A 56284-nucleotide genomic window follows, 5' to 3' on the forward strand; every position below is an offset into this window, starting at 1 on the left:
AGGAGATTCCGATTTCCTCTTTGGCTTCGCGGATGACGGCGGCTTCCACGTCCTCGTCGGGTTCCAGCTTGCCGGACGGCACGTTCCAGAGGCCGTCGCCGTAGCCGGTATTGGCGCGGCGGGCCAGGAGTACCCGGTCGTCGCGGGTCGCGATGAGCAGGACGTCGACGAAGCTGGTGTAGGCCATTCATCCATTGTCCGGACCGGATTCATCCTCGGTTATCCGGCGTGGATAGCGTTGCCCTCAGCCGGAAGGGGCCGAGGGTATGGAGCTTCGACATCTCGTATCGTTCCTGGCGCTGGCCGAGGAACTGCATTTCGGGCGGGCGGCACAGCGCCTGCATTTGACGCAGCCGAGCCTCAGCGCGCAGCTGCGGAAGCTGGAGCAGGCCATCGGGGTGCAGTTGGTTGCCCGGAATTCGCACGAGGTGCGGTTGACCGCGGCGGGGCGGGAGTTCGAGATTCAGGCCAGACAGATTGTGGCGCAGGTGGAGCGGGCCGCGGAAGCCGCCCGGGCCACCGCGCAGGGGCGGGCCGGGACGGTGAATATCGGCTACAACGTGGTGGCCAGCCGGCATGTGCTGCCGGAGGCACTGGTGCGGATGACCGCGCGGCATCCGGATATCGCGGTGTCGTTGTGGGAGAAGCGCACCGGGCCGCAGCTGGCCGCATTGTCGGATGGTTCGCTGGATGTGACCTTGGTGTACGGGCATCCCAGCACGGCCGAGTTCCGGTATCGGCGCACGCTGCATCGGGTGCCGCTGGTGGCGGTGGTGGGGCGCGGGCATCGGTTCGCGGAGCGGGCGGCGGTGCCGTTCGCGGAATTGCAGGGGCAGCAGTGCGTGCTGTTCGCGCGGGAGCAGTGCCCGGCCATGTACGACACGATTTTCCGGGCGGCGGCGCAGAATCGGATCAGTTTGACGGTCGGGCACAGTGCGGACGATCCGGGGGCGACGGCGCATATGGTGTCGGTGCGGCCGATGGTCGGGTTCGCTTCGCTGCCGCGGGCGATCGCCATGGGGATGGGATCGCCGGACAGTCCTTCGGTGGCGGTGAAGTTGCTGGATCCGGTTCCGACCTTGGACCTGTACGCGGTGTGGCGGGCCGAGGAGACCAATCCGGCGGTCCCGCTGTTCCTGTCGTGCCTCGAGTCGGAACCGGAGCGGGTACCGGCCTGATCGTTTCAGTCCGGACCGCTACTTCAGGCCGGACCGCACGAAGCCGTCGGTGATCTGGCGCTGCAGCACCACGTACAGCAGCAGCACCGGCAGGCAGGCCAGACCGGCGACCGCCATGAGCGGGCCCCACTGATCGCCCTCGGCGCCCATGAAGCTGCGTAAACCCAACTGCACCACCGCGTTCGACCGGCGCAGCACGATCGCGGGCCACAGGTATTCGTTCCAGCCGTTGATGAAAAGCAGCAGGCCCAGGGCCGCCAGGGCGGGGCGCAGATTGGGCACCACGATCGTCCAGAGAATCGCCCAGGATCCGCGCCCGTCGACCCGCGCCGCATCCACCAGTTCCTTCGGGAACGCCTCCAGATGCTGTCGCAACAGCAGGATCGCCAGCGCCGAGCAGAGGGTGGGCAGGATGACCCCGGCCAGGGTGTCGAGCAGCCCGAATCGGTTGAGCAGCAGGTAGCTCGGCAGCATCGTCACGTGGAACGGCACCAGCCAGGTGCCGACGAACGCCAGATAGAGCAGCCGCTGGAACGGGAAGCTGTAGAGCGCGAACGCATACGAGGCGAGCAGGGCGATGAGCAGTTGCCCGAGCGCCGACCCGGCCGCGACCAGGAACGTGTTGGTCAGCAGCCGGGTCAGCTCCACTTTCGCGGCCGCGTCGGCGTAGTTGGCGAACGACAGCGGCCACGGCAGCGGCGCCAGCGAGGCGATGTCCTCCGGCCGGCGCAGGCTGGTCGCGAACAACCAGTAGATGGGGAACACGGCCAGCACCGCCAGCCCGCCCAGCAGGACGTGCCCGCCGATCCGCGCGATCCGGTCAATCATCATGGAAGGACACCTTTTCCGACATCCACACCAGCAGTGCCGCGACGACGGCGAAACCGGTGAACAACAGCACTCCCGCCGCGGCGCTGAGCCCGGCGTCGAAGCTGTGGAAGGCGTACTCCCACAGCAGGTAATAGATATTGGTGGTCGATTGCGCGGGCCCGCCCTGGGTCATGGAGTCGATGAGCGGGAAGGTGAGGATCGGCGTCAGCAGCACGGTGGTGAGCACCAGGAACAGCAGCGTCGGGCGCAGCAACGGCAGCGTGATGAACCGATGCACCTGCCAGCTGCTCGCCCCGTCCACCCGGGCCGCCTGCTCGTATTCGCCGTTGATGGAAGCCATTCCGGCCGCGACGACCAGGTTGGCGAAGCCGAGCAGTTGCCACCCGGTGACGACGACGATCACCCACGGCGCGGTGGCGGCGTCGTACACCCAGTTGCGATCCGAGCCGAGCAGGCGATCGACGAAACCGCTGCCGGGATGCAGCAGCCATCGCCATACCGCTGCGGCTGCGACCGGAGCGACCAGGAACGGGGTGAAGATCATCGCCTGATACAGCGTGCGCGCCCGCCCGGACACCTTCCGTGCGGCCAGGCAGATGATGACCGGCAGTACCACCGTGAACGGCAGCAGCCCGAGAATCAGCACGACGGTCCGCCACACCGAGTCGCGGAACGACGGAAGTTCCAGCAGCCGTTCGTAATTCGCCCCGCCAACCGCCACCGGGCTGGTGCCCGGCAGCAAGTTCCAGGAGTAGGTGGACAGTTCGAGGGCCTGCACCAGCGGGCGATAGGTCCACACCACCAGCAGGATCAGGGCGGGCGCGAGATACAGGTAGGGCACCGCGCGCCTGCGCAGCCGGCGCGCGATCACCGGCGCATGATGGCGGCCAGGCGCGCCAGCTCGGCGGCCTCGTCGCTGTCGTGGATCGATTGCGCCGCGGTCGTTTCCACCGCCATCATGACCAGCGCGGAATCCACGATATCGAGGCGGCTGAACCCGAACCCGGTGCGCGCCCGGTACCGGCCCGCCGGCGGCATGGTCTCGAGCCGATAGGACGACGCCGGCCCCATCCACACCGGCACGCCCGCCAGCATGCCCGCCCCGGTGAGATGGTTGTGCCCGCACAGGATGACCCGCACATCGGTGCCCGCGATCACCTCCGCCAGCGCCTCGGCATTGCGCAGTCTCAACGTCTCGGCGGCCGCGATGGCCGACGGCAGCGGGGGATGGTGGACGGCCAGCACGGTCCCCAGTGTCGCCGGGTTCCGCAATTCGGCTGCCAGCCAATGCAATTGCTCGTCCTCGAGCCACCCGTCATGCCGTCCCGGCGTCGTGCTGTCCAGCCCGATGAGCCGCAGTCCCGCGACCTCGGTCACCGAGTCGTGCGGCGTGAGCGGATCCACGCTGCCGGGCGCGAGGTCCAGCAGGGTCTCCCCGAAGGCGACCCGTTCGTCATGATTGCCCATCAGGTACACGACCCGGGCCCCGAGCTCCGCCGCGACGGGTTCGACCGCCGCCCGCAACCGCCGATACGCCTCCGGCGCACCATTGTCGGCGAGATCCCCGGTCAGCATGATCGCGTGGATCGGTCCCTTCGCGACCCGCACCTGTGCCAGCACCCGCAGTAGATTCTCGTGACTGTCCACCACACCGTGGACGTGTTCTCCGGCCGCCCGCAGGTGCGTGTCGGTGAGCTGCACGATGGTCACATCACTCATGAGATCGGCATCAGTTTCGCGCCCTCGCCGCGGGCGGCGGCGAGCGTGGTCTGCGGATCCTTGCCCTGGAAGACCACGGCTTCCACCGCCTCCATCATGCCGTCCCGGATCTGCAGATAATTATTGCCCGGCAACGACACCCACGGTTCCATCACCGCCAATTGCGCCAGATTCGGCGCCAGCAGCGGATTGCGTTTCGCCCAGTCCCGGAGGCCGCTGTCGACGTCCAGCAGGCCGGTGCGCAACGGCAGGTAGCCGATATTCTGTGCGATCCGGATGTAGGCCGATTCACTGGTCAGGAATTTGATCAGCTCCCACGCTGCCCGCTGCTTGACCGGGTCGTTGGACAGAATGTGCAGTCCCGCACCGGAATTCGTCGGGATCGCGGTCTTGTCCCCGAACCGCGGCATGGCCGCCGATCGCAGGTCCCATTTGTCCTTGGCACCGGTGACGAAGGTGCCCTGAATGGCGCTGGATTCGAGAATCATGCCGATCTCGCCCCGCGCGAACGCCTCGTAGCCCTGCTTCTGATTGAGCTTCGGCATGGCACCGGCAGTGACGAGATCCTGTGCCATGCGCGTGACCTCGACCGCCGGCGTCTCCGCGAAACCGAGCGTGCGCCGGTCCTCCGACACCACCCGGCCGCCATTGGAACGCACCATCGACTGGAAACACCAATCCTTGGCGCTCTTGGTCAGGCAGTCGATGTACACCCCGCCCTGCCCGGTCTTCTCGGCGATGGCCTTCCCGGCATCCGCGACCTGCTGCCAGGTCCCCGGCGGCCGGTTCGGATCCAATCCGGCGCGCTCGAACAACGAGGCATTGAAATACAGCACCGGCGTGGAGAATACGAACGGCACCCCGTAGGTGTGCCCGTCCCAATCGTCGAGGGTGCGCGCCCGCGCCGCGAACGGCTGACCCTGACCCTCGAAATTCCGGTCCACCTCGGACCGTCCGACCAGCGTGTCCAGCGGTTTGGCGCCGAGCTGGTGGATGGTGAAATCCAGATCGCTGAACCCCAATTGCGCCACATCCGGCGGATTCCCCGCCACCAGCTGATTCTGGATACTGGAAATGGTGTCGGTCGCCGGATTGGGGCTGTTGCCCTGCGGTTTCTGCGTCGTCACCTTGATATTCGGGAACTTCTGGCCGAACTCGGCGATGAGGGCGTTGAACGTGTCGGTCCACGCCCCGGCCACCCCGTAGTTGTAGGACTCGAAAACGATCGAAACCTGCTGGTCGGCACGTAATTCCGGAATCGGCGCGGCGGTGCCGCCGGTGCTCGCGCCGTCGCCGAACCCGCACGAGGCGGTCGTCAGCGCCACCGCGAACATCAGCCCGAGCGCCCGCCCGGTACCTTTCGTGAACTTCATGCGCCCAGTCTCGAAGCGTGACCGGGAAGAGCGCGCCGCGATAGGCGATAGCGATCGGCCGATCGATGCGGTGCTCGAGGATTGAGACACGTGCGATGTAATGACCCATTTTCGGGGATCGTCGGGAACACTGGCCGCGTGCGAGTGGTGATTGCGAACCGGGGAGAGATAGCCGTCCGAGTGGCGCGGACCGCGCGGGAACGCGGGTACGCGACGCTGGCGCTGTACACGGCGGAGGAATCGGGCAGCCTGCCGGTGCGGCTGGCCGATGACGCGGTGTGTCTGCCCGGCGCGGGGGCCGCCGCCTATCTGGACGTGGCCGTGGTGGTGGCCGCCGCCGCGACCGCCGGGGCGGGTGCCTTCGTGCACCCCGGTTACGGATTCCTCAGCGAGAGTGCGGAGCTGGCTGCCGCGTGCCAGGCGGCCGGGCTGGTGTTCGTGGGTCCGGAACCCGGGGTGCTGCGCGTGTTCGGGGACAAACTCGCCGCGCGAGCGGTCGCCGAACGCGCCGGTGTGCCGGTGCTCGCGGCGACGCCGGTGAACGGCGGGCTCGACGCCATCGTGACGCTGCTGGCCGCGCATCCGCAGGGAGTGATGGTGAAGGCCGCCGCGGGTGGTGGTGGGCGCGGTATGCGAGAACTGCACGATCCGGCCCGGGCTGGCGACGTCTATGAGCGGTGCCGCGCCGAAGCGCAAGCCGGATTCGGCGACTCCGCCGTCTACGCCGAGGCACTGGCGATCGGCGCACGGCATATCGAAGTGCAGGTCATCGCCGATGGCACGGGCGCGGTCGCGCTCGGTGACCGCGATTGCAGTGTGCAGCGCCGCCATCAGAAGCTGATCGAGGTCGCCCCAGCGCCGGAGCTCGCGGCAGGCCTGCGGAATCGATTGCACGACTACGCCGTACGGATCGCCGAATCCACCGCGAGCCGGGGCGTGCTGACCGTCGAATTCCTGGTCGCCGGGGACGACGCGTGGTTCCTGGAAGTGAACCCGCGCCTGCAAGTCGAGCACACCGTCACCGAGGCCGTGACCGGCGTGGATCTGGTTGCGGTGCAACTGGACCTGGCGCAGGGCCGGACCCTGGCCGAGCTGGGACTGCCGCTGGACACTGCGCCGAGCGGGTATGCGGTGCAAGCCCGCGTCAATGCCGAACTGCTCACCGCCGACGGCACACCCCTGCCGAGTTCCGGCGTGATCACCGAATTCAGCGCCCCGACCGGCATCGGCGTCCGCGTCGACACCGCCGTGCGCCCCGGCATGCGGCACGGCGTCCGGTTCGATTCCCTGCTCGCCAAGATCATCACCCACGGCCCGTCCTACCCGGCTGCGCTGCAACGCTGTTCGGACGCGCTCGCCGAGACCGTGATCACCGGCGTGGACACCAATCTCGGCCTGCTGCGCGCGGTGCTGGACGAACTGCCGAAGGCCGGGGCGGTCGGCACCGCGTGGTTCGAGGAGCAACTCGACGTATTCCACACGCGGGCAACCGATTACCAGGAGCCCGCACCCGAAGCCGAACCGGCCGGGCACGCCGACGCCCCCGAACTGTCCGGCGAGGAACAGCCATTGCGCACGCCGATGGGCGCCACCGTGGTGTCTCTCGCGGCACCGGGCGCACTACTCGCGGCCGGCGCCGAGGTCGCGGTCCTGGAAGCGATGAAGATGCAGCACGTACTGCGCGCCGAGACGCCCCTGCGGGTCCTGCGCCACACCGTGACGCCCGGCGACGTCGTGGACCCGCACGCCGTCCTGCTGGTCTGGGAAGCCGCCGAGCACGACGGCGAGAGCGCCGAATCGACTGTACTGGACCTGGATTCGATCCGCTCGGACCTGGCCGAAGTGCGTGCCCGGCAGCACACCCTGACCGATGCCGCCCGCCCCGAAGCGGTCGCCAAACGTCACCGGCTGGGCCGCCGCACCGCCCGCGAGAACATCACCGACCTGGTCGATCCCGGCAGCTTCGTCGAATACGGCGGCCTGGCCATCGCCGCCCAGCGGGCGCGCCGCAGCCTCGAGGACCTGATCGCCAACACGCCCGCCGACGGTCTCGTCGCGGGCGTGGCCACCATCGACGCCGACCGCTTCGGCCCCGACCGCTCCCGTGCCGTCGTGCTGTCCTACGACTACAGCGTCCTGGCGGGCACCCAGGGCGTGCGCAATCATGTCAAGACCGACCGCATGCTGGAACTGGCTCGCGAGCAACGGCTTCCGGTGGTGTTCTTCTGCGAAGGCGGCGGCGGACGCCCCGGCGATACCGACCACGGCGGCATCTCCGGGCTCGATGTCACCACCTTCCGCGCCATGGGCGCGCTGTCGGGTCACGTGCCGCTGATCGGCATCGTGTCCGGCCGCTGCTTCGCGGGCAATGCGGCGCTGCTGGGCATGTGCGATGTCGTGATCGCCACCCCGGACGCCAACATCGGCATGGGCGGGCCCGCCATGATCGAAGGCGGGGGACTGGGCGTGTACGCGCCCGAGGACATCGGCCCCATCGACGTCCAGCGCCGCAATGGCGTCGTTCACATCGTGGCCGCCGACGAGGCCGAAGCGGTCGCCGCCGCCCGCCGCTACCTGTCCTACTTCCAGGGCGAGACCGGTGAATGGCAGGAACCCGACCCGCGGCTGTCCCGCCACGTCGTCCCCGAGAACCGCTTGCGCGCCTATGACATTCGCGCGGCCATCGAATCCATCGCCGACGTCGGCTCCTTCCTGGAACTACGCCGCGACTGGGCGGTGGGCATCGTCACCGGTCTCATGCGCATCGAAGGCCGCCCGTTCGCGCTCATCGCCAACAACTGTCATCACCTTGGCGGCGCGATCGACGCACCCGCGGCCGAGAAGCTCAGCGCGTTCCTCGGGCTGTGCGCCGCCCATCGCCTCCCCATCGTCTCCCTGTGCGACACACCGGGTTTCATGGTCGGCCCGGAAGCCGAAAAGGACGCCACCGTCACCAAATTCAGCCGCCTGTTCATCGATGCGGCGGCCCTGGACGTCCCCTTCGGCACCGTGATACTGCGCAAGGGTTACGGCCTGGGTGCGCAGGCCATGGCCGCCGGGTCCTTCCGGGCCCCGCGCTTCGTGATCGCCTGGCCCACAGGTGAAATCGGCGGCATGGGCCTGGAGGGCGCGGTCCGGCTCGGCTTCGCCAAGGAGCTGGCCGCCATCGAAGATCCGGCGGCCCGGCAGTCGGCTTTCGACGCGCTGGTGGCCGCCGCCTATGCCAGCGGCAAAGCCCTCACCGCCGCGACCGCCCTGGAACTCGACGACGTCATCGACCCCGCCGACACCCGCCGGTGGCTCCGCACCCTCCGTTGACCATTGCCTCGATTCACTCGGCCGTCGCGGGCTCCGGTTCGGGCTCGGATTCGCGAGTGGCCGGAATGAAGGAATAGGCGAGGCAGACGAGCGCGAACAGGAGATAACCGAGCGCGACCTTCGGTGCGGCCGCCCAATCCACCTCGGCGGCGTGGATCAGGCCGATCCAGCTGAGCGCCGCACCGACGGCCGCGGCGAGAGCGGCTGCGCGGAAACGTTTGTCGAGGATGAACGTGACGATCGTGCCGAGCACCAGTCCGGCGAGCACCGCGCCCGCGCCGAGGGTTTTCAGGCCGTCGTAGACCACACCAGCTTGCCCGAGGGCGGCGGATCCGACCTTCTCGGCCGAGGTACCGGCGGCGCTGAGCGCATTGTCGATCTGTCCCACACCCCATTCGGCGAGGTTCGGGAGCAGCGCGGCGACCACGGCCACCGCGTGCAGCCGCGGGACGGCCTGGAATGCCTGCGCACCGATCAGCAACCCGATGTACAGCAGAATCGGCACGATGGCCGGAATCGGCAGCACCGTGGCCAGCAGCCCGAAAAGCCCGAGCAGGCACATCAATCCGATGGCCGCCCCGCTCGCGAGCGAATACCCGGTGCGCCCGCCCGCGTCCTTCCACCCGGGATGGCCGATATACACCGCGGGCGGGAACGGCGACCCGAACCCGGAACCGATGATCGCCCCGCAGCCGTCGGCGAGCAGCACACTGCGCAGGTTGTAGTTGTCACCGGCCGCCGCGGCGCTCTCCACATTGCTCATGGCCTCGGTGAAGTTGTACACGCCCAGCGGAATCGCGGTCGCCAGCAGCGGTGCGAGATTCGAGAGCCCGTCGAAGAGCAGGTTCAACCGCAGATCCGGCAACCCGATGGCGATATCGTGCGCGGCCTGCGTGACATCCGGCACCGACATGTATCCGCCGATCCAGCCGATCGCGGTGCCGACCAGCAAGGCCACCAACCCCACCGGAATGTTCCCCGGCAGCTTCACATCGGTGAAGAACCCGATCAGGATGATCGCCAGCACCGGCAGCCCGATCCACGCCGCCTCCCACATCTGCGCGGCCGGGCGCATGGCGATGAAGGTGATCGAGATGCCCGCCAGGGTGCCGAGCATGGCCGCGCGCGGCGTGATCCGGCGAATGTACGGCCCGACGAACGCGCCGATCATGACGATCACGCCGATCATGAACGCCCAGGCCAAACCTGCCGACCAGGCTTTCAGCGGGTCGCCGCTCTTCAGGTAGATGGGCAGCATCACCACGAACACGACGATGAACATGTGCGGCACGCTCGGCCCGTACGGCAGCGCGGTGACCGTGGCGCGGTTCTCCCGGCGCGCCAGCCGCCGCGCCAGCAGCATGTAGTACAGATTGCCCAGCACCAGCGCGATTCCCAAGGCGGGCAGTACGGTTCCGAGCACGTCGGCGCTGGGAATCTTGACCACCGCGATGGACAGCGTGGTCAGGGTGAGCACATTGACGAGGATGTTGAACGAGAGCCCGAAGAAGGCGTTGGTGTCCCCGCGCGTCCACCACGGCAGCGCCAGGGGAGTGTCGGGTCCGGTTTCGTCGGTGAGCTTGGTTTCGACGGACATGGTGCTTCCTAGACCGGGGTGTTCGAAGGTGACAATGCGCCGAGGACGGCCGCCGAATCGGCGACCCAGCCGAAGATGCCGCCCTGCGCGGCGATCATGTCCAGCCCGGCACGCTGGAATTCGGGGAAATAGGAACCGACGCAGTCGGATACGACCAGGCATTCGTAGCCGCGGTCATTGGCCTCGCGGACGGTGGTGTGCACGCACACCTCGGTGGTGACGCCGGTGACCAGCAGCGAGCGGATCCCGTCCCGCTCCAGCACGGCGGCCAGTTCAGTGGCGTAGAACGCGCCCTTGCCGGGCTTGTCGATCACGGTTTCCCCGGCCAGCGGGGTGAGTTCGTCGATGATGTCGTGGCCGTACTCGCCGCGCACCAGAATCCGGCCGAATCGTCCGGGATCGCCGATGCGCTGGGATGGGTTGCCGCGCAGCAGTTTCGCGGGCGGGCAATCGGAGAGATCCGGCAGATGGCCTTCGCGGGTGTGGATGACCGGGATCCCGGCCGCGCGGGCCGCGCCCATGAGCGCCGCGAGGGGTTCGATGACCGCGCGCAGCAGGCTCACGTCATTGCCGAGGCTTTCCCCGAACCCGCCGGGTAGCAGGAAATCCCGCTGCATATCGATGACCAGTAGCGCCGTGGTGTCCGGAGCGAAGGGAAAAGGTCCGGGCCGGGCCGGGATCGGGGGTGGTGCGCTCATCGTCTTTCCTTCTCTGCGAGCCGGTTGAACAGGTGCGCCGGGGACTGGCGCGGCTCGTCGAGGATGCGGGCGGCCGCGGTGAGCACGGTGTCGTCCGCGAGCGCGGGCCCGAACACCATGGCCGACAGCGGCCGGCCGTCGGCGGTCACCCCGATCGGCACCGCGATGGCGGTGAGATCCAGCAGGTTCCCGAAGTGGGTGTAGTGCCCGAGCTTGGTATTGGTGGCGATGGGGTCGGCCAGCACCTGGTCCACGGTGAAGGTGGTGCCGATGGTCGGGACCACCATCACGTCGAAGTCGTGCCACAGCCGGGCCACCCGCGCGCGTAGTTCCTGCAGCCGTTGCTGCGCGCGGAACACGTCCACCGCCCGGAAACGTCTACCGCCGGTGAGGATTTCGCGGATCACCGGCAGGAACGCGTCCGGTCGCTCGGCGAGGAACTCGTCGAACTCCACCAGTCGTTCGGCGACCCACGGTCCGGCGTAGAGCAGTTCCCCGGCGGCGAGGAAAGGTTGCAGCGAGGTGGGCGTACATCGGAATCCGATGCGCCGCAGCCGATCCCGGAACGCCAGATGCGCGTCTTCGAATTCCGCGTCGCCGAAGAACTCGAGCTCGCTGATGCCGGGCAGCCCGACCCGCAGCGTCGCGCCCTCGTACATGGGCCCGCGCCGCCGGCTCCACGGATCGTTCGGGTCCGGCCCGTACATCACCGCGAACACCCGATCGAGGTCGGCCACACAGGAGGTCATCACGGTCATGCAGTCCAGGGACTTGCACGCGGGCACCAGCCCGACCGTGCTGATCAGCCCGCGTGACGGCTTCCATCCCACGATCCCGTTGAGCGCCGCCGGCACCCGCCCCGACCCGGCGGTGTCGGTGGCCACGCAGAACGGCACCTGCCCCAGCGCCACCGCCCGCGCCGACCCCGAACTGGACCCGCCGCAGATCAATTCCCGCCCGTACACGCTGCGCGGAATCGGATATGGCGTGCGCGTCCCGTTCAACCCCGTCGCGAACTGATCGAGATTGGTCTTCCCGACGAACAGCGCACCCGCATCCAGTAGCCGCTGCACCGCCGGAGCCGTTTCCTCTGCGATATAAGCGAAGTCGGGGCACGCCAGCGTGGTCGGCCACCCCGCCACGTCGATACTGTCCTTCACCCCGAACGGCACCCCGTACAGCGGCAGCGTCCGCGCGCCCGGCCGTTGCTCGATCTCGGCCGCCGCGGCCAGCAACCGCTCCCGCGGCACCGGCGTGATCCAGGTCCCGTCCGCACCCGCGGCCGCCATGGCATCGGCGACCCGCGCGGCGGTGGAAGTCGGTGACCCGCTACCGCTTTCGTGCGAAGCCAGGATCTCGGCGATGGTAGGTCCGGGTTTCCACATCCGTCGATTGTGGACACGTTGTATGAAGCGAAACGGCTCGCAATGTATCGACCGTGTAAGCGCAAGCGGCGGCGCCACCTCGGCACACCAGCTTTACTGGTACGGCCATACCAAGTCTGTGATACGGTCGTACCATCAACGATGATGAGGGGTGGCCATGGCCAAGATCGGGCGGTTCAAGAACGAGCAGGCGCGGACGGACTTCCTGCGGTTCTACGCGGAATACGAAGCGACCTGCACGGTTCCCGCGACCACAACGGACGTCTCGACCTCCTTCGGGTCCACGCATGTGCGCATCACCGGATCAGGCACCGCGACCCCGGTCGTACTGCTGCACGGTCTCGGCGGCAACAGTCTCTACTGGCAGAAATACGTCGAGCGGTTCGGTGACCGCAAGGTCTACGCGCTCGACACCATCGGCGCCGCCGGCCGCAGCGTGCAGACCGAGCCGCTGAAAGGGGAAGAGTCCTTCGCCATCTGGTTCACGGACGTCCTCGATGCTCTCGGCCTCGACCGTGTCCATGTGGTCGGGCTCTCGCACGGCGCCTGGCACGCCGCTCTCATCGCGCTGCACGCGCCCGACCGCCTGGCCTCCCTCACCATGATCGAACCCGGTGGCATGTTCGCCAAACCCAAGACGAGTGTCCTGCTGAAAATGCTCTGGCTCGGCATCCAAGGACCGGAGAAGGGCTTCCGCAAAGCCGGCGAATGGCTCACCCCCGGCGTCACTCTCACCGAGCTCGAAACCCGAGGCGCCAAAGCGGCACTCGGCTACCGTATGGGCCTCGGCTGGGCGCGAGTGCTGAAAGACGAAGAGCTGCAAGCTCTCTCGACCCCGGCCCTGGCGATCTGCGGCGCGGAATCCATCGTCTCGTCCCCGGAAATCACTGCCCGCCGCCTGTCCGAGCACGCCCGTCACGCCGAAACCGAAATCTTCCCCGATACGGCCCATGGCGTTCTCGACCAGATTCCCGATCAGGTCATCTCCCGAATCCGGACCTTTCTCGGCGCGCACGACTCCGCCCCCGCCGAAATTCGGTAGCGGCCGCCCCCCCGAACCCGGTTACAGTTCCACCCGACGAATCCCACCGAGACGGAAAGGCACGGCCATGACTCGCATCCCGACCACCCCGCTGCCTTTCTCATATCTCCTCCCGGAACCCGCACCCCTCCATCAGCATTCGGCGCACTGATCCACGCTGAGCGAAGCCGAAGCGGTCGAGGCACCAGTTTGTGGTACTGGTCATCAGCGGGTTCGAGTCCCGTCGCTCAGCCCAGGAGGGCGAGGAGCCTGGTGGCTCAACCTGTCTGTAAAACAGGTGCTTTCGCGGGTGGGTTCGATCCCCACCGCCCTCACTACAGTGGTGTGATGATGTCGCATGGTGCAGCCGGCCGGACCTATGTGGTGACCGGATCGGCGTCGGGGATCGGGGCGGCGACGGCCGCATTGCTGCGCGGGCGGGGTGCGAAGGTGATCGGGTGTGACCTCGAGAATGCCGAGGTGTGCGCCGATCTGTCGACGCCGGAGGGGCGGCGGTCGCTGGTCGATCAGGTCAGTGCGTACGGGACGATCGATGCGGTGCTCGCGATCGCCGGGGGCGGGCGGACCGGGCTGCTGGAGACGAATTATTTCGGGGCGGTGGCGACGTTGGAAGGGTTGCGGCCGTTGCTGGCGGAGAGTTCCGCGCCCCGGGCGGTGGCGGTGTCGTCCACCTCGTCGCTGGCTCCTGCGGACGAGCGGATCGTGCAGGCCTGCTTGGACGGGGACGAGGCCGCGGCGGTGGAGTATCTGGCGGCCGATCCGATCGGCGGCGGGCCCACCGGTGGGTACGGGATTGCCAAGCGGGCCTTGAACAGGTGGGTGCGGCGGGTCGCGCCGACGCCGGAGTGGGCGGGCGCGGGCATTGCGTTGAACATTGTCGCTTCGGGCGTGGTCGATACCCCGGCGGCGGCGTGGATCTTCGCCGACGAGCAGGTGCGGGTGGCGATCGAAGGTGCTGCGCCGCAACCGTTCGGCGGGTTTCCGGGGCGGCCGGAGTGGATCGCCGAACTCATCTGCTGGCTGGCCGGACCGGAGAATCGGTTCGTCACCGGGCAGGTCGTTTTCGCGGACGGCGGTTCGGAGGCCGCGGCGGTGGGCGACCTGCACTGGCGGTAGCCGCGGCTACGTTGCGGTGAGGAATCGTCCGGCGTGCAGGGTGGTGCCGAAGCCCGGGGTGAATTCGCCGCTGGCGTAGACGAGTTGGCCGTTGACGATGGTGGCGGTGACGGCGGCGTCGTTGCGGTTGACCATGCGATCGATGTGCCTTTCGCCGGGGTAGGGGGCTTCGGCGTAGGCGCCGGCGGATCCGTCGAAGCCGGCCGGGTCGATGACGGTGACGTCGGCGCGGGTGCCGGGGCGGAGGTAGCCGGCGTCGAGGCCGTACCAGTCGGCGAGTTCGCCGGTGAGGCGGTGCACGGCCTGCTCGACGGGCATGAAGCCGCGGTGGTGCACGCGTTCCAGCAGGCGGATGCCGAAGTTGTAGAAGGCCATATTGCGCAGGTGGGCGCCGGAATCGGCGAAACCCACCTGGACGTGGGGGGACTGCTGGAGGGTGTCGAGGACGTCGTCGCGGTCGTTGGCGATGGTGGTGCGCCAGCGCAGTTTCGTGCCGTGCTCGACGGTGAGGTCCAGGAGGGCGTCGGCCGGGTCGATATCGCGGCCGCGGGCGACTTCGGCGAAGGACAGTCCGATGACGGAAGTGTCGGGGCAGGAGACGATTTCGGCGTCGTCGAGGTCGCGATGCCAGACTCGGGGGCCGAAGCGTTTCGAGACGTCCTTGCGGAACTGTCGGCGGTAGGTTTCATCGGCCAGCAGGTCGTTGCGGTCCAGCACATCGCGGATGTTGAGAGCCGCTGCGCCGGAACCGAATTCCTCGAAGATGACCAGGTCCACGCCATCGGCGTACACCTCGAACGGAACCGGCAGGTGCTGCCAGCGGAAATCGCCGCCCGCGCGGTTGGTCACGGCCGCGACGGCGGTGGCGGCGCGGGCGACGGTGCGATCGGCTTTGATGTCCGCGGCCGAGATCAGGGTCGTCTTCAAAGGTTTGCGGCCCGGGCGGCCGAGGCTCTGCTGCAGGTAGAGAGCGATCTCGGCACGGCTGTTCAGGTTCGGGGTGCTCTGATGCACCCGTCCTCGTTCCCGCAGTACCGAATTGAGCGCGCGGTACTCCTTCCAGGTCGCGTAGGTGGAGGGCAATTGGCGTGCGGGATACCGGGTACCGTCCAGTTTGGAGAACGAACTGCGGATGGTGGACAGTCCGACGAACCCGGCATCGAGGGCGTCGGTGAGCATTCGCCGCATGCGATCCAGTTCCGTGCGCGTGGGCCGCTCGGCGGCATCGACCGATCGGCCCAGACCCATGACGGCGGCCCGGATATCGGAATGACCGAGGAACGCCGCCACATTCACGCCCAGCGGCAAGGCATCGATCGCCCGCGCGTACCCGGCCGGATCCGCCCAGGTCTTGGCTTGTTTCACCGCATCCAGCACGAGCTCACGCGGCAGCGCCTCGACCCGGGCGAACATATCGGCACAGTCGTCGGCGTCGCTGTACACCGTCGACAGCGAGCAGTTGCCGAGCACGATGGAGGTGACCCCGTGCCGTGCCGACTCGCCCAGCCCGGGACTCAGCAGCACTTCCGCGTCGTAGTGGGTGTGCACATCGAGCAGGCCGGGCATGACCCACCGCCCTCGCGCGTCGATGGTCCGCGCACCCTCGGCCAGTCCGGGCGCGACCGCGGCGACCACCCCCGCGCGTATCCCGACATCCGCGGCGATCGGCGCGGCGCCGGTCCCGTCGAACACCGAACCCCCACGGATGACGACGTCGAATTCCACCATCGCGGTTCACCTTCTGACTGAGACAACCGTTCCGCCGATACTGGCGAGTGTCGGCCGCCGGGCCCGGTGTGTCAATGTCGTACGGCGCGTGCGAGTATCGATTCCACCTGGGCGCCCATGGCCGCGCCCGCCGCGTGCAGCGGTTCGCTCGACCGCAGTGTCCGGCTCAGGATGAACGCCCCTTCCAGCGCCGCGAGTATCGCCAGGATGAGCGCCCGCGCCTCGCTCGCCTCGACGCCGCGCGCGATGAAATACGTTGTGCCCTCGTCGATCCAGGACGTGATGACCTCCGCCGCGACGGCCCGCAGCTCCGGTTCGCTGTCCGCGATCTCCCCGGCCACGGTGCCGACCGGACACATATTGAGCCATCCGCCCTGCTCGATCACCTCGGCGGCGGCGGTGAACGCGGCCGGCACCGCCACCCGCAGCTCCTCGTGCGGATCCATCAGCAAGGGCAGCAGCTGGATGTACGCCGCCCCGGAACTGCGCAGGGCCTCCGCCGCGATCTGCGGCTTCCCACCCGGGAAGTGGTGATACAGCGAACCCATCTGCGCCTGCGCCGCTTCGGTGATCTGTTTGACCGTGATCGCGCTGTACCCCCGCACGCGCATCAGCTCCGCGACGGCCGTCACCAGCCGCTCCCGGGTATTCGTTGACATCTTCTCCGCCACTGCACCAGACTAGAGCAAAAGCTCTAGAGCAAACGCTCAAATGGAGGGGTTATGCCGAGAATCGACCTGCCCGCCGGACCGATCCATTACAAAGACCAAGGTCAGGGCCCTGTCGTCGTCCTGTTGCACGGCCTGCTGATGAACCACACGGTGTGGGATGAAGTGCTTCCGCTGCTGCCGGAAGGCTTCCGCTACGTCCTGCCGGACCTGCCCCTGGGCGCGCATCCGGAACCGATGCGCGAGGACGCGGACCTGAGCATGCGCGGCCTGAATCGACTGATCGCCGATTTCCTGGCCGCCCTCGACCTGACCGCCGTCACCCTCGTCCACAGCGATTGGGGCGGCGCGCTGTTCCTCACCGCTTACGGCATGGACGAGCGCGTAGCAAACCTGATCGTCCTGCCCTGCGAGGCATTCGGCAATTTCCCGCCCGGCCTGCCCGGCAAGACCGCCATCGTCGCCGCTCGCCTCCCCGGCGGAATCGCGCTCGCGCTCCGGCAATTGCGCATCCCGTTCCTGCGCAACAGCCCACTCATGTTCGGCTGGATGGCCAAACGCCCGCTGTCCGACGAATTGGTACGCGGATGGACCGAACCTGGATTACGGGACAAGCGCATTCGGCGCGATCTGCTCTCCTATACCCATTCCCGCTTCCGCAAACCCGAACTCGTCGCGAATACCGAAGCGCTTCGCGACTTCTCGGGCAATGCTCTCGTCCTGTGGTCGTCGGCGGGCAAGGTGATGCCCCGGGAGCACGGCCGCCGGCTCGCGGCCCTGCTGCCCAAGTCGACCCTCGTCGAGCTGGACGACGCCTACGTGCTGTCCATGTTGGACCGTCCCGCCGCGGTCGCCGCCGCCATGGGTGAGTTCCTGACGCAATCCTGATCGAATCCCGAGTCGTTCCCGCGGGACGCCGCGGCGGGTGACCGACCCGCTATCGACCGTCCCGGACAGGCGATATCGTCCCTGGTCTCCGTGCCGACCGTCAAATCGACTGGGCCACAGTAGGTCTTGAAGCCTGCATCGCGATAGTGTCGAATTACTTGGCGTCAGAAATGATTCTGCTAGGGTGGCTGCGCCGAGCCTCGGATCGGACGGGAACGACAAGAGAATTGATGAATCCAGAGACACTGCCGCAGTCCTCGCGTGGGTGCTCGCTGCCGCGCTCGTCCTTGCCCTCGCCGCCGCGGGATTCGCGTGGCGCGCGGTCGCACAGCAACGATCCCGCGCACGGGAGCTCCGGCAGGAGCTGGCCGCGCAGCAGGAGGCGTTCGAACGCGAACTCGATGCCCGCGAGGCCGACCTCGCCCAGCGTGAGGCGGCCGCACAGCAGGCCGCCGCGCAGGCCGCCGTCGCCGCGCGCGGGGAAACCGAGATCGCCGCGCGCGAGGTGACCCGGGCCGCGGTGCGCGCCTTCGGCACCTCCGTGGTGAGCATCGGCGCCGACGTGGGCCAGGTGCTCAGCGGTGCGCTGCGTGTGCATCGCGACGACGAGGTGTACGAAACCCTCACGCGCATCGACCATTCCGTACAGCAGATGGTCCGCCAGGCGCAGTCCTATGTGATCGTGTGCGGCGGCCTGCCCGGCCGGCGCTGGCCGCAGCAGACGCTGACCGACGTGGTCGGCGGCGCGATCGGCCGCGTGCGCGACTTCACCCGGGTGCGCCCGACCCAGCTGGATCGCCCGGTGGTCAGCCGCGCGGTGGAACCGCTGGTGCACACCATCGCGACGCTGCTCGACAACGCGCTGCGCTATTCCCCGCCCACCTCGTTCGTGGATGTCGGCTTCCAGGAAGGCCATCACGGTGTCACGGTGATCATCGACGACGCCGGCGTGCGGATGAACGCCGAACAGCTCGAAGAGGCCCGCCAGTTGCTGGCGGGGGAGCGCACGGTCGATATCCACCAGCTGGGCCCCTCGCCGCGCGTGGGCATTCCGGCGGTGGCGGCGCTGGCGCGGCGCTACGGTTTCGCCGTGTACGTAGACGGTCCCAATGTGTACGGCGGTATGCGGGCGATGGTGTTCGTGCCCGACACGCTGCTGGTCGCCGGTGCGGCCGGCCCGGACACCGTGCAGGTCTCGCCGATCCCGGTGTCCTCCATGGTCGTCGAATCCCCGCGCCCGGCCGCCCCGGTGGAACCGGTGGCGCTGGTGCAGACGCCGCCCGCGGTCGCCCCGGCTCCCGTCGCCCTGGTTCCCGAACCGGCCCCCGCGCCGGTATCGATTGTCCCGGAGCCGGATTCGGCCGACGCGCCGAACGACATCACTCCGGGCGGCCTGCCCAAACGCCGCCGCCGCGCGGTGAGCGCGGTCCCCACCGAGTCCGCGCTCACCACCGGCCCGGCTCGCCCCGAAGTCGTCGCCGCCTGGCACAGCGGCTCCCAGCGCGGCCGCGCGGCCGCGATCGACCAATCCGAAGGGATGCGTTCCTGATGTCCACACCCGGTACGGCGGTCACCGACAGCAACAAACTGGCTTGGCTTCTCGAAGACCTCAAGGTCACCGGGGTGCGCTTCGCCGTGCTGCTGTCCGAGGACGGCCTGCGGATCTCCAATACCCGCGGTATCACCATCGACGATGCCGAACGTTTCGCCGCCGCCGCCTCCGGGCTGCGGTCGCTAGGCAAGGCGCTCGCCGAATTCTGCGGCGGCGTGGCCGATAACGGGGTGCGGCAGTCCATGACCGAATACGGCGAGGGGATGATCTTCATCACCGCCGCCGGCGCGGGTGCGCTGCTGGGTGTTTCGACCACCCACGATGTGGACGTCAGCCTGATCGCGCATCGGATGAACGAACTGGCCGTGCGGGTCGGTCACGAACTCGGCAGTATGTCGCGTAACCGAGCGGACGCCGGACGCCCATGAGCCGCCCCCGGCGCGATCCGGACCTGGTCCGGGCGTATGTGCGCACGGGTGGGCGGTCGCGGCCGACGCGCCACCTGGATCTGGTGACACTGGTTGTCTCCGCGAAGGATCCGGGGGTGGGCGCGTCGACCGACGCCCGCCGCATCATCGAGGTGTGCCGACGCGGCGCGCTCTCGATCGCCGAACTCTCGGCATATCTGGACCTGCCCCCGTCCGTGGTGAAGATCGTGACAGCCGATCTCCTCGACAGCGGTCACCTGGTCGCCCCCGCTCCGGCAGAAGTACTGCCGGACACCGCTCTGCTCGAGGAGGTACTCAATGGGCTCCGCGCTCTCGCCGTCTGAGCTCGTTGTCGACTATGTGCCGCAGACCGTGACCCGATCGGTGAAGTTGCTGGTAGCCGGCAACTTCGGCGTCGGGAAGACCACGTTCGTCGGCAGCGTGTCGGAAATCCGGCCGCTGCGCACGGAGGAGACGATCACCGAGGCCAGCGTCGGCATCGACGATATGGCCGGCCTGCCCGGAAAATCCACCACCACCGTCGCGATGGATTTCGGCCGTATCACGCTGAATTCGCAGCTGGCGCTCTACCTGTTCGGCACACCCGGGCAACGCCGGTTCCTGCCCATGTGGGAGGAACTGTCGGTCGGTGCGCTGGGCGCGCTGGTGCTGGTCGACACCCGCCGCATCGAGAAGGCCGACGAAGTGCTGTCGGTGCTCGAGGAACGCGGCGTGCCCTACTCGGTGGCGGTCAACGAATTCGAAGGCGCGCAACGGTTTCCCCTCGAGGAGATCCGCGACGCCCTCGATCTCGCCCCCGGCACCCCGCTCACCAGCCTCGACGCCCGCGATCGCATGCGCAGCCTGCAATCGCTGATCACGTTGGTGGAGTATCTGTTCCAGCGGCAGACCACCGGTCTCACAGGACGTTGAACGGAGCCTCCCGCGGACCTTGATCCAGCGGGATGCTCCAGCCGGGGCCGGTGGCGGGCAGCGTCCACACCGGACCCGGGCTCGGCGGCTGCGCGCAGTCCGGCGGTAACTGCACGGGCGGCGGGGCCGGCGCGGGATCGGGTACGGCGGGAGCCGGTGCGCCGCAATCGAGCACGCACGATCCGGGCGGACCGGGCACTCCGGGTTGCGGATAGTTCGGATCCGGCACGGCGAGGAGCCCGATCGTCGGCACGCTGACCACCGCCGTCACCCCGAATCCGATCGCGACAAAGAGCGCCATCGACTCGACTCCCTTCCTCGAAGCTGCGACAGGCTGGCGATAGCCGTTGCCGGGCCGGATAAACCCGCCGGTATCGCCCGGACCGGCTACGTGGCGGGCGGGAGTTGTCGGTACGCTCATGCACCGTGACGCCGGGGCTGTTGCCGTCCTGGCCGCGGTGGGTAGGAGGTTGTTCGTGCCGCTGCTGCACGGGAATGTGTTGGCCGGCTACACCATCGAGCGATTGCTCGGGGTGGGCGGTATGGGGGCGGTATATCTGGCGCGGGATCCGCGAAGTGACCGGTCGGTTGCGTTGAAGGTGTTCAATGACGCGTTCGCGGCGCGGGAGCAGGGGCGCACGGCGTTCGCGCGCGAGGCCGGATTGCTGGCCGGGCTGGACCATCCGAATATCGTGGGGGTGGCCGATCACAGCGGGAGCGGCGATGAGCAGCTCTGGATCGCAATGGAATTCATCGACGGGATCGACGCGGCGCGACTGATCGTCGACGGGGGCGCGCTGCCGCCGGAGCGGGCGGTCGAGTTGATCACGCAGGCGGCGGACGGCTTGGCGCACGCGCATACGGCCGGGGTGGTGCACCGGGATGTGAAGCCGGCGAATCTGCTGGTCGAGCCGTCGGATTCGGGGGACGAGCGAGTGCTGGTCACCGATTTCGGGATCGCCCGGGCGCTGGGGGAGACCGCGACCGCGGGGAATATGACGGCGACTTTCGCCTATGCCGCGCCCGAGCGGTTCCAGGACGCGCCGATCGACGAACGGGCGGATGTGTATTCGCTCGGGTGCACGCTGTTCGAATTCCTCACCGGGCAGCCGCCGTTTCCGCGCAATGATCCGGCCGCGGTCATGATGGCTCACCTGTTCGAGCCTGCGCCGCCGGTGAGTGCGATTCGCCCGGAGTTGCCGGCCGCGCTCGATGCGGTGCTGGCGACCGCGCTGGCCAAGGATCCGGCCGAGCGGTACGCGGATTGCCGGGCCTTCGCCAATGCCGCGCGTCTCGCCCTGACGACGACCGATTCGCCGTCACCGGCCGCGCTCACCACCGGCGGCTCCTCTGCGCTGACCACTGACGGCTCCTCTGCGCTGGCCACCGACGGCCCGTCCGCGCCGACCGTCGACGGCCTGTCCGCGCCGACCGTCGACGGCCTGTCCGCGCCGACCGTCGACGGCCTGTCCGCGCCGACCGTGCACGGCCCGTCCACGCCGACCATCGACGGTCCGTCCGTGCTGACCGCCGCCGGTACCGGTGTGCCGCCCGCAGCGGCCCGGCCCGTACTCACCCGCCGTCCGCGCGTCCTCCCGGTGAGTCTCGGAACCGCCGCGGCCGCGACGCTGCTCGCCGGTGGTGTTGCGGTGCTCGCCTTCGCCATGTCGCCCGGCCGGGATCATTCCCACGGCAGCGCAACAACTCCCGCCGCCGCACCCCAGTCGCCCGCCACCTCGCAGGTTCCCGATCGCGTGCCCGTGGCCGCGCCCGCCCAGGTCCCCTCGGCGCTCACCGAATCGACCCCGGCCATCGAACCCGTTGTGGCAGAAGATGTTTCCGCGGCAGCGCACGCCCAATGCCAAACCTACGTGCTGCTCGTCCAGCAGAACGGTCTGGAAGGCGCACTCGCGACCCTCGAAGCCGAGCCGTCCTGGGCTCTCGCCACACCCGCGGAGCAGGCGATCGCGCGCGAAGCGGTCCGGTTGGCTGCACGCGGAGAATGCTCCTGAGGCTGCCCGCTCGCCGGCGAGCGGAAACGCTTCCTGGATGGCCAGCTCGCCGGCATCGAAAACGCTCCTGAAATGGAAATAGGAAGGAGATGCACTCCTTCCCACTTCTAACTTATATCGCACCCCGGGGCTTGCGGCAAGACCCCGGGTATGCCGCAGAATCGCTCATCGAAGCTCGAACCTGCGGAAATGGAGTTGTGAATGGGTGCTGCCGACGTGAACTCGCCGACCATCGATGCGTTCGATCTTCCGGAGCGGCTCGCCGCCAAGGCCGATCCGGCGCTGATCGCCGCGGACCGCCGTCACTTCGCGGCCATCGGGGCCAGTCTCGAACAGTCCATCGCGGATCTGTCCGACCGGCTCGAGGCCGTGCGCAAGGCGCCGGTATCGCTCGGGCAGGAAGCCGTGGAACGGGACTACGAGGTCCGTCAGCTCAATAACCGCCTGCGTGGCCTGCGTCGCTTCGGTCTGGATCTGTGCCTCGGGCATTTCGTGCGCGCGGACGATCCGGAGCCGGTGTACGTGGGACGGCTCGGGCTGACCGACAGCGCGGGCGAGCGGCTGCTGGTGGACTGGCGTTCGCCGGCGGCGGAACCGTTCTTCGCCGCCACGCACGGCAATCCGATGGGGTTGATCCGCCGCCGCCGGTATCGCTGGACGCTGGGCCGGATCAGCGACTATTGGGACGAAGTGTTCACCGCCGATGAGCTGGAACACAATGCCGCGCTCGACGACCAGTCGGCGTTCATCGCCAGCCTGGGCAGTAATCGGTCGGCGCGCATGCGGGATGTGCTGGGGACCATCCAGGCGGATCAGGACGCGATCATTCGCGCTGGTTCGCAGGGTGCGCTGGTGGTCGACGGCGGTCCGGGTACCGGTAAGACCGTGGTGGCGTTGCATCGCTCGGCGTACCTGCTCTACGCCGATCCGCGGCTGGGGCATCGCCGGGGCGGGGTGCTGTTCGTGGGCCCGTCGCGGCCGTACCTGTCCTATGTGGCCGATATCCTGCCCAATCTCGGTGAGGAGGGCGTGCAGTCCTGCACACTGCGCGATCTGGTGACCGAGGGCGCGACGGCGCGCATCGAATCCGATCCGGAGGTGGCGCGGTTGAAATCGTCCGCGGCGCTGGTCGGAGCGATCGACGCGGCCGTGAAGTTCTACGAGACGCCGCCGAAGAAGGGCATGACGGTGGGCACCGACTGGGCCGATGTGTGGCTGAGCCCTTCGGATTGGGCCGAGGCGTTCGACGCGCCCGAGCCCGGCACCCCGCACAACGAGGCGCACGAGCAGATCTGGGAAGTGCTGGTCAGCATCCTGGCCGACAAGCACGACGACGATATTCCGCTCGATGAACTGCGCGAATCCCTGTGGCGGAACAAGGAATTGCGTAAGGAGCTCAATAACGGCTGGACGCTGATCGAGGCGGCGGACCTGGTCGCCGATCTATGGTCGGTGCCCGCCTACCTGCGCAAGTGCGCGCCCTGGCTGACCGCCGAGGAGGTACGCACGCTCCAGCGCGCCGATGCCAAGGATTGGACCGTCTCCGACCTGCCTCTGCTCGACGCCGCCCGGCTGCGGCTCGGCGATCCCGAAACCGACCGGCGCAAACGGCAATACGAGGCCACCGTCGCGGTCGAACGCGCTCGCATGATCGATGTCATCGGCGACCTGATCGCCTCGGCCGTGCACGACGACGGCGAGGGACTGATGACCATGCTCCGGCAGCAGGACCTCAAGGACAGCCTGGTGGACGAATCCGCCCTGCCCACCGTCGAACCCGATCAGCTGGCCGGGCCCTTCGCGCATGTCGTGGTGGACGAGGCGCAGGAACTCACCGACGCCGAATGGCAGATGCTGTTGCAGCGCTGCCCTTCCCGCAGTTTCACCATCGTCGGCGACCGCGCCCAGGCGCGGCACGGTTTCGTGGAATCGTGGCAAGAGCGCCTGGAGCGGGTCGGCTTCGACCGGGTCACGGTGGCGGGCTTGACCATCAACTACCGCACCCCCGAGGAGGTCATGGCCGAGGCCGCCCCGGTCATCCGCGCCGCGCTCCCGGACGCCAATGTGCCCACCTCGATCCGCAGCAGCGGCATCCCGGTGGTGCACGGCCCGGCCTCGGACCTGCCTTCCATTCTCGATGCCTGGCTGGCCGGACACGAGGAGGGAATCGCCTGCGTCATCGGCGATCCGGGCTTCGAGTCCACGGCGCGGGTCCGTTCGCTGACCCCGGAGACCGCGAAGGGCCTCGAATTCGACCTGGTCGTGCTCGTCGATCCGCAGGACTTCGGGACGGGCATCGAAGGCGCGGTCGACCGCTACGTGGCGATGACCCGGGCGACCCGGCAGCTGGTCGTGCTCACCTCGTCCTGAACTCGGGTACGGAAAAGCGCTGTCACAGGCCGAGTTTGGTGACGGCGTTGTCTTCCAGGGGATTGGCGGTGCGGATGTAGCCGTGCACGGTGCGCGGGTTGGACCAGCGGCCCTGCCGCATGATCTCGCGGTCGCTGGCGCCGCCCAGGGCGGCCTGGGTGGCGAACCCGGCGCGCAGGGAGTGGCCGGAGAACAGGTCGGGGTCCAGGCCGGCGCGGGCGGCATAACGTTTCACCAGTTCGGCGACGGCGCGGCCGGACATGGCGGTGTCGCCGATGCCGCCGTGGCGGGAAATCGCCGGGAAGAGTGGGAGATCCGGGTCGGTGAGGGTGGTGCCGGTGAATCCGTGACAGCGGTGGATGGCGGTGGCGGCCGGCTCGCCGTCCACCCAGGCGGACAGGGCGAGCGGGTGCGCGGCGTGGGCTTCGCGCAGGCGGATCCAATCGGCGAAGGCGCAGACCGGGCAGGTGTGCGGGCGCTGGCCGCGGGGCAGCACGACGCGTTGTTCGCTGACGCCGGTCGGGTCGGTCTTGGTGGTGGGCAGTTGCAGCAGCAGCATCGGTTCGCCGCTGGTGTGATCGGTGTCGACGCGGACATCCGAAATGCGCAGGCCCGCAAGCTCGCTGCGGCGGAGGGCGCCGGCGAAACCGACGAGCAGCAGCAGGCCGTCGCGGCGGCGGGCGGGTTCGGTCGGCCAGCCGGGTGCCGGCAGTTCGGCCAGGAGTTGATCCAGGGTGTGCAGCAGCACGGGGCGTTTGCGTTTGGGTTGGGTGCGGCGGGTGCGGCGAATACCGCGCAGCGTCAGGCGGACGACATCGGCCCTGGTCGGAGACGGCAGTCCGTTGGCGGCGTGCACGGCGGCGATCGCGGCGGCCTTACGTTCGAGTGTGGCGGCGCTGAAAGCCCATTCGCCGTTGTCGCGCCGGGCGTCGGCGGCTGCCGCGAGATAGACGGCCACATCCAGCGGGTCCGCGGGTAAGGCCTGTCGTGATTCGCCGAGGCACCAGCCCGCCCAGGCGATCCAATCCGTGCGATAGGCACGCAAGGTATTCGCTGATTGTGACGCTTCCAGATACCGGCGCAGCGATCCGGCCTGATCGTCGTCGAAGCGTTCCCGAACCAATTGCAGCGCTGCGGTATCCACCAGCACGCTGCGCACACCCCGCCGCAGTTCGGTGCGGACCGCGTCCGGCACCGCGATGATCGCCCGGCCCCCCGCGCGTTCACCGTTCTCGGACTCCCCGCCGTGCTGCGATTCCATCCGGCCGACCATGCCCCCGACCCTACGTCACCCCGGTCGGTCGGTCCTCGACCGCGGACCTACTCGGCGCGGGACAGCACCACGATCGGAATCTCCCACGGCACCTTGGCCTGGAAGTCGGCCACGAACGGCGCCATCGCAACCACGCCCGCCCAGAGCCGTTGCCGTTCCGCCCCGCTCGCGACCTCGGCGACCACGGTCCAGTTCTCGTCTCCGACCTCCACCGACGCGGCCGGATCCGCCACCAGATTGTGATACCACCCGGGCCGATTCGGTCGGCCGCCATTGGCCCCGAAAACGACCAGCCGCTCCCCATCACGTAGATAGGCGAGCGGCCAGGTTCGCGATTTCCCGGTTCGCGCGCCGGTCGTGGTCAGCAGCAATAGGTCCATGCTCGCGAACTGCCCACCGACCTTTCCGCCATTGGCCCGAAACTCCTCTATGACGCCCCGATGTAATTCCTGCCGTGCCGTATCAGCCATGCCGACCATCAACCATCCTGTGTCCCAATATATTTCGTGATCGACCGGATCGTATCGGAAAGGGCGCGGGTGTCGGTGAGATCAGCGAGGACCGCATGCGCATCGACCAGACTCCGCGGATCCGCACCACCCGCGGCCACCGCGATCACCCGCGCTCCACCCTCCAGCGCCGCGCGGATATCCCCCGGGCTGTCACCGATGAGAACGGTGTTGTGCGGTCCGAACCCGGCCCCGAACCGGGCACTCGCCCGGGCTTGCGCGAGCGGCACCAGCGCCGGTCGATGGCCATCGTCATCCCCATAAGCCCCGGCCTCCAGATCCAAATGGGCGTCCAGCCCGAACGTTTCGAGCTTCATCCGTGCGATAGGCCGGGTATTGCCGGTCAACACCGACTGATGAATACGCGGGTCCTCCGCCAGATCCCGCAGAGCACCGGCCGCCCCGGGCATCAACAGCCCGGTCCCACGCAACTCCGCCTGCCGCCCGGCATAGTCCTTCTCGAACGCCGCCGCGAACTCCGAAAACGCCGGCGCCCGAGCAACATTGTTCATCTCCAGCGCTGCCGCATAAATCTCGATATCGGTCCGCCCGGTAGCCGGCGGCATGTGCGCCAACTCCAGCCCCGTCACCAACTCGAAAGCAGTCGCAAAAGCAGCATTACCCACCCCGCGCGAGATGAGCAGCGTGCGATCGATGTCCCAGAGCACGAGTATCGGACTGTCGGCATCAGAACTGAATGTCATGCATTGTCCTCGGATCAGGCGGTCAACAAGGCTCGGGCATTACGGATTTCGGGAATACCGATCAATTTGGCGGCCAGTAGGAACATGGCGGCACCGAGAGCGGCACCTGCGCCGAGCATGAGGATATCGGCCGCCGGTCGACCCGGCAGGGCATGGCGGGTGAACAGCATGGCGACCAGGCAAGCCCAAGCCGCTGCGGTGCTGGCCCAGACGACCCGGGTGAAAGTATCGGCGACCCGGGTGAACCCGAGAAGTCCATAGCGTCGGCGCAGCAGCAGGTGACCGGTCGCCGCGCCTGCGGTGCAGGCGAGTGCGCTTGCGACGCTGAGCATCACGACCACCGTCCGGTCCGGAAGATAGGCTGCCGAAAGCACGATGACGATTACTTTGACGCCGACCATGACGAGATTGACGAGGGTGGGGGTGCGAGTATCGCGGTTGGCGTAGAAGATTCGCATTTGCAGCATGACCAGGGCAAAGGGCGCCAGGCCGAAGGCGGAAGCGGCGAGTGCGGCACCGATCAGGCGAGCCGAGTCGGGAGCCACCCGTCCCGTGAACACGACTTCGGCGAGAGTCGGGCCGAGCAGGATGAATGCGGCTGTGGCGGGGATCAGCGCGACCACGAGGTAGCGGGCGCCCCGCCCCAGGTCGGCGACGACAGCCGCATGGTCGTTCGCTGCGGCGGCCCGGGCGATACGCGGCATGAGAATGGTGACCAGGGATGCCGCGAGAATGCCGTAGGGAACCTGGAGCAGCAGATCCGCGTACATGGTGACGGATACGCCGGCGTGCGCGAACGCGACCCGCATACTGACCGCCACACCGATCTGACTGACGGCGGCGTAGGCCAGCAGCCAGCCCAGTATCGGGAGTCCGGCACGGACGGGCCGCAGCGTGTACGGGACGGGGCGGGCCTGCCAGTTCCAATGGAATCCACTGCGGCGGAGTGCCAGAATCACCCAGCACGCTTGACCGGCGATGCCCGCGGTGGTGCCAAGGCCGAGGGTGAGGAGCTGTGCGGTGGTGATGGTGGCGGGCGTCAGCGTGACCGGGCCGGGCAAAAGCGCGAAAACGGCGCAGGTCAGCAGGACGACCACATTGTTGACCACGGGCGCCCAAGCCGCCGCGGCGAAGCTGTCGCGAACATTCAGGACCGCGGTGGCCAGCACGGCGACGGCGTAGAAGAAGATCTCCGGCATCAGGAGATACGCGAACAAGGTCGCAAGATGGCGCTGCTCGGGGTCGGTGACGACGCCGCGCACGATGAGCGGTGCACAGGCGACAGCCGCCACGGTGAGCAGTGCCGCGGCCAGCAGTGCCGCCATCAGTAGTCGCTGGGTGAACTCGTGGGAGTGCTTGCGGCCGTGGCGGCGAGCGCGCGTCAGGATCGGGACGATCGCGCTGGCGAAGACGCTGCCCAGCAGAAGTTCGTAGACCATATTCGGCAGATTGTTCGCGCCGTTGTAGGCATCGCCCACCGCTGCCGCGCCGAGCAGTGCGGCCAAGGCGAGAGTGCGGGCGAACCCGGTGATGCGGCTGACCGCACCGGCCAAGGCGACGTGGCCGCCGGCCCGGGCCAGGGTGCTGGGATTGGCGTTCGTCGGGGAAGGCATCGCTTCCGATGCTGCCGTGCTGGAGTGATCTTCGCCAGCAATCGGTTCTGGATGGTCAGATGGTGGCGGTGATCGCGAGGGCGGTGTAGGGCATGGTGAAGGTTCCGCCTCGGGCGTCGATGGCGGCGCCGACTGCTTCGAGGATGGGGGCTTGTTGGGCGGGGGAGAGGCGGGTCAGGGCGCCTTGGGTGGGGAGCATGTCCAGCCAGGCTTCTCGGGTGTAGTCGAGGGTCCAGTCGAAGCGCCATTGTTCGGGGGCGGTGAAGCGGGTGGTTTCGCGGATTCCCTTGGCGGCGAGGTCGATCATGCGTTGGTAGGCGTCCAGGGCGGAGGTTGCGGCGCCGGGGTCGAAGGGGGAGTCGGGGACGGCGCGGCGGAAGGCTGTGACGAAAGCTTCGGTGATGGGGGCGGGGGGTTGGAAGGCGTTCCAGAACAGTACGATTCGGCCGGTCGGGCGGAGGGCCCGGGCTGCTTTGGCGGCGCCGGCGAGCGGGTCGATCCAATGCCAGGCCTGGGCGGAGATGACGGCGTCGAAGGTGCGGCCGGCGGGGTCCCAGTTCTCGATGGTCGATATCTCGGTGGTGACGCCTGTGCGCCTGGCGTATTCGGCCATGCGGGGATCCGGTTCGACGCCGAGGACTCGGCAGCCTCCGGCTTGGAGCTGGCGGGCGGCTATGCCGGTGCCGCAGCCGATATCGAGGATCTCGGGGCCGGGGCTTTCGGTGATGATGCGGTGGATGAGCGCTTGCGGGTAGTGGGGGCGGGTGCGGTCGTAGCGGTCGGGGTCTATGCCGAAGGATTCCGCTACCTGCCGTAACCGGTGGGGTTCGGGTGGTTCTTCCGGTCGTATAGTGGGCATGTGCCCACCATAGTGGGCGCTTGCCCACTCGGCAAGGAAAGTGGGTGCGGGAGAAGGGAATCGGGGACGGTGCCGACTGGTGTGGCTATTCGGGACGCGCGTGAGCAGTTGTTCGAGGCGGCGGAGCGGATTCTGGTGCGGGAGGGGCCGAGTGCGCTGACCAGTCGGGCGGTGACCGCCGAGGCCGGGTGTGCGAAGGGGGTGCTGCATCGGCATTTCGCGGACTTCGACGATTTTCTGGTCGAGCTGGTATGGGATCGGATCGCGCGGGTGCGGCGGCAGTCGGGTGAGTTGAGTGCGGCGGCGGGGGCGGGATCGGTGGTCGAGAACCTCACGGAGGCAATCACGCTGGCATTCGGGCCGGTTGCCGTGGCGGTTGTCAGCCTGGTTACGTTCCGGGACGAGGTGCGTGCCCGGCTGCGCGAGTCCCGGCCGGTCGGAATTCCGCTGGTTGCCGATATCAGCGAGATGATCGCGAACTATCTGACCGCTGAGCGTGCGCTGGGGCGACTGGAACAGTCCGCGGATATCGCCACGCTCGCACCCACTCTCGTCGGTGCGGGGCATCTGCTGTTCGCTGACCGCTCCGGAACTGCGCCCAGTCCAGAGGCCGTGCGGACCATGGTGGTGGCGGTCATCGGTGCGGCGGTGGGGTAGGTCGCGGGGGACCTACCCCGTTCGCATCACGCGTCTCGCGACAACCGCGTCAATTCGACAGTGGCCGCGCGCAATTCACCGATCGAGTCGATGGGCGAAACGTAGCCGACCCGGGTGACCGCCGCTCCGCGCGGCGTCGTCACTCGCAAATCCAATCCGAACCGGTCGGCTCGCTCGCATACCGCGGCGGTGGCATCGGGATAACCGCCCCGGGCCCGCGCCATGTCCAGCAGCGCATCCGCATGATCGTCGTTGAGATGCGTGATGGCTCGCCCTGCCGCCGGAATGATCGGATCCGCCACTGCCGCCGCGTAATCCTCGGCGCCGGCGGAATCCATCCGCCCGTACCCGCCGACCCATCGCACCCGCTCGACCCGCAATACCCACAGGGTGAAGTCCGAGAAGTCGATGTACACCTTCGCCGCGGGCACCGCCGCCAGATGCGCTTCCCGCGCCGCGATCGCTTCCTCCCCTTCCGGCCGCACCACCCGGCCGGCCAGGGTGACCCGCGCCGCCGCCAGCGGATCCGCGGGCAGCTCCGGCTGCACGATCGCCAGACTGGCCCGCGCATCGGCCGCGAGGTTGCGCCCGTGCTCGGCCATCCGGGACACGCACAGCACCGGCTGCCCGTCCAGCAGCCCGTACGTGACGAAAGAAGCCCAAGGCGTTCCGTCGCCACTCAACGTCGCCAAGGTCCCCGTATTGGTTCCCGCCGCAACGGTTCTGGCTTCATCGGCCGCCGACGGCCGGGCGGCATCCAGGACGTCCGTCAGCGGCGGCGCGATCGAAGGGGCATCGCCCGGGTCACCATGATCGAGAGGCATAGCTCGAAGGCTACGCGGTTCGCCGATCAGATTCGCCCGAGGAACTCCCGGATGTATCCCGCGATCTCGTCCCCATGGGTTTCCAGCGCGAAATGCCCCGCATCGAGCAGATGCAGCTCCGCGTCGGGCAGATCCCGCAGCCAAGCCCGCGCCCCGTCCGCCCCGAAAATCTCGTCGTGCTCACCCCAGGTGATCAACGTCGGCGGCTGGAATTCGGCAAAATACTTCTGAAATGCCGGGTATCCATCGAGATTCAGCTTGTAATCGGCGAACAATTGCAGCTGAATCTCCTTGTTCCCCGGCCGATCCAGATAATGCTGATCGAGCGTCCACGTATCCGGGCTCACGCTGGCGAGCCGATCCGCCGGCACCCCGTGCGTGTACTGCCACTTGGTGGCATCCAGCTCCAGTAGCTTCCGCACCTCCGGCTCATGCGTCGCCCGATCGTTGGCATGCGCGAACAGCACCTCCCAGAACGGCGTGAACCCTTCCAGATAGGCATTACCCGACTGAGTGATGATCGCCGTGACCCGCTCCGGATTCCGCGAAGCGATCCGCAACCCGATCGGCGCACCGTAATCCTGGATATACAGCGCGAACCGCTCCACCCCGAGCGTATCGAGCAACTCCAATGTGATCTCGGTCAGTTTCTCGAAGCTGTACTCGAACTCGTCGACGGCCGGCATAGCGGACTGCCCGAACCCGACATGATCCGGCGCGATCAAATGATAATCGGCGGCCAACGCCGGAATCAGATTCCGGAACATAGCCGAACTACTCGGAAACCCATGCAGCAGCACCAAAGTCGGCTTGGACTTATCCCCAGCCTCCCGATAGAAAACGTCCTGCCCCTGAACCTTCACAGTGCGATGCTGAACAGTCATCGATCCTTCTTCATCGAGATAAAACGCCCGACCGGACGCCCCCTCAACGTAAGCCCGCCCAACCCCCACCCCAGGGGACCGATCCCGCCGACAACCGGTCCCGACCCGCCACCCCATCCGAACGGAACCACCCCTACCGCCACCCCCGAACATCCCCCTCGATCCGCTCCACGATCGCCCCCAACTCCCAACCGACGTCCAACCGCACCTCCTCCACGAACGGCAACGGCTGCCACCCCCGATACCACTCCGCCATCTGCCCCACCGAAAACATCTGCGCCTGAGGCCGAGTCGCATGCCGCACCACGGTCTCCTCGAACGAGAGATCGAAACAGTAGTGCAGCGCACACCCCGCCACCCCACCCAACCGCTCCAACATCCCCCCATACCGCCCCGCATCGAGTATCCCCTCCACAATCACCACCAGCCCCCGCTCCAACCCGAACCTGGCAATGTGCTCGATCAACTCGACATTCACCCCACCCGAAACATCCCCCTCCCGCAACATCAGCCGCCGCACCGTATCCTGCTGCACCACAAGACATTCGGCCCGCCCGAACCGCTGCTGCACGGCCATTGCCGTGGTCGATTTGCCGGAGCCGGAGTTGCCGCGGATCACGACGAGGACGCTGGATTCGTTCACTGGGGCGCTCGGGTCTGGGCGAGCAGGGTGTTGAGTTTGCCGATGAAGCGGGGGAGGTGGGGGTCGGTGGGCGGGAGGCCGGAGGGGGTGAGGGGCCACCATTGGCCGCCGTCGAATTCGGTGGGGTCCAAGGGGTAGGTGCGGGTGTGGTCGCCGCGGATGACGTACCAGAGGGAGACGTCTATGTGGCCGGCGGTGAGGCCGACCGTTGTTGTCCAGGTGAGGAATACGGAGTGGGGGCCGACTACGTCGAAGGTGGGGGTGAGGGCGAGTTCTTCGACGGCTTCCCGGTGGGCGGTGGTGGACGGGTGTTCGCCGGGGTCTACGTGCCCGCCCATGGGGAGGTGGAGGCCGGCTTTGCGGTGGCGGCCGAGGTAGATGGCCTGGGCGTCGGGGTCGGTGAGGACGACGTAGGAGACCAGGTGAGGGGAAGGCGTGGCGGGTTTGGTGCGGCGGAAAATGTCGTCGGTGGAGTCGAGCCAGGCCGAAACCTTTGCGGCGTGGCGTTGTTCGAGCTCGTCGTACGGGGTGATACCTGCGATGAGGGCGGCTACCGCGGCGGTGGCAGGTTGCATGGGGGCGGAGCCTACGCGCGGGGTGTGACAGGGTGCGCCGAACGGCTGAATGGAACTGAGCGTTCTCTTTCCCTTTTCAAGGTATAACGCAGCGGGGGACTTGCCGCAAGGGGTGGGGGGTGGCGCAGAATCGCTTCTCGTTGTTGATCGAGTGCGGGAACGGGAGTGTGGATTGCGAGTCTTGGACACCGACGTGGTTATTGTCGGGGCGGGTCCTAGCGGGCTGATGCTGGCTTCCGAGTTGCGGCTGGCGGGGGTGCGGGCTGTGGTGCTGGAGCGGCATCCGGAGTTGTGGGATGTGCCGAAGGCCAGTGGGATCGGGGGGCGGATTCTGGATCTGCTGCGGTATCGGGGGTTGTTGGAGCGGTTCGAGGCGGTCAGTTCGGATCCTTATCCGCCGTTGCGGTTGCCGTTCGGGGGGATGCACCTGGACTTCACCCGGATGGCGGAGGCGCCGATGAAGGTGTTGCCCATGGCGCAGATGGAGATCGAGCGGTTGCTCGCCGCGCGGGGTGAGGAGTTGGGGGCCGAGATTCGGCGGGGGCATCGGGTGGATGCGGTGCGCCAGGACGAGGAGTCGGTGACGGCGGAGGTTACTGGGCCGGAGGGCGCTTATGCGGTGACGGCGCGGTATCTGGTGGCCTGTGATGGTGGGCGGAGCCGGATTCGCGAGATGGCGGGGATCGTGTTCTCGGGCACCACGTATCCGGAAGTGGTGCGGTTGGCGCAGGTTTCGGTGGGCGAGGGGGTGACCGTGTATGAGAACGGTGATCTCGAGGTCCCCGGATTCGGCCGGGTCGCGGCGGGATTCACGCGCACCGAGCACGGTCAGCTGGCATTCGCGAGCACGCCGGACGGGGCATTGCATCTCTCGACCACCGAGGACGAGACCGCGGAGTACGACGACGATGTGGTGATGACCCTGGAGGAACTGCAGGACAGCATTCGCCGGGTGCTCGGCGCGGAGATTCCGATGCGGGACGCGAAGCGGTTGTCGCGGTTCACCTTCAAGGATCGGCAGGCCGAACAGTATCGCGCCGGGCGGATCTTCGTGGCGGGCGATGCGGCGCATCTGTTCCCGTCCACCGGCGTCGCGCTCAATGCGGGCATGCTCGATACAGTGAACCTGGCGTGGAAGCTGGGCGCCGCGATCAACGGCTGGGCGCCCGAAGGGCTGCTGGACACCTATCACGACGAGCGTCATGCCGCCGGTGCCCGCACGCGGATGCAGGCGCGGGCTCAGGTCGCGTTGCGGCGCGGGCAGGACGCCGCGGCCGAGGCGCTGCGGGAGCTGTTCCAGGAGTTGACCACCGATGAGCCGGCACTGCGCCGGGTGGGTGATCTGATCGCGGGCAACTGCACTCGCTACCCCCAGTCGGGCTCCGAGGAGCATGCGCTGATCGGCACCTTCGCGCCTGATCTGACATTGCGGACCGAGCAGGGCGCGAGCAGTGTGGCGGCGCTGCTGCGCACCGCGCGGCCGCTCCTGCTGGTGCTGGCCGACCGTCCGGACCTGCGGGAGGCCGCCGAAGCCTGGCGGGATCGCGTCGAAATCCACACCGCCACAACGGATGAGCGTCCCGCCGACGCACTGCTCATCCGCCCGGACGCTCATATCGCCTGGGCCGCGGCCGTCGACGAACCCGCCGACTCGGCCGCGGATTCGCTGCGCCGGGCGCTCACCGGCTGGTTCGGTGCACCGCTGACCGCCGCCGTCCGGTAGTCCGGCCTCGGCTGCTGCGATCGTTGATCCGCGATCGCAGCAGCCGAGCGGATCCTCTCAGCCCTGCACGGCTGCTTCCGGCACCAGCAGCTCGGCGATCCGCCGCGCCTGACGGTAACCCGCTGTCTCCGGCGGAGATTCGGCGAACATCGTGCCGAACTGCTCGTCCACCCATTCCGCAGCCGACGAACCCGGCCACAACACCCCGCCGCGCAAGCGCTCGAGCACCTTCTTGTTCTTCAGCAAGGTATCGAGCACCCCGCATTTGTCGAGCGTGTGCAGCTCATAGGGCTCGGAGAAGAGCGTCCGCACGGCATGGTCATCGGTGAGGACCAGATGGGTGATGGCTCGTTTACGGTTCTTCAGAAGCGAATCCGCGAGCCCGAACAGATAGCCGCGCTGGGCCAGCACCGCACCCAGATCCGCCGCATCCTCGGTCAGCCGATCCCGTCCCGCGGCCGCCGCGTAGTCCCGAAGCTTGGCCAGATGACTGGCTGAAGCACCGTAGCGAAGCGCCACGGCCCGATAGGCGAGCAGCGCGGCCTCGGGCCCGTCCCGCAGCGCGATCGCGTCGCAGACCGCCTCCAGATCGGCATTCTCGGCGACGGCGACCGCGTAATGCAGATCCACATCGGCGAACAGCCCCGAACGCCGGCAAGCCGCGAGGATTTCGGTGCGCGCGTGCTTCACGCCGTCACTGTGCTTGGTCCAGTAGAACCCGGTGCCGCTGTCGAAAGTCGTGTACGCGGCACTGGTCCAGAAGGCGGCCCGGTGCCGGACGGGCAGGGCCGAGGCATGGGTGTCGAGCACGCTCGACGCCGCTTCCGGATCATCGTTGGAAGCCCACTGCCGGGCCGCCATCAACCCGTTCATGCCGCCGATCGCCTCGGCATCGGTGATGGTGTCCTGCCGCACCGACCAGGCCGGAAACCCCAGCAGCGGATGGCAATACGCGCCGGCGACCGGCCGGCTCACCTGCGGGCCCGTGCAGCCCAGCTGCTTCGCGTACAGGTCCGCGCCGACCGCCTCGGCATCGGTGAGCAGCCACGCGAAGGGCCGATCGCCGTGCCCGGGATGCCGATAGACCCGCACCCGCACCGCCTGCTCGAGGGGATGCCCCGGCGTCACCTCGGATTCGGCGCCCGCGAGGAACGGAGCCAGCCCCGTCCTCGCCAGCCGCTCCCGAACGGCATCATCCGCACGCCGATAGTCGTACTTGTTCAAGGGCACGCGCAACGTATCCCGCTCGACCTGCTGCGAATGGCGCACACCACGTTGTTCCCGCAGCAACGCCAGCGCGGCGTCGCGATCGGCGAAATCGCGGTAATGCGGGAACACCAGCTCGGTCTCGGCCGAAACCTCCCGACCACCATCGAAACCCGCTGTCGTCACCTCGTTCTCGCCGATCTCCTCGAGCAGCCCGAGCACCCGCACCGGCCCTTCGAACCGCTCGGCCACACCCACGAATGCCGCCCGCAACGCCCGCTGCCAGCGCGGATCCACCCACAGCTCCCGCAACAGCGCGACCGGCACCGGCAGCCCGCTGCGCACCCATTTCTCCACCCGCCGGTGTATCGCCAATTCGTGGTCGGCCAGCCATAATTCGAGATCGGGAACGCTGTTCACCGCGCCGATGCTAATGGCCGCAGCCGAATTCAGCTCAGCCGGAGGGTGGCGGCGATGAGCTGCCACAGCAGTTCGGTGGCCCGATCCACACTCGCGCGCGGCACCACGCGCAGCTGCTGCGCGATCCCGTGCCGCAGCCCGCCGATCACGTAATGCCCCGCACTGTCCGGGTCGATACCGGCCGGAATCTCGCCGGTGGCCTGTCCGGTGCGGATATTCGCCGCCGCCGCGTCACCGAGATTGAGAATGTAGACCGCTTCCAGCTCGGTCAGTCCCGGATCGGGCGCGGTCCGATTGAGCAGCAGCGAGGCCAGCGGATGCTTGAAGTGGTACTCCACGAAGCACCGCGTGCGTTCCCGCTCGCGGGTCGCCCAGTCCGCCTCGGGTAGCCGATCGTCGGCGGTGGCCCGGCTGAGCCCCTCGTAGAAGTCGTCCCAAACCGCCGCCAGCAGGCCCACTTTCGACCCGAAATGGTGGTACACCGCCCCGGTGCTCAACCCGGCGCGCTTGGTCAGCGCGCTCAGTTCCAGGCTTCCGCGCCCGCGCACCAGTTCGTCGCGGGCGGCATCGAGAAGTTGTTGACGTCCGATCGGTGCGCGTGCCACAGTCGAAGCATAACCGAATTCGGTTATGTTATGGCTTCTGGAGGGAGTCGGCATGAGCGCGGACGTGTCATCGCTGGTCGATCTGAACGGCGACCTGGCGGGCACCTATCGGCGGACGGCGAGCAGCGGCGCGAGTATCGATCCGGCCGTGGTGGACGCGGATCTGGCGGCGCTGGAACGGGACGGCTATGTCATCCTGCGCGACCTGCTCACCCCGCAGGAGCTCGCCGAAATCCGCGCGGCCGTGGAACCGCTGCTGGATCAGACCGGTCGCAATGCCTTCGAAGGGCATGGCACCCAGCGGCTTTACAGCGTGCTGAACAAGACCCGCGCCTGCGATCGCATCGCGGACCATCCGCGCGTGCTGGCCCTGCTGGACCGGCTGTTCTTGCCGAACTATCTGCTGTCGATGCTGCAGGTCATCAAGATCCTGCCGGGGGAGTCGGCGCAGATGCTGCACACCGACGACGGCTTCTACCCGCTGCCCCGGCCGCGAAAGTTCCTGGGCGCGGCCACCATCTGGGCCATCGACGATTTCACCGCCGAGAACGGCGCGACCGACCTCATCCCCGGCAGCCATCTCTGGGATGACCGGCTACCCGGCGACGCCGCCCGCGTACCCGTCGTCATGCCCGCGGGTTCCTGCGTCTTCTTCGGCGGCACACTGTGGCACGGCGGGGGAGCGAACACCACCTCCGCGCCCCGCCTGGCCTTGACCGCCCAGTACTGCGAACCGTGGTTGCGCCCGCAGGAGGCGTTCACGCTGTCCATGACCCGCGACACGGTTCGCGCTGTCTCCGAGGACATCCGGCGCATGCTCGGCTACAGCATCCATCCGCCGTTCATCGGCCAGGTCGACGGCATGCACCCCAAACGACTGCTCGAACCCGGCGCGCCGGCGGTCTGAACCTCTGATCAATCGGGCAGCGTCGGCACCGAAAGCCCTTCGCCGCGACCGAGTAGGGCCGCGCGGGTGACGGTGCCCGCGCCGAACCGATCCCGCAGTGCGTCGAGCGTCGAGTCCAGGGAGTTCTCGGCGCGCTCCGCCAAGGGCAGCGACAGTTGCATGGTGTCGGAGTAGTCGAGATTGGTCAGCGCCAATCCGATCAGCGTCAGCCCGCGCTCGTGAATCATCGGCAGTGCGGCCTCGAGCAGCGTGCGGGCCGCGTGCAAGACCACCTCCCCGCGGTCGGTCGCCTGCATCAGGGTGTGTGACCTGGTGGCCCGGCTGAAATCGTCGAATCGCAAGCGCAGCACCACGGTTCGGCAGACGCGTTTCGCCCGCCGCAGCCGGTGACCGAGCCGATCCGCCAGTCCGTGCAGATACGCCTCGACCTCCGCATCCGTACGCGCCCTCCGACCGAGGGCCCGCTGCGCGCCGATGGACCGCCGCCGCCGTCCGGTATCGACGCGTCGCGGATCGCGGGCCCAGGAAAGCGCGTGCAGATGTCTGCCGGTCGCCGGCCCGAGCACCGCCGCCAAGGGCCCCTCACCCAATTCCGCGAGCTGCCCCACCCGCGTGATCCCGCGTTCCCGCAGTTCTCGTGCGGTCACCTCGCCGACGCCCCACAGCCGCTCCACCGGCAGCGGATGCAGAAACTCCAACTCCCGATCCGGCGAAACCTCCAGCAGCCCATCCGGTTTGGACACCGCACTGGCCACCTTGGCCAGGAACTTGGTCCGCGCCACCCCCACCGAAATCGGCAACCCCACCTCCGCCCGCACCCGCGCCCGCAACCCCTGCGCGATATCCACCGGCGCCCCCGCGATCCGCCACAACCCGCTCACATCCAGAAACGCCTCGTCGATCGAGATCCCCTCCACCTCCGGCGTGGTGTCCCGGAAGATCTCGAAGACCGCCTTGCTGGCCTGCGCATAAGCCGACATCCGGGGCGGCACCACGATCGCGTGCGGACACAATCGCAGCGCCTGCCGCGAATTCATCGGCGTCCGAACCCCGAACGCCTTCGCCTCGTAACTGGCCGCCAGCACCACCCCGGACCCCACCAGCACCGGCCGCCCCCGCAACCGCGGATTGTCCCGCTGCTCCACCGAAGCATAGAAGGAGTCGAGGTCGGCATGCAGAATCGCCGCCTGCTCGGGGCGCTCCCGCTGCCTCTGCTCAGATCCGGACACGAACATATGTTCGCATACTCATCGGTCTTATTGGCTGGCGCCCACAGGAAACGATCAAGCTTCGCCTCGGTTGCATTTCTTTCTACCTGCGCAAATGCGCTCCGAGAAGGTGCAAGCTGTAGGCATGAAGCTTGGGGGCGAACAGGACACCGGATCGTTCTACGACGGTGGCGACGCACCTGCCGGCGCGACCGCGGCCGAGGTGGATCCGCAAGCGGTCGTGGTGAACAAGTCCATGGAGCCGGCTGTGCCGACGGTCGTACCGGCCCCGCCCGATCTCACGATCATGCTCGACCGGCTCTACAACGAGGCCACCCGGCGCGAAGAGTTCCGGTTGCTGCGGCGCATCGGCTACAACGATGATTCCCCGGACGGGGTCGGCGAGATTCTGGTGCCCGCGGATCTGGCGAACTGGACGACGGACCTGACCTCGGTGCCGGCCTTCTTGACCTGGCTGGTGCCCAAGACCGGGGCGCACCTGCCGGCGGCGATCCTGCACGACGGGCTGGTCCTGGACAAGGGTGAGCCCGCCAGCTACATCGCGGCGCGCGAGATCCACCGGGACGAGGCGGACCGGATCTTCCGGGATGCCATGGCCAAGACCGGAACCGGACTGATCCGGCGCTGGCTGGTCTGGTCCGCGGTCACGGCCGCGACCATGCACCATGGGCGGCAGGTGGATTGGACCCCGCTGCGGAAATGGCACTACCGGATCGCCCTGTGGGGCACGCTCGCGTTGATCGTGCTGGTGGGGATTTGGTGCACCCTGGATATCCTCGACATTCCGGGCATCCCCGGCGCACCGTGGATCGGCGAGCAACCCTGGCATGCGCTGATCGGCGGCGCGGCGGGGGCCGTGGTGATTCCGCTGCTGCTGGGCATCACCTGGGGCAAATTCCGGATCGCGGGCTGGATCATCGGTTCGCTCGTCGCGCTGGTCATCCCGGCGGTATTGCCGATCGTATTGGTGGGCGCGCTCTTCGCGGCCGTGAACCGGATCGAGGAATGGCGGCCCGCGGTAGCCAAAGCGATGGGAATCGCGTTCATCGCCTTGGCCTTCGCGGTGTTCGTGGCCTCGTGGTGGCTGGCCTGACCGATCAGCCCGCCGCGGCCGCCGGCAACCGCTCGATGCCCGGATCGGTGCGCGCCGCCCGGGCCGCCAATGCCGCCAGCACCGGCAATCGCGCATCGCCCAGCGAGGAAGCCCGGTTGCCGAGGTGATTGGTCACGAACGCGATCGACAAACCCAGCCCCGGCATGGCGATACCGCCCGAACCTCCGATACCGAAGTGCCCCAGCGAATCCCGGCGCAACTTGGTGCCCACGATCGCACGGTGATAGCCCAGTGAATGGTTGGGCGCCGCGCCGAGCACATAGTCGAACTTGCTGTTGAACGGCATTTCGGTAATGCGGGCAACGGTTTCGGGCTTCAGCAGCCGCTGATTGCCGACCCACCCGTCATTGGCGATCGCCGCGTACATGCGGGCCACCGATCGGGCGGTGAACACGCCGTTCCAGCCCGGCATCATGGCATCGAACGGCCGGTCGGAGAACTGCGCGGCATTCAGCATGCCGTCGTAGACGACCCCGCGCAGCGAACGCAGCGGGGGAATCGCGGCGGCGACGCCCAGCAGCCGATCCACCGGAAGTTTCGCGATATTGGCGCGCGGCCCGAGCCGAGCCACCCGCCCCCGCTGCTGCGCGGGCACTCCGAACCAGAAGTCGCTGTCGCCCAGCGGAACCGCCAATTCCTCGCGCACCAGATCCCGGAAGTCGCGTCCGGTGGCCCGCTGCGCGATCTCCGCGACCAGCGTCCCGAACGTGATGGCGTGATATCCGGAAGCCTTGAGGCGCAGCGGATCCGGCGCGCTCGCGGCGAGCGCGGCGGCCACCGCATCGTGCTCGTACAGATCGTCCGTATCGGGCAGCAGCCCGCGTATCCGCTGCAATCCGGCGCGATGGCGCAGCACATCGCGAACGGTGATCTCACCCTTGCCCTGCGCCGCGAACTCCGGCCAATAGTCGGCCACCCGCGCGTCGTAGTCGATGAACCCGCGATCGGCGAGCCGGTGCAGCACCGTCGCCGCCACACCCTTGCTGGTCGAGAACGACAGCGCCATGGTGTCTGCCCGCCACGGCCGATCGGGGGTGGCCCACCCCGCCCAGATATCGACCACGGGTTCGCCGTGCAGATAGACCGCGACCGCGCCGCCGCCCTTCCGCGGGGCGCCGAACAGCGAGAAGAATTTGGCGGCAACCGAGGTGAATCGGTCGTCGACGAGCATCGCAGCCGACATTTCCAGACTCCTTTGTCTGTACAGGTCGCCCGCATCCGAGTGTTCAACAGTTGCAAGCGCCTTTGCTAACAACTCTCGACGATACGGGCGACCTGGGAACCGGACAAGAGCTCGGCTCAGGTGCGCCGCCGGGCCGGATTCAACCGGATCTGGATATCGCCGGAAGTGGATTCGGGTGCGGGCTGCGCGGTCACCCGTACGCTCACCTCCCGGCCGGTGCCGTTCTCCACGAACGAGAATGGCGGGCGGCCGTCTTGCAGATGCTTGTCACCCCATTGCATGAGCGACATGAAGACCGGCAGCAGGTCCTCGCCGGCGGCGGTCAGCCGGTATTCGTCGCGGGCGCGGTGGCCAGGTTCCCGATAGGGCACGCGCGCGACGATCCCAGCGGCCTCTAGCTGCTTGAGTGCCCGCGACACCGCCGGTGCGGAGGTGCCGATCCGGCTCACGAAATCCTCGAATCGGGTGGTGCCGTAGAAGCATTCGCGCACCACCAGGAACACCGTCTTGGTGCTGAGCAGGTTCAGCACGCGTTCGGCGGAACAGCCGTCACCGATCGACCAGGCGTCCCGGTCGCGTAGTCGCTCCTCGAATTCCATCGCCACACCGCCAGTGTAACTAACGCTTGCGTTATTCAGCAGGAGCGTGGTTCCATCTAACTAACGACATCGTTACCTAGGAGGAAGTGATGGTTGCAGTAGCGGGCAAGGTGGCCGTGGTGACCGGCGGCCGACGCGGGCTCGGCGCGGCGCTGGTCGACGAGCTGCTGGCACGCGGGGCGCGCAAGGTGTACTCGACGGCCCGGTCGGCCTATGCCGACGAACGGCCGCAGGTGGTCACCGCGGAATTGGAGGTGCGGTCGGAGGAGTCGGTCGCCGCCCTCGCGGCGCTTGCTCCCGATGCCGAGCTGGTCTTCAACAATGCCGGCGTGCTGCTGCCGGGCGGTCTGGTGACCGCTCCCTTCGAAAACATCACGGACACTTTCGATGTCAATGTGTTCGGCCTGTTGCGTGTGGCTCGCGCCTTCGCGCCCGCACTCGCCGTCAATGGCGGGGGAGCGCTGGTGAACATGCATTCGGTGCTGTCCTGGCTGGCCGGCGCGGGCGCTTACGGCGCCTCCAAATCCGCGGCCTGGTCGGTCACCAATTCACTGCGGCTCGAACTCGCGGGCCAGCACACCCAGGTGCTCGGGGTGCATGCGGGCTTCATCGACACCGACATGGTCTCGGCGCTGGATCGGCCGAAGGCGACGCCCGCCGAGATCGCCGCGCGCATTCTCGACGGCCTGGAGGCGGGGGATACCGAAGTGCTCGCCGACGATGTCACCGTGACGGTCAAGGCCGCGCTGTCGGGCCCGGTCGAACGCCTGACCTTCACCGCCGCCAGCTGAATCCGCACCACTTCCAGGAGAATCGAACCGCCATGCCGCTGTGGACCATTCACCACACCCCGGGAATCTTCACCGCCGAGGAGAAGCACGAACTCGCTTCCCGCATCGCCGATCATTACGAGCAGGTCGGGCTACCGCGCTTCTACGTGGTCACGCTGTTCCAGGAATCCCAGCCGGAGAACTTCTTCGTCGGCGGCGAACCCACCCCGGTCGGGGTGCGCGTCATCATCGACCACATCGCCCGGCGCAACCCCGACGCGGAATCGCGCCGCCGGACCACCCGGTGGATCAACGGCATCCTGAAACCGCATCTCGACCGGCACCCGGACCTGCATTGGGAATTCCACGCCGACGAAACCAGCGAGGAACTCTGGATGATCAACGGACTGGTGCCGCCGCCGGGCGGTTCCGAGGCCGAAAAAGATTGGGCCGAACGTAATCTCGCGGTGCCGTACTGATCAGCGGGCCGCGCGTTGCACCTTCGCCCGGGCCGCCGCGAACCAGGCCTGGGTGTCCGGCAGCCCCGCCGCGATCTCCTTGCGGGCGCCGTTGAAGCCGTAGAGCGCGCCGGCGTATCGGGTCAGGATCGAGCCCTCGTGTTCCTCGAGCTGCTCGAGGGCTTCGGTATCGCCCAGCAGGTAGGCGACTCCCGCGGCGTCGCCTGCGGTCCAGACGTCGCGATAGTCGTCCCAGCCGTGCTGCTTGACGGCGATCGCGCGCTCGACCAGCTCCGCTTGCAGGGCATCGCGTTCGGTGTCGCTGGGCCGCCGTGATTTGAGGTGATCCCAGTTCATCGCTCGAGTATCCACCACGCCGCGGGCGCGCCGATGGCCGGTTCGCCCGGGGCGCACTCCTTGACAGTTAGTGACCGATCGGTTGCAATGTTGTTGTGAGCTACGACACGATCATCAAGAGCGGCCGCTGGTTCGACGGAACCGGAAACGCTTCCGCCATCCGACATCTCGGACTGGTCGGTGATCGCGTCGCCGCGGTCTCGGCCGCACCCCTCGACGAAACCGGTTGTCCCCGAGTCATCGACGCCGCGGGCAAATGGGTGCTGCCGGGCATGATCGACATCCACACCCACTACGACATCGAGGTGCTGCGCGCGCCCGGGCTGACCGAGTCGGTACGGCACGGGATCACCACGGTGATCCTCGGTTCGTGTTCGCTGTCCACCGTGCACGCCGAGGCGACCGATGCGGGCGACCTGTTCGGGCGGGTGGAGGCGATTCCGCGCGAGCACGTGATCGACGCGGTGCGCGACAAGACCTGGAAGTCGGCGCGCGAGTACGTGGCCGCACTGGAAGAACTGCCGCTGGGGCCGAATCTCGCGGCGATGATCGGGCATTCGGATATCCGGACCGCGCTCATGGGATTGGATCGGGCCACCCGCAAGGAAGTCCGGCCCACCACCGGCGAACTCGCGGCCATGGAAGCCGCGCTGACCGAGGCCCTCGACGCCGGATTCGTGGGCATGTCGGCCCAGCAGCTGTTGTTCGACAAGCTCGACGGTGAGGTCGCACGGTCCCGGACCTTGCCGTCGACCTACGCCGGCGCGCGGGAACGCCGGCGGCTCAATGCGATTCTGCGGCGGCGCGGGCGGGTATTGCAGGGTGGACCGGATGTCACCTCGCCGCGCAGCATCGCCGCCATGACCTTCAGCAGCGTCGGACTGTTCCGCAAGCGGTTGAAGACCACGCTGATCTCGGCGGCGGATCTCAAGGCGAACCCGCTGCTGGTGTACCTCATGGGCACGCTCACCCGGGTGATCAACGGGCTGGGCGGTGACTTCCGCTGGCAGCATCTGCCGATCCCGTTCGAGGTGTACGCCGACGGCATCGACCTGGTCATCTTCGAGGAATTCGGATCCGGCGCGGCCGCATTGCATCTGGCCGATCAGGTGGAGCGCAATGCGCTGATGAGCGACGAGTCCTACCGGCGGCGGTTCCGCAAGGACTACGACAACAAGTTCGGGATCCGGGTCTGGCATCGCGACTTCTTCGATGCCGAGATCGTCGGCTGTCCCGATGCGCACGTGATCGGCAAGACGTTCGGCCAGGTGGGCGAGGAACGCGGCGGCCTGCATCCGGTGGACGCGTTCCTGGATCTGGTGGTCGAGCACGGCACCAAATTGCGCTGGCGCACAACGATCTCCAACCATCGGCCCGAGATGCTCAACAAGCTCAGCGCCCACCCCGGCGTGCAGCTGGGTTTCTCGGACGCGGGCGCACACCTGCGCAATATGGCCTTCTACAACTTCGGCCTGCGTTTCCTGCGCCGGGTGCGGCAGGCCGAACAGGCCGGGCAGCCCTTCCTCACCCTGGAGCACGCGGTGCGCCGGGTGACCGGTGAACTGGCTGACTGGTACGGCATCGACGCCGGCTATCTGCGCGAGGGCGACCGCGCCGATCTGCTCGTGGTCGATCCGGACGGCTTGGACGACTCGCTGGAGGCGTATGCCGAATGCCCCGTGCCGACCTACGGCGACCTGCCACGTATGGTCAATCGCAATGACAAAGCCGTGTCGGCGGTGTTCGTCGGTGGCCAGTACGTCTTCGGTGACGGGATGCCCGCCGAGGTGCTGGGCACCGCGCGCACGGGCCGATTCCTGCGAGCTGGAGGGTAATTGACGACCGCGCGACGAACTCAGGCCGAGCGCCGCGCCACCACCATCAGCAAACTCGTCGATGCCACCATCGAGGCCATCGCCGAGATCGGATATCACAATGCCTCGCTGGGCGAGATCAGTGCGCGCGCCGGGGTTTCCAAGGGCGCCATCTTCCGCCATTTCGAATCCCGGACCGATCTGGTCGTCGCCGCCGCGGACGAGGTCCGCCGCCGGCACCTGCTCGCCGCCGCGGAACTGCGGCTGCCCGAGAACTCCCTGAGCCCGGCAGATCTGATGACGATCATGCGCCTGATCCGCCGCGAGATCCGGGACACCACCAATACGGTGTGGCTGGAACTGCTGGTCGCCGCCCGCACCGAACCCGAACTGCGGCTGCGCCTGGAACCGGTGCTGCGGGACATGATGCGCGAAGTCGAGGAACTCGCCGTCACCGTCCTCACCCCGGACGTGTCCGCGGACACCGCCCGGCTGATCGCCACCTCGCTGACGCACATGTTCGACGGCGAGGCCATCTTCCGGCACACCTTCCCGCGGCCCGAGCTCGAGGAAGCGCGCATCGAGCAGATCGCGGATGTGTTCCACCAGTTGACAACCCGGCCCGGTGCGCCCGCCTGAATATTGGCTGGACCTCGATCAGGTTGAACCGGATCATCGTCGGAATGACTTCCACACCACACGAACGCCTGCGATTGGTCGGCCGCGAGGTGCCCGCCGCCGGTGAGCTCACGTGGGTGATGAACCTCGACGATTCCGATACGCCCCGCGACATCATCGACGCCATCGGGCTCGCGCCGTACGTGAGCGGTGAACAGCCGCACGCGCTTTCGGTGGAGCTCGAGGGCGTGAAGCCCGAAGCGCCGCTGTGCCCCGACACCGCGCGCGTACTGCGCACCAGTGACGACGACGGCACCCGCACCACATTGGCGGCGGGTGACGGCTGGACCCTGCGCGTCGTGCGCCGCACCAGCGGCAGTGCGGCTCTGCAGATCTGCGCGGCCACCGAGGAGCTGGCCCGCAGCGTGATCGACACGTGCAGTCAGGACGCCACGGTCGAGCCCGAAGCCGACGACAGCCAGATCACAATGGGCTTCTGGCACTACGGATCCCACGGCCCGCAGCGCCGCGAACGCACCATCAGCGCCGCGGCCTGGTCTCAGGTCGCGGGCAACTACGGCACCGATATCGGCGCGGCACTGCAGAAGTTGATGGCCTTGCGCCCCGAGGAGATCAGCGGCCGCCTGCTCCTGCTGCACGGCCCGCCCGGCACCGGCAAGACCTCGGCCCTGCGCGCCCTGGCGCGCGAATGGTCGCAATGGTGCCAGGTGGATTGTGTACTCGACCCCGAAGTCCTCTTCGCCACCCCCGGCTACCTCATGGAAGTGGCCATCGGCGTGGACACCTACGACCAGTCCAAGCGCCGCTGGCGGCTCCTGGTCCTCGAGGACTGCGACGAACTGATCCGCGGCTCCGCCAAAGAATCCACCGGCCAAGGCCTTTCCCGCCTGCTCAACCTCACCGACGGCATGCTCGGCCAGGGCCGCGACGTGCTGGTCGCCATCACCACCAACGAAAACCTCTCCCGCCTGCACCCCGCCGTCATCCGCCCCGGCCGCTGCCTGGCCCAGCTCGAAGTCGGCGCGCTCTCCCCGGCCGAGGCCACCGCCTGGCTCGACCGCGAACTCCCGGATCGCCCCAAGCCTTTCGTCGGCCCCGACGGCCTCACCCTCGCCGAACTCATCGAGTCCCGCGACGACCGCACCCGAATCCAAGCCACCCCGACCGACGCGCACCCGACTCCCGCCGGTTACCTCTGATCGGCGGGGGCGGCCGGTTCGGCCCCGCCGTTCTCGACAAAGCGTAACCAGTCAGTTACGCTTCTGGTTGTGGACGAGGTGGCGGGAGCGATCGCGGATCCGGTACGGCGGCGCATCCTGGAGCTGCTTCGCGATCAGCGGCTGACGGCCGGGGCGATCGCGGAGCAATTCGACATCAGTCGTCCCGCCGTGAGCCGGCATCTGCGGGTGCTGCGCGAGAGCGGCTTGGTGCGGGACGAACTCGTCGGCAGGCAGCGGTACTACCTGCTCGACGCCGAGCCGCTCGCGCAGATCGCCGACTGGATAGCGAGTTTCGCGGCGCGACCCGGTTGGGAACAGCATCTCGACGCACTGGAAACCGAGGTGTACCGCACCCGGCGTGAACGCCGTGCCGGCACCGCTGACGAAACACACGCAGAGGAGACCGCATGACCCTGACACCCACCGGCCGCCTGCTCGGCGCGGAGCAAGGTCGCGACCTGGTTTTGACCCGCACCTACCGCGCGCCCATCGACGACGTGTGGGCGAGCGTCACCGAGTCCGAACGGACCGCCCGCTGGTTCGGCCCGTGGACCGGTGATGCCGGACCGGGCCGAACCATCAAGGTGCAGATGGCTTTCGAAGAAGAACAGCCGTGGATGGACATGCAGGTCGACATCTGCGAGCCACCGCGCCGGCTCGGAATTTCAGCCGTGGATGACGACGGCTCATGGCGTCTGGAACTCACCCTCACCGAGACCGACGGCGTCACCGAGTTGCGATTCGTCCACCATCTGCTCACCGAGGCGGAGATCGCCCAGATCCCCGAGGTGGGCCCGGGCTGGGAGTACTACCTGGACATGCTCGGAGCAGCACGTGACGATTCGCCACGCCCCGACTTCAACGACTATTACCCGAGCATGGCGGCCTACTACGAGAGCCTGGCGCCCGATGCCTAACTGATTCGTTGACACCCCTGCTCGCCGGTGGTCCAATTGGCGATAGCAGGGAGTTTGCGATGACATCGTCCGACTTGAATCCGGTGGATGCGCGAACCTGCGATGTATGCGTCGTCGGCGCCGGAATCGCAGGGTTGAACGCCCTGTTCGTCGCGAGCCGGTATCTGCGCCGGGACCAGAAAATCATTCTGGTGGACCGGCATCCGCGGGCCGGGGGAATGTGGGTCGACGCCTATCCGTACGTCCGGCTGCACCAGCCGCATCCGCTGTTCACTGCGGGCGACATCAAATGGACCATTCACAAGGAACGGTCCTACCTCGCGACCAGGACCGAAGTGCTCGAGCACTTCGCGCACTGTGTTCGGGTCATCGGGGAACGCGTGCAGGTGGAGGAGTACTTCGGCGTCGACTACCGGTCACACGAGGAGACGGCCGGCGGCGTGCGCATCACCTGCACCGATGCGGACGGCCGGCCACTGGTGATCATGGCGGACAAGCTGATCAAGGCATTCGGGGTGAACGTCGCGCCCAAGGACCCGCTCACCGTGTCGAGCGACCGGGTGCGGTCGGTGTCGCCGAACTATTGCGACGTACGCAGCGGAGAAATAGCCGACAGCGACGAACCGGTGTGGATCATCGGCGGCGGCAAGACCGCGATGGACACCGCGTCGGCTCTGATCGCGGCCCGCCCGGACCGGGAGGTGAACCTGGTCGCCGGGCCCGGGACCGTATTCCTGGACCGCGATCGCATCGTCCCGCCCGGGCCGCGCCGGTATTGGGGCGGCCTCATGCCGAACCGGCTGTTCATCGAGGTCGCACGCAAATTCGACGGCACCAACGAGAACGAGGTCCAGGCTTGGCTGCTGGCCAATGCCGGACTGTCGGTCACCCCGCAGGCGGACAACTTCTTCGCGGGACTGTTGTCGGAGGCGGAGCAGGCGACCATTCGAGCGGGACTGCACACGGTCGTCATGGGTCACCTGCGGGACGCGGTCGACCGCAATGGCGCCGTCGACCTGGTCTTCCGCAATGGCGATACCGTCGCGACCCCGGCCGGCAGCTGGATCGTCAACTGCACCGGCTACCTCTTGCACACGGATACGCCCTATGAACCCTACGTGTCGCCCGGCGGACAGGTGCTCTCCATCCAAACCCGTTCGGCGACCTTCGGATTCCTCTCCTTCGGCGGCTACTTCCTCACCCACCTGATGTTCCGGGACAAGCTGCGTGAGGTGCCGCTGTTCGCGTTCGACGGGGACGAACTACGGAAGAAGACGGTTACCGCCGCTCCGCTGGCCTACGCCGCTCTGACGCTGCACCTGCACAATCTGAGCCTCATCTACGAGGCGCTCGGGCCGTCGGTGTTCCTGCGGTGCGGACTGGATTTCGACCGGTGGTATCCGCTGCATCGGCGCATGGTCGATTCCGCGTATTTCGCGCGGACGCATCGGCGCGACCGCGAACACCAGCGCCAGACCCTCGAAACGATGGCCGAGCGATTCGGTATGCGCTGCGCTGCCGTCGTAGGGGACTGAAAACCGCTCTCCGCCAGAAACTGGGACGGCTGTACAGGGGTGCCCAGTTTTTGAAGGGGTTTCGTTGATTATCGTTACGTTTGCTTAAACCAAACGGAACGAAATGAATTGCAGGTCGAAAAGGGGATTCGGCGAAGCCTGACCGCCGATAAGGTTCACTTATCGGGGGTCAGGGCTCGATGGGAGGATTTGGGGCGCAATGGGTTTCGTTTCGTGTTGTTCCGTTGGAAATGACGGAACCAACGTTACGATTCTGCTCGTGTCGACGACTTGTAACTACCCGGGATGTGTCCGACCGATTACTCGCGGAGGAGGGCCGGGGCGGCCATCGGAATACTGTGATCACCCGGACCACACCCGTTGGCGGGCGTGGAAAGAGCGGCAGCGCAGGCAAAGTGCGGAGGGTGAGACCTCGGCCGCGAACGTCACTGTGACGCAACAGGGTCCGGCTACCGTGGCTCGATTGCGGGCCGATGAATTGTTGGGGCAGTTCCGCGGACTGGCTGATCAGCTGGGAAATACCTTGTCGGCGGCGGTCGCCGAATTGTCTACGCTGGCCGACCCTTCGGTGGCGGAGGCGCAGGTCCAGGCGGTGCAGGCGGATGCGGCGCGGCGGATTGCCGAGGCCGAGGTCGCGACCGTGGCGGCGCAGCAGGCGCGGCGCGATGCCGAAGAGGCCAGGGCGGCAGCGGAAGCCGCGGCCGATGATGCGGCGGCGGCCGCCGAGAGCGCGGAGGCGCGGATCGCCGAGGCGTTGAGTGCGCGTGACGACGCACTGGGCGAGATGGAGCGGGCCACCAAGCAGGCCGCCGATGAGGTGTTCGCCGCGCGCGCCGAGGCCGAAGCCGAGATCCGCACGGTGCGACGGGAAGCCGCCGAAGATGTGGAGCGGGCGCGGCAGCAGGCGACGGAAGAGATCGAGTTGGTGCGGTCGAAAACCGTGACCGAGATCGAGGCGGCGCGACGGGACGCCTCGCAGCGGATCACGGCCGCGGCGGCCGAACGGGACCTGGCGGTGCAGCGCGCGGCCGATGCCGAACGCGCCATCGATCGGGCGGAAGCGGCTGTCACCGAACGCAATCAGGCGCTGAGCGAGACCCGCGATGAACTCAAGCGGGTGCGGGACGAGCTCGAGCGCTCCCGTGCCGAACTGACCGAGGTCCGCAAGCAGGCGGCGGCCGATATCGCGGCGGTCCGTGCGGAATCCGCCGCCGCACTGGACAAAGCGGGCAAACAGGCGGCCGAACGTCTGGCTACCCTCGACGACGCCCGCGCGCAAACCCTCGCCCGGGCCGAACGCGCCGAACAACAGCTCGATCAGCTCCTGGCCGAACGGCCGGCCGCGGCCCGCGAATCCCGGTAGTTCGTCCCGAATAGGGCATTCGTCCGATAGCTTCCGCGCGGCCGGGCTCCTAGGGTTCACCTTCGGGTCGGGGTGGTTCGGGTAGGAGGAAGTTCGCGGATGATGCGGTCGCGGAGTCGCTTTCGAGCGGCGATGGGTGCGTTGATGGTTGTGGTGGTGCCGGCGCTGGTGGTGACGGCGTGCTCGACGAAGGATACGAGTTCAGGAGCGTCGGCGTCCTCGTCGGTGAGCCGGACGTCGGTGAGCGCGACCAAGACGGTGACGCCGACGAGTTCGGGTGCGGCGCAGGGGAATCAAGGTGGTTCCGGCGGCGGGCAGGGTGGTTCGGGTGGTTCCGGTGGCGGCGGCGGATCGCAGTCGGGCGGCGGGTCCGGTGGCGGCGGCAATTCGGACGGGGCGGGATACCCGCCCGGATATGTGGACGGCGGGCCCATCAACGGCAAGCAGCCGGACGGTTCCGGGTACTACGCGGATCCGACCGCGCCCGAATCGCCCTACATGCACTCGCCGACGCCGGCGCCGAACCCGCACACCGGAAACGACGCGGCCTGTGGCGTCGACTGCGGGGTGATCAAGAACTGCGCGTCGCAATACAATTACTACGGCGATCCGCGCACCCCGGCCGAGATCGATGCGATCGGGCAGCGGGATGGCAAGTGCCCCACGCCGATCAAGGGCACCGCGACGACCTCGCCGCCGGTGACCACCACCACGGCGCCGGCCCCGGAAACCACGACGACCGTGGCTACCACCTCGGCCGCTCCGACGTCGGCGGCGACCACGTCACCAGCGCAATAGCGAACCCGTAGCGCCCGCATAACAGCTGTGGACCGCATCCTGAATGCTTCGTAGCGGAAGCTCCGATGTTGCTCGCATTTGCCCCTTACAGCGGTATCGTCATCTGCAAGACGGCACCGCTCCGACCCCGGTTCTGCAATGATCTTCGATCGAGGTTCGTTATCCGGCGGGCCGCCCGTGCAGGGATCCACCGAACAGGTGCACGGAAGGGTAAAGGGGTGCGAGACTTGAACATCGACGCCATGCGAGCACGGCAATCCCGGCCTAGTGTGGCGCGCGTCTACAGCTACGTGCTCGGCGGGCGTGACAACTATGGGGTTGACAAAGAAGTCGGTGACTTCTTCATGGGCGATCTGCCCGGTTCCGAGCTACTCGCGATCACCAATCGGCAGGCCATGTTGCGCGCGGCGCGCAATATGGCCAATGTCGGTATCACGCAGATCATCGATATGGGCTGTGGCCTGCCCACCGATGTGAATGTCCACGACGAGTTGCGCAAGGTGCATCCGGACGCCCGCGTGGTCTATGTCGACAATGATCCGTTCGTGGTGGCGCACGGTCGTGCGCTGCTCGCGGTCGATGACAATATCGCGGTCTTCGAGGCCGAGGTGGGTGATCCGGCGAGCATTGCCGGAAACCCGGAAGTGCAGCGGCTCATCGACTTCGACCAGCCGGTCGGGATCATCTTCGGGGCCGTGCTGAGCTTCCTGGAGGACAAGGAAGACCCGGCCGGAGTGGTGCGCTACTGGGCCGAGCGCCTGGCGCCCGACAGCCGCGTCTACATCTCGCACTTCCGCACCGGGCACACCCAGAACCGGGAAGCCGCGGCCACCGAGCGCAAGATCCTGGAGGCGTTCGGGCGCGGTACCTGGCGCACCGATGCCGAGATCGAGGCCATGTTCGGCGATTTGGAACTGCTCCCGCCGGGTGTGCAGCCGTGCGCGGAGTGGCAGCCGGATGCCTCGGCGGTCGAGCACGAACTCAATGACTACGAACTGCTGATCGTCAGCGGGATCGCCCGCAAGGCATAGCTTTTCGACCATGCTGTGCGGTGGGCGCGAACCGGCGCTCATCGCACATCGTCGTTTCGGCGCACCGCCGCGTCAGCGCGGCTTGCGCCACATCGGCCACAGGAGCGGCCCACCCGCGGTGGCATCCAGCTCGCCGGTCACCTCGAAACCGAAACGCTCGTAATACGGCACGTTCTCGGGCTTGCTCGATTCCAGATACGCGGGCACGCCCTCGGCATCACACCGATCCAGGCGCGACGCCAGCAGCGCGTGCCCGTAACCCAGGCCCCGGGCGCTCGGGAGCGTGCCGATCGCCTGCAAGTACCAGTGCGGTTCGCGCGGATGCGCCGCCGCCATCACCTCGGCCAGCTCCCCGGCCGCGCCCAGCCGCCGCCCGAAAGCGCGGATCAGGTTCGGCAGCGAACGCAAGGTCGAGGCCTGCGAGGCGTGCCATTTCCCGGGCGGCGCCCAAAGCGTCGCTCCCGCAATCCTTCCGGCATCATCCTGCGCGACCTCGACGCCGCCGAGCCCGAGGAAATGCGTCCGCGTCTGCCCGGCGAAGAGCTGTGCGGCGCGCCGCGGCCGGGCGCTGTCGTCGGGGATGAGCCATTCGAACACCGGATCGTCGGCGAAGGCCAGCCCGAGCACCCGGGCCAGCTCTCGAATATCCGTTTTCACTGCGGGACGAACGGTGACATCCATGTCCTCACGGTACTGCTTCGGCTGCGCCGGCATGCCCCGCCGCGAGATGTCCGGCGGCGGCGTGATCGTGGGTGGGGACGATGCGCACGGTATCGCGGACCAGGTGCAGGCGGTGCAGGGTGCGGAAGGTCTCGTCGCGATCGGCGTCCACGAATCGGCCCGGCAAAGCCGACTTCTGCCGGATCTCGGTGACCTGCAAGGCATCCCAGGCGGCGTCGCCGGCCAGCAGTACCCAGCCGCGCGCGGTGTGGGCCAGCACGCCGATACTCCCCGGGGTGTGCCCGGCCAGATCCACCAGCACCACGCTGCCGTCGCCGAACAGGTCGTGACTGCGCTCGAAGGTCAGGACGGGCGGACCATCGAGTTCGTATTCGACGATCGGGCGGTCCAGCAGCGAGTCCCGGACGCCGCCCGCAGGCGCTACCGTGCCGCCGGCGATCCACTCGTGCTCGACGCGATGCAGGTGCACCGGCAGCCCCGGCAGGTCCAGTAGCCCGCACACGTGATCCCAGTGCGCGTGCGTCGGCAGCGCGAAATCCGGTGCGGGCAGGGCGGGTTCGCGGCGCAGCGCCTCGACGGTGGGCAGGGTGGCGGCGGGCGGGCGCACCACGCGGCGCAGCAGCGGCGGCAGCTGGGCGATGGCCCGGTGCTCGGCATCCACGCACACGCTCGGGTCGACCAGGAAGGTGGCTTGCGGATGCCGCACGACGAAGGTGGTCAGGGCGGTCTCGATGTGGCGCGGCTGGAAGACGCCCTCCACGATCATGGCGGTCGGTACCGGGCGGCCGACCTGGGGGAGCGCGGTGACCCGCACCGTATTGCGCGGTGTGGGCAGCCCCGCGTCGGTCAGTGAACGGAGGAACCGCTCGTCCCGGGGGCGCGGGCGGACCATGCCGTGCAGCAGACCCGCTGCGGCGGAGCAGCATTCGGTGAGGGTGGGATTGCGGACTGGATCGGACATGACCGAACGCTAATACTTAAGGTCGACATGAAGTAAAGGGGCAAATCATGAACAGCACCACCTTGCTGAAGATCGGCGATGCCGCCGCGGCGCTCGGGATCGAGGCGCACGTGCTGCGGCATTGGGAATCGGTCGGGCTGCTCGCGCCGCCGCGCACCCCGGCGGGCCATCGCGGTTACGACGAGCAGACGCTGTATCAGGCCCGGCTGATTCGCATTCTGCAGCGAACCGGGCTGTCATTGGACCAGATTCACGCTCTGGGCCGCACCGACCTATCGGGCCGTCAGGAGCTCATCGCCGCACGCCGGGCCGAGATCCAGGAACGCGTCGTCGTGCTGCGGCGCACCGACCTTTTCCTCGAGCATCTGCTGAGCTGCCATCATCCGGTGATCTCGGAATGCCCGGAGTGCGCGGACTTCGCCCGGTCCGATCGCACCGGGCCTCGTCCGCTGGTTCGCGATTGACCCGTCAGTCCTGCCGGTGGGCGACGAACACCGGGATCACCCGGGTAGTGTTCGCCTCGTAGTCGGCGAACTGCGGCATGACCTCGACCATGCGGGCGTAGAGCGCGTCCCGCTGCGGACCGGTCACGACTTCGGCCTTGGCGCGGAACTTCTCGACGCCGATCTCGATCTCGAACTCGGGATTGGCGCGCAGATTGTGGTACCAGGCCGGGTTCTTGTCGGCGCCGCCATTGGAGGCGATGAGCACGATGCCGTCGCCGTCTCGCACGAAGACCAGCGGATTGGTTACCGCGCGACCGGATTTCGCGCCGATGGTGGTCATCAGCATCATATTGTCGCGGCCTTCGAACGGGCCGCCGACCTTGCCGCCGTTGGCCCGGAACTCCGCGATCACGCCCGCGTTGAAATCGTTCATCAGCACTCTCCTTGTCGATCGTCTCCGAGGCAGCAACCACCCCGGAACCGACCTCATTCCCGAGCCGATGATCAGAGCGCGGTCACCCGGATGGGCGCGCCGTGCGCGGGGACATGGGTGATATTGCGGATCTTGGCGCGCTCGCCCGCCGCGCCGTCGGGCAGTTCGAGGCGATAGCGCGTCAGCACTTCGCGCAGCACCGCGGTGCCCTCCATGAGCGAGAACCCGGCCCCGATGCAGCGCCGTACGCCGCCGCCGAACGGGAGCCAGGCATTGTGACCGACGCTGCCGTCCAGGAACCGGTCCGGCCGGAACGCGGTGGCGTCCGGATAGTTCGAGGTGCTGCGATGCGCCAGCAGGATCGAGGTGGAGACCACGGTGCCGCGCGGCAGGTCCAGGCCGCCGATGGTCAGGTCGCGGGTGAGTTTGCGGCCGGTGGCGGCGATGACGGTGTGCCGCCGCATGCCTTCTTTCAATGCCGCTTCCAGGTATTTGTCG

Annotated in this window: 57 protein-coding genes and 2 tRNA genes (2 of these 59 only partly in view); 29 read left to right on the forward strand and 30 right to left on the reverse strand. The window is 67.9% G+C overall.

Translation table 11 applies throughout. The annotated features are described in order from the left end of the window. Positions 1-187, reverse strand: the beginning of a protein-coding gene (locus tag LTV02_RS09880) for an NUDIX hydrolase (protein WP_233039705.1). It extends 254 nt beyond the left edge of the window; only the first 187 of its 441 coding nucleotides appear in the window; it begins with the start codon at positions 185-187; its stop codon lies beyond the left edge, outside the window. A 79-nt stretch (positions 188-266) separates the two neighbouring features. Between LTV02_RS09880 and LTV02_RS09885 the strand changes: the two genes are divergently transcribed. Continuing rightward, positions 267-1178 (forward strand): LysR family transcriptional regulator, encoded by a 912-nt coding sequence (locus LTV02_RS09885; protein ID WP_233039706.1) that lies wholly within the window; start codon positions 267-269, stop codon positions 1176-1178. A gap of 18 nt (positions 1179-1196) precedes the next feature. On the opposite strand, the gene LTV02_RS09890 is transcribed toward LTV02_RS09885, so the two are convergent. From LTV02_RS09890 to LTV02_RS09905, 4 genes are read right to left on the reverse strand one after another with little or no spacing between them, the layout of a single operon-like run. Then, complete coding sequence (locus LTV02_RS09890; RefSeq protein ID WP_233039707.1) at positions 1197-2009, reverse strand: carbohydrate ABC transporter permease; 813 nt, start codon at positions 2007-2009, stop codon at positions 1197-1199. Further along, positions 1999-2880 (reverse strand): carbohydrate ABC transporter permease, encoded by an 882-nt coding sequence (locus LTV02_RS09895; protein ID WP_233039708.1) that lies wholly within the window; start codon positions 2878-2880, stop codon positions 1999-2001. Before LTV02_RS09895 ends, LTV02_RS09890 begins: the two co-directional genes overlap by 11 nt. Then, positions 2877-3728, reverse strand: coding sequence for a metallophosphoesterase (locus tag LTV02_RS09900; RefSeq protein WP_233039709.1), 852 nt, complete (start codon positions 3726-3728; stop codon positions 2877-2879). Before LTV02_RS09900 ends, LTV02_RS09895 begins: the two co-directional genes overlap by 4 nt. After that, positions 3725-5101, reverse strand: a complete 1377-nt coding sequence (locus LTV02_RS09905) for an ABC transporter substrate-binding protein (RefSeq protein WP_233039710.1) — start codon at positions 5099-5101, stop codon at positions 3725-3727. The genes LTV02_RS09900 and LTV02_RS09905 overlap by 4 nt, the downstream gene beginning before the upstream one ends. A gap of 138 nt (positions 5102-5239) precedes the next feature. Here LTV02_RS09905 and LTV02_RS09910 point away from each other — a divergent pair, with 138 nt between their 5' ends. Then, positions 5240-8419, forward strand: a complete 3180-nt coding sequence (locus tag LTV02_RS09910; RefSeq protein WP_233039711.1) for an acetyl-CoA carboxylase family protein — start codon at positions 5240-5242, stop codon at positions 8417-8419. Positions 8420-8432: 13 nt separating this feature from the next. On the opposite strand, the gene LTV02_RS09915 is transcribed toward LTV02_RS09910, so the two are convergent. The 3 genes from LTV02_RS09915 to LTV02_RS09925 are packed head-to-tail and all read right to left on the reverse strand — an operon-like array spanning position 8433 to position 12099. Then, complete coding sequence (locus tag LTV02_RS09915) at positions 8433-10016, reverse strand: SulP family inorganic anion transporter (protein WP_233039712.1); 1584 nt, start codon at positions 10014-10016, stop codon at positions 8433-8435. A gap of 8 nt (positions 10017-10024) precedes the next feature. Then, entirely contained in the window at positions 10025-10714 is a 690-nt protein-coding gene (locus tag LTV02_RS09920; RefSeq protein WP_233039713.1) for a cysteine hydrolase family protein, read from the reverse strand. Further along, positions 10711-12099: an allophanate hydrolase gene (locus tag LTV02_RS09925; protein ID WP_233039714.1), complete on the reverse strand. Its 1389-nt coding sequence runs from the start codon at positions 12097-12099 to the stop codon at positions 10711-10713. Before LTV02_RS09925 ends, LTV02_RS09920 begins: the two co-directional genes overlap by 4 nt. 157 nt (positions 12100-12256) lie before the next feature. Between LTV02_RS09925 and LTV02_RS09930 the strand changes: the two genes are divergently transcribed. The 4 genes from LTV02_RS09930 (at position 12257) to LTV02_RS09945 (ending at position 14257) form a co-directional block, all read left to right on the forward strand. Then, on the forward strand, positions 12257-13141 hold the full coding sequence (locus LTV02_RS09930; RefSeq protein ID WP_233039715.1) for an alpha/beta fold hydrolase: 885 nt from the start codon (positions 12257-12259) through the stop codon (positions 13139-13141). A 157-nt stretch (positions 13142-13298) separates the two neighbouring features. Further along, positions 13299-13376 (forward strand) — tRNA-His (locus LTV02_RS09935). Between the two features lies 1 nt (position 13377). After that, positions 13378-13455, forward strand: a tRNA-OTHER gene (locus tag LTV02_RS09940). A 13-nt stretch (positions 13456-13468) separates the two neighbouring features. Beyond that, entirely contained in the window at positions 13469-14257 is a 789-nt protein-coding gene (locus tag LTV02_RS09945; RefSeq protein ID WP_233039716.1) for an SDR family oxidoreductase, read from the forward strand. A gap of 6 nt (positions 14258-14263) precedes the next feature. Here LTV02_RS09945 and LTV02_RS09950 read toward each other — a convergent pair whose 3' ends face one another. Together LTV02_RS09950 and LTV02_RS09955 are read right to left on the reverse strand one after the other, a co-directional pair. After that, positions 14264-15985, reverse strand: coding sequence for an N-acyl-D-amino-acid deacylase family protein (locus LTV02_RS09950; protein WP_233039717.1), 1722 nt, complete (start codon positions 15983-15985; stop codon positions 14264-14266). A gap of 71 nt (positions 15986-16056) precedes the next feature. Next, entirely contained in the window at positions 16057-16656 is a 600-nt protein-coding gene (locus LTV02_RS09955) for a TetR/AcrR family transcriptional regulator (RefSeq protein ID WP_233039718.1), read from the reverse strand. Positions 16657-16707: 51 nt separating this feature from the next. On the opposite strand from LTV02_RS09955, the gene LTV02_RS09960 reads away from it, so the two are divergent. The 5 genes from LTV02_RS09960 to LTV02_RS09980 all read left to right on the forward strand — a co-directional run bounded on the left by LTV02_RS09960 (position 16708) and on the right by LTV02_RS09980 (position 20454). Further along, positions 16708-17541, forward strand: coding sequence for an alpha/beta fold hydrolase (locus tag LTV02_RS09960; protein WP_233039719.1), 834 nt, complete (start codon positions 16708-16710; stop codon positions 17539-17541). Between the two features lie 265 nt (positions 17542-17806). Further along, positions 17807-19090: a sensor histidine kinase gene (locus tag LTV02_RS09965; RefSeq protein WP_233039720.1), complete on the forward strand. Its 1284-nt coding sequence runs from the start codon at positions 17807-17809 to the stop codon at positions 19088-19090. After that, the gene (locus LTV02_RS09970) at positions 19090-19521 is read left to right on the forward strand and encodes a roadblock/LC7 domain-containing protein (protein ID WP_067708506.1); all 432 of its coding nucleotides are present in this window, start codon (positions 19090-19092) and stop codon (positions 19519-19521) included. The genes LTV02_RS09965 and LTV02_RS09970 overlap by 1 nt, the downstream gene beginning before the upstream one ends. After that, positions 19518-19865, forward strand: a complete 348-nt coding sequence (locus tag LTV02_RS09975) for a DUF742 domain-containing protein (protein WP_067708509.1) — start codon at positions 19518-19520, stop codon at positions 19863-19865. The genes LTV02_RS09970 and LTV02_RS09975 overlap by 4 nt, the downstream gene beginning before the upstream one ends. Continuing rightward, positions 19840-20454, forward strand: a complete 615-nt coding sequence (locus LTV02_RS09980; protein ID WP_233039721.1) for a GTP-binding protein — start codon at positions 19840-19842, stop codon at positions 20452-20454. The genes LTV02_RS09975 and LTV02_RS09980 overlap by 26 nt, the downstream gene beginning before the upstream one ends. On the opposite strand, the gene LTV02_RS09985 is transcribed toward LTV02_RS09980, so the two are convergent. Then, on the reverse strand, positions 20441-20755 hold the full coding sequence (locus LTV02_RS09985; protein ID WP_233039722.1) for a hypothetical protein: 315 nt from the start codon (positions 20753-20755) through the stop codon (positions 20441-20443). The two genes, LTV02_RS09980 and LTV02_RS09985, sit on opposite strands and share 14 nt — an antisense overlap. 118 nt (positions 20756-20873) lie before the next feature. Here LTV02_RS09985 and LTV02_RS09990 point away from each other — a divergent pair, with 118 nt between their 5' ends. After that, positions 20874-22466 (forward strand): serine/threonine-protein kinase, encoded by a 1593-nt coding sequence (locus LTV02_RS09990; protein WP_233039723.1) that lies wholly within the window; start codon positions 20874-20876, stop codon positions 22464-22466. A gap of 201 nt (positions 22467-22667) precedes the next feature. Beyond that, the gene (gene helR / locus LTV02_RS09995; RefSeq protein ID WP_233039724.1) at positions 22668-24836 is read left to right on the forward strand and encodes an RNA polymerase recycling motor ATPase HelR; all 2169 of its coding nucleotides are present in this window, start codon (positions 22668-22670) and stop codon (positions 24834-24836) included. Positions 24837-24858: 22 nt separating this feature from the next. Here helR and LTV02_RS39220 read toward each other — a convergent pair whose 3' ends face one another. Genes LTV02_RS39220 through LTV02_RS10020 form a run of 5 tightly spaced genes read right to left on the reverse strand, consistent with a single transcriptional unit; the run spans position 24859 to position 29794 of the window. After that, the gene (locus LTV02_RS39220) at positions 24859-26097 is read right to left on the reverse strand and encodes a site-specific integrase (protein ID WP_408639396.1); all 1239 of its coding nucleotides are present in this window, start codon (positions 26095-26097) and stop codon (positions 24859-24861) included. 59 nt (positions 26098-26156) lie between these two features. After that, a complete protein-coding gene (locus LTV02_RS10005; protein ID WP_233039725.1) occupies positions 26157-26588 on the reverse strand; it encodes a nitroreductase family deazaflavin-dependent oxidoreductase in 432 nt (143 codons plus the stop codon). Next, positions 26588-27322, reverse strand: coding sequence for a haloacid dehalogenase-like hydrolase (locus tag LTV02_RS10010; RefSeq protein WP_233039726.1), 735 nt, complete (start codon positions 27320-27322; stop codon positions 26588-26590). Before LTV02_RS10010 ends, LTV02_RS10005 begins: the two co-directional genes overlap by 1 nt. 14 nt (positions 27323-27336) lie before the next feature. Next, complete coding sequence (gene murJ / locus LTV02_RS10015) at positions 27337-28935, reverse strand: murein biosynthesis integral membrane protein MurJ (protein ID WP_233039727.1); 1599 nt, start codon at positions 28933-28935, stop codon at positions 27337-27339. Positions 28936-28990: 55 nt separating this feature from the next. After that, the gene (locus tag LTV02_RS10020; RefSeq protein WP_233039728.1) at positions 28991-29794 is read right to left on the reverse strand and encodes a class I SAM-dependent methyltransferase; all 804 of its coding nucleotides are present in this window, start codon (positions 29792-29794) and stop codon (positions 28991-28993) included. 81 nt (positions 29795-29875) lie between these two features. Between LTV02_RS10020 and LTV02_RS10025 the strand changes: the two genes are divergently transcribed. Further along, positions 29876-30451 carry a TetR/AcrR family transcriptional regulator gene (locus LTV02_RS10025; RefSeq protein WP_233039729.1) on the forward strand — a complete coding sequence of 192 codons (576 nt, stop codon included), beginning with the start codon at positions 29876-29878 and terminating at the stop codon, positions 30449-30451. A gap of 26 nt (positions 30452-30477) precedes the next feature. Here the strand turns inward: LTV02_RS10025 and LTV02_RS10030 are convergent, their stop codons facing one another. The 4 genes from LTV02_RS10030 to LTV02_RS10045 all read right to left on the reverse strand — a co-directional run bounded on the left by LTV02_RS10030 (position 30478) and on the right by LTV02_RS10045 (position 33377). Next, on the reverse strand, positions 30478-31275 hold the full coding sequence (locus LTV02_RS10030) for a HugZ family pyridoxamine 5'-phosphate oxidase (RefSeq protein WP_233039730.1): 798 nt from the start codon (positions 31273-31275) through the stop codon (positions 30478-30480). A 26-nt stretch (positions 31276-31301) separates the two neighbouring features. Continuing rightward, positions 31302-32159, reverse strand: coding sequence for an alpha/beta fold hydrolase (locus LTV02_RS10035; protein ID WP_233041541.1), 858 nt, complete (start codon positions 32157-32159; stop codon positions 31302-31304). A 133-nt stretch (positions 32160-32292) separates the two neighbouring features. Continuing rightward, on the reverse strand, positions 32293-32802 hold the full coding sequence (locus tag LTV02_RS10040; RefSeq protein ID WP_233039731.1) for a zeta toxin family protein: 510 nt from the start codon (positions 32800-32802) through the stop codon (positions 32293-32295). Continuing rightward, a complete protein-coding gene (locus LTV02_RS10045; RefSeq protein ID WP_233039732.1) occupies positions 32799-33377 on the reverse strand; it encodes an NUDIX domain-containing protein in 579 nt (192 codons plus the stop codon). The genes LTV02_RS10040 and LTV02_RS10045 overlap by 4 nt, the downstream gene beginning before the upstream one ends. A gap of 226 nt (positions 33378-33603) precedes the next feature. Here LTV02_RS10045 and LTV02_RS10050 point away from each other — a divergent pair, with 226 nt between their 5' ends. After that, positions 33604-35100 (forward strand): FAD-dependent monooxygenase, encoded by a 1497-nt coding sequence (locus LTV02_RS10050; RefSeq protein WP_233039733.1) that lies wholly within the window; start codon positions 33604-33606, stop codon positions 35098-35100. Positions 35101-35157: 57 nt separating this feature from the next. Here LTV02_RS10050 and LTV02_RS10055 read toward each other — a convergent pair whose 3' ends face one another. Continuing rightward, positions 35158-36792 carry a hypothetical protein gene (locus tag LTV02_RS10055; protein WP_233039734.1) on the reverse strand — a complete coding sequence of 545 codons (1635 nt, stop codon included), beginning with the start codon at positions 36790-36792 and terminating at the stop codon, positions 35158-35160. Then, on the reverse strand, positions 36756-37331 hold the full coding sequence (locus tag LTV02_RS10060) for a TetR/AcrR family transcriptional regulator (RefSeq protein WP_233039735.1): 576 nt from the start codon (positions 37329-37331) through the stop codon (positions 36756-36758). Before LTV02_RS10060 ends, LTV02_RS10055 begins: the two co-directional genes overlap by 37 nt. Before the next feature lie 52 nt (positions 37332-37383). Here LTV02_RS10060 and LTV02_RS10065 point away from each other — a divergent pair, with 52 nt between their 5' ends. Continuing rightward, entirely contained in the window at positions 37384-38238 is an 855-nt protein-coding gene (locus LTV02_RS10065) for a phytanoyl-CoA dioxygenase family protein (RefSeq protein WP_233039736.1), read from the forward strand. Positions 38239-38246: 8 nt separating this feature from the next. Here LTV02_RS10065 and dinB read toward each other — a convergent pair whose 3' ends face one another. Next, positions 38247-39473 (reverse strand): DNA polymerase IV, encoded by a 1227-nt coding sequence (dinB, locus tag LTV02_RS10070; RefSeq protein ID WP_233039737.1) that lies wholly within the window; start codon positions 39471-39473, stop codon positions 38247-38249. Between the two features lie 118 nt (positions 39474-39591). On the opposite strand from dinB, the gene LTV02_RS10075 reads away from it, so the two are divergent. After that, positions 39592-40560 carry a DUF1353 domain-containing protein gene (locus LTV02_RS10075; protein WP_233039738.1) on the forward strand — a complete coding sequence of 323 codons (969 nt, stop codon included), beginning with the start codon at positions 39592-39594 and terminating at the stop codon, positions 40558-40560. A gap of 4 nt (positions 40561-40564) precedes the next feature. Here LTV02_RS10075 and LTV02_RS10080 read toward each other — a convergent pair whose 3' ends face one another. Further along, the gene (locus LTV02_RS10080) at positions 40565-41764 is read right to left on the reverse strand and encodes a serine hydrolase domain-containing protein (RefSeq protein WP_233039739.1); all 1200 of its coding nucleotides are present in this window, start codon (positions 41762-41764) and stop codon (positions 40565-40567) included. Between the two features lie 116 nt (positions 41765-41880). Beyond that, positions 41881-42363 carry a winged helix-turn-helix transcriptional regulator gene (locus LTV02_RS10085; RefSeq protein ID WP_233041542.1) on the reverse strand — a complete coding sequence of 161 codons (483 nt, stop codon included), beginning with the start codon at positions 42361-42363 and terminating at the stop codon, positions 41881-41883. 89 nt (positions 42364-42452) lie between these two features. Here LTV02_RS10085 and LTV02_RS10090 point away from each other — a divergent pair, with 89 nt between their 5' ends. Both LTV02_RS10090 and LTV02_RS10095 read left to right on the forward strand, forming a co-directional pair. Then, on the forward strand, positions 42453-43154 hold the full coding sequence (locus tag LTV02_RS10090; protein WP_233039740.1) for an SDR family oxidoreductase: 702 nt from the start codon (positions 42453-42455) through the stop codon (positions 43152-43154). A 32-nt stretch (positions 43155-43186) separates the two neighbouring features. Beyond that, positions 43187-43612, forward strand: coding sequence for a tautomerase family protein (locus LTV02_RS10095; protein ID WP_233039741.1), 426 nt, complete (start codon positions 43187-43189; stop codon positions 43610-43612). Here LTV02_RS10095 and LTV02_RS10100 read toward each other — a convergent pair whose 3' ends face one another. Continuing rightward, complete coding sequence (locus tag LTV02_RS10100) at positions 43613-43948, reverse strand: hypothetical protein (RefSeq protein ID WP_233039742.1); 336 nt, start codon at positions 43946-43948, stop codon at positions 43613-43615. Between the two features lie 95 nt (positions 43949-44043). Between LTV02_RS10100 and LTV02_RS10105 the strand changes: the two genes are divergently transcribed. The 9 genes from LTV02_RS10105 to LTV02_RS10145 all read left to right on the forward strand — a co-directional run bounded on the left by LTV02_RS10105 (position 44044) and on the right by LTV02_RS10145 (position 53265). Next, positions 44044-45783, forward strand: a complete 1740-nt coding sequence (locus LTV02_RS10105; protein WP_233039743.1) for an N-acyl-D-amino-acid deacylase family protein — start codon at positions 44044-44046, stop codon at positions 45781-45783. Next, a complete protein-coding gene (locus LTV02_RS10110) occupies positions 45784-46401 on the forward strand; it encodes a TetR/AcrR family transcriptional regulator (RefSeq protein WP_233039744.1) in 618 nt (205 codons plus the stop codon). 44 nt (positions 46402-46445) lie between these two features. After that, entirely contained in the window at positions 46446-47600 is a 1155-nt protein-coding gene (locus LTV02_RS10115; RefSeq protein ID WP_233039745.1) for a DUF5925 domain-containing protein, read from the forward strand. A gap of 69 nt (positions 47601-47669) precedes the next feature. Next, complete coding sequence (locus LTV02_RS10120; RefSeq protein WP_233039746.1) at positions 47670-48032, forward strand: metalloregulator ArsR/SmtB family transcription factor; 363 nt, start codon at positions 47670-47672, stop codon at positions 48030-48032. Next, complete coding sequence (locus LTV02_RS10125; protein ID WP_233039747.1) at positions 48029-48538, forward strand: SRPBCC family protein; 510 nt, start codon at positions 48029-48031, stop codon at positions 48536-48538. The genes LTV02_RS10120 and LTV02_RS10125 overlap by 4 nt, the downstream gene beginning before the upstream one ends. Before the next feature lie 59 nt (positions 48539-48597). Then, positions 48598-50073 carry an FAD-dependent oxidoreductase gene (locus LTV02_RS10130; RefSeq protein WP_233039748.1) on the forward strand — a complete coding sequence of 492 codons (1476 nt, stop codon included), beginning with the start codon at positions 48598-48600 and terminating at the stop codon, positions 50071-50073. 454 nt (positions 50074-50527) lie between these two features. Continuing rightward, entirely contained in the window at positions 50528-51436 is a 909-nt protein-coding gene (locus LTV02_RS10135) for a hypothetical protein (RefSeq protein ID WP_233039749.1), read from the forward strand. 144 nt (positions 51437-51580) lie between these two features. Then, a complete protein-coding gene (locus LTV02_RS10140) occupies positions 51581-52234 on the forward strand; it encodes a hypothetical protein (protein WP_233039750.1) in 654 nt (217 codons plus the stop codon). A gap of 218 nt (positions 52235-52452) precedes the next feature. After that, the gene (locus LTV02_RS10145; protein ID WP_233039751.1) at positions 52453-53265 is read left to right on the forward strand and encodes an SAM-dependent methyltransferase; all 813 of its coding nucleotides are present in this window, start codon (positions 52453-52455) and stop codon (positions 53263-53265) included. Between the two features lie 72 nt (positions 53266-53337). Here the strand turns inward: LTV02_RS10145 and LTV02_RS10150 are convergent, their stop codons facing one another. After that, positions 53338-53946 (reverse strand): GNAT family N-acetyltransferase, encoded by a 609-nt coding sequence (locus LTV02_RS10150; protein ID WP_233039752.1) that lies wholly within the window; start codon positions 53944-53946, stop codon positions 53338-53340. Between the two features lie 4 nt (positions 53947-53950). Continuing rightward, a complete protein-coding gene (locus tag LTV02_RS10155) occupies positions 53951-54907 on the reverse strand; it encodes an MBL fold metallo-hydrolase (protein WP_233039753.1) in 957 nt (318 codons plus the stop codon). Positions 54908-54954: 47 nt separating this feature from the next. Here LTV02_RS10155 and LTV02_RS10160 point away from each other — a divergent pair, with 47 nt between their 5' ends. Then, complete coding sequence (locus tag LTV02_RS10160) at positions 54955-55371, forward strand: MerR family transcriptional regulator (RefSeq protein ID WP_233039754.1); 417 nt, start codon at positions 54955-54957, stop codon at positions 55369-55371. 4 nt (positions 55372-55375) lie between these two features. On the opposite strand, the gene LTV02_RS10165 is transcribed toward LTV02_RS10160, so the two are convergent. Beyond that, a complete protein-coding gene (locus tag LTV02_RS10165; RefSeq protein WP_233039755.1) occupies positions 55376-55786 on the reverse strand; it encodes a nitroreductase family deazaflavin-dependent oxidoreductase in 411 nt (136 codons plus the stop codon). A gap of 71 nt (positions 55787-55857) precedes the next feature. Next, positions 55858-56284 carry the 3' portion of a cytochrome P450 gene (locus tag LTV02_RS10170; RefSeq protein WP_408639349.1) on the reverse strand. Its footprint extends 887 nt past the window's final position, so 427 of the gene's 1314 nt are visible here — the last part of the coding sequence; its start codon lies beyond the right edge, outside the window; its stop codon occupies positions 55858-55860.

Source organism: Nocardia yamanashiensis (assembly GCF_021183565.1).
Lineage (GTDB): Bacteria > Actinomycetota > Actinomycetes > Mycobacteriales > Mycobacteriaceae > Nocardia > Nocardia yamanashiensis.

Excerpts from the sequence above, each read along its gene's own strand:
- LTV02_RS09885 (WP_233039706.1), top strand. The coding sequence starts at position 267 with ATGGAGCTTCGACATCTCGTATCGTTCCTGGCGCTGGCCGAGGAACTG.
- LTV02_RS09890 (WP_233039707.1), bottom strand. The coding sequence starts at position 2,009 with ATGATGATTGACCGGATCGCGCGGATCGGCGGGCACGTCCTGCTGGGC.
- LTV02_RS09900 (WP_233039709.1), bottom strand. The coding sequence starts at position 3,728 with ATGAGTGATGTGACCATCGTGCAGCTCACCGACACGCACCTGCGGGCG.
- LTV02_RS09905 (WP_233039710.1), bottom strand. The coding sequence starts at position 5,101 with ATGAAGTTCACGAAAGGTACCGGGCGGGCGCTCGGGCTGATGTTCGCG.
- LTV02_RS09915 (WP_233039712.1), bottom strand. The coding sequence starts at position 10,016 with ATGTCCGTCGAAACCAAGCTCACCGACGAAACCGGACCCGACACTCCC.
- LTV02_RS09920 (WP_233039713.1), bottom strand. The coding sequence starts at position 10,714 with ATGAGCGCACCACCCCCGATCCCGGCCCGGCCCGGACCTTTTCCCTTC.
- LTV02_RS09925 (WP_233039714.1), bottom strand. The coding sequence starts at position 12,099 with ATGTGGAAACCCGGACCTACCATCGCCGAGATCCTGGCTTCGCACGAA.
- LTV02_RS09930 (WP_233039715.1), top strand. The coding sequence starts at position 12,257 with ATGGCCAAGATCGGGCGGTTCAAGAACGAGCAGGCGCGGACGGACTTC.
- LTV02_RS09945 (WP_233039716.1), top strand. The coding sequence starts at position 13,469 with ATGATGTCGCATGGTGCAGCCGGCCGGACCTATGTGGTGACCGGATCG.
- LTV02_RS09950 (WP_233039717.1), bottom strand. The coding sequence starts at position 15,985 with ATGGTGGAATTCGACGTCGTCATCCGTGGGGGTTCGGTGTTCGACGGG.
- LTV02_RS09960 (WP_233039719.1), top strand. The coding sequence starts at position 16,708 with ATGCCGAGAATCGACCTGCCCGCCGGACCGATCCATTACAAAGACCAA.
- LTV02_RS09970 (WP_067708506.1), top strand. The coding sequence starts at position 19,090 with ATGTCCACACCCGGTACGGCGGTCACCGACAGCAACAAACTGGCTTGG.
- LTV02_RS09975 (WP_067708509.1), top strand. The coding sequence starts at position 19,518 with ATGAGCCGCCCCCGGCGCGATCCGGACCTGGTCCGGGCGTATGTGCGC.
- LTV02_RS09980 (WP_233039721.1), top strand. The coding sequence starts at position 19,840 with ATGGGCTCCGCGCTCTCGCCGTCTGAGCTCGTTGTCGACTATGTGCCG.
- LTV02_RS09985 (WP_233039722.1), bottom strand. The coding sequence starts at position 20,755 with ATGGCGCTCTTTGTCGCGATCGGATTCGGGGTGACGGCGGTGGTCAGC.
- LTV02_RS09990 (WP_233039723.1), top strand. The coding sequence starts at position 20,874 with ATGCACCGTGACGCCGGGGCTGTTGCCGTCCTGGCCGCGGTGGGTAGG.
- helR (WP_233039724.1), top strand. The coding sequence starts at position 22,668 with ATGGGTGCTGCCGACGTGAACTCGCCGACCATCGATGCGTTCGATCTT.
- LTV02_RS39220 (WP_408639396.1), bottom strand. The coding sequence starts at position 26,097 with ATGGAATCGCAGCACGGCGGGGAGTCCGAGAACGGTGAACGCGCGGGG.
- LTV02_RS10005 (WP_233039725.1), bottom strand. The coding sequence starts at position 26,588 with ATGGTCGGCATGGCTGATACGGCACGGCAGGAATTACATCGGGGCGTC.
- LTV02_RS10010 (WP_233039726.1), bottom strand. The coding sequence starts at position 27,322 with ATGACATTCAGTTCTGATGCCGACAGTCCGATACTCGTGCTCTGGGAC.
- murJ (WP_233039727.1), bottom strand. The coding sequence starts at position 28,935 with ATGCCTTCCCCGACGAACGCCAATCCCAGCACCCTGGCCCGGGCCGGC.
- LTV02_RS10020 (WP_233039728.1), bottom strand. The coding sequence starts at position 29,794 with ATGCCCACTATACGACCGGAAGAACCACCCGAACCCCACCGGTTACGG.
- LTV02_RS10030 (WP_233039730.1), bottom strand. The coding sequence starts at position 31,275 with ATGCCTCTCGATCATGGTGACCCGGGCGATGCCCCTTCGATCGCGCCG.
- LTV02_RS10035 (WP_233041541.1), bottom strand. The coding sequence starts at position 32,159 with ATGACTGTTCAGCATCGCACTGTGAAGGTTCAGGGGCAGGACGTTTTC.
- LTV02_RS10045 (WP_233039732.1), bottom strand. The coding sequence starts at position 33,377 with ATGCAACCTGCCACCGCCGCGGTAGCCGCCCTCATCGCAGGTATCACC.
- LTV02_RS10050 (WP_233039733.1), top strand. The coding sequence starts at position 33,604 with ATGCTGGCTTCCGAGTTGCGGCTGGCGGGGGTGCGGGCTGTGGTGCTG.
- LTV02_RS10065 (WP_233039736.1), top strand. The coding sequence starts at position 37,384 with ATGAGCGCGGACGTGTCATCGCTGGTCGATCTGAACGGCGACCTGGCG.
- dinB (WP_233039737.1), bottom strand. The coding sequence starts at position 39,473 with ATGTTCGTGTCCGGATCTGAGCAGAGGCAGCGGGAGCGCCCCGAGCAG.
- LTV02_RS10075 (WP_233039738.1), top strand. The coding sequence starts at position 39,592 with ATGAAGCTTGGGGGCGAACAGGACACCGGATCGTTCTACGACGGTGGC.
- LTV02_RS10080 (WP_233039739.1), bottom strand. The coding sequence starts at position 41,764 with ATGTCGGCTGCGATGCTCGTCGACGACCGATTCACCTCGGTTGCCGCC.
- LTV02_RS10085 (WP_233041542.1), bottom strand. The coding sequence starts at position 42,363 with ATGGAATTCGAGGAGCGACTACGCGACCGGGACGCCTGGTCGATCGGT.
- LTV02_RS10090 (WP_233039740.1), top strand. The coding sequence starts at position 42,453 with ATGGTTGCAGTAGCGGGCAAGGTGGCCGTGGTGACCGGCGGCCGACGC.
- LTV02_RS10095 (WP_233039741.1), top strand. The coding sequence starts at position 43,187 with ATGCCGCTGTGGACCATTCACCACACCCCGGGAATCTTCACCGCCGAG.
- LTV02_RS10100 (WP_233039742.1), bottom strand. The coding sequence starts at position 43,948 with ATGAACTGGGATCACCTCAAATCACGGCGGCCCAGCGACACCGAACGC.
- LTV02_RS10115 (WP_233039745.1), top strand. The coding sequence starts at position 46,446 with ATGACTTCCACACCACACGAACGCCTGCGATTGGTCGGCCGCGAGGTG.
- LTV02_RS10125 (WP_233039747.1), top strand. The coding sequence starts at position 48,029 with ATGACCCTGACACCCACCGGCCGCCTGCTCGGCGCGGAGCAAGGTCGC.
- LTV02_RS10130 (WP_233039748.1), top strand. The coding sequence starts at position 48,598 with ATGACATCGTCCGACTTGAATCCGGTGGATGCGCGAACCTGCGATGTA.
- LTV02_RS10140 (WP_233039750.1), top strand. The coding sequence starts at position 51,581 with ATGGTTGTGGTGGTGCCGGCGCTGGTGGTGACGGCGTGCTCGACGAAG.
- LTV02_RS10150 (WP_233039752.1), bottom strand. The coding sequence starts at position 53,946 with ATGGATGTCACCGTTCGTCCCGCAGTGAAAACGGATATTCGAGAGCTG.
- LTV02_RS10155 (WP_233039753.1), bottom strand. The coding sequence starts at position 54,907 with ATGTCCGATCCAGTCCGCAATCCCACCCTCACCGAATGCTGCTCCGCC.
- LTV02_RS10160 (WP_233039754.1), top strand. The coding sequence starts at position 54,955 with ATGAACAGCACCACCTTGCTGAAGATCGGCGATGCCGCCGCGGCGCTC.
- LTV02_RS10165 (WP_233039755.1), bottom strand. The coding sequence starts at position 55,786 with ATGAACGATTTCAACGCGGGCGTGATCGCGGAGTTCCGGGCCAACGGC.